48 protein-coding genes and 1 other RNA gene (2 of these 49 running past the window's edge) are annotated in these 57,671 nt (G+C 54.7%); 22 read left to right on the top strand and 27 right to left on the bottom strand.

Annotation, left to right across the window (positions count from 1 at the left end; translation table 11 throughout):
* From lpxC to ftsA, 3 genes are all read right to left on the bottom strand, one after another.
* Positions 1 to 88, bottom strand: partial view of a UDP-3-O-acyl-N-acetylglucosamine deacetylase gene (gene lpxC, locus TMES_RS11490; protein WP_085582583.1) — the start only. It extends 878 nt beyond the left edge of the window; 88 of the gene's 966 nt are visible here — the first part of the coding sequence; its start codon is at positions 86 to 88; its stop codon lies beyond the left edge, outside the window.
* 298 nt (positions 89 to 386) lie between these two features.
* On the bottom strand, positions 387 to 2,090 hold the full coding sequence (gene ftsZ / locus TMES_RS11485) for a cell division protein FtsZ (RefSeq protein WP_085582581.1): 1,704 nt from the start codon (positions 2,088 to 2,090) through the stop codon (positions 387 to 389).
* Positions 2,091 to 2,300: 210 nt separating this feature from the next.
* Entirely contained in the window at positions 2,301 to 3,551 is a 1,251-nt protein-coding gene (ftsA, locus tag TMES_RS11480) for a cell division protein FtsA (RefSeq protein WP_085582579.1), read from the bottom strand.
* Positions 3,552 to 3,856: 305 nt separating this feature from the next.
* Here ftsA and TMES_RS11475 point away from each other — a divergent pair, with 305 nt between their 5' ends.
* The 7 genes from TMES_RS11475 to TMES_RS11445 all read left to right on the top strand — a co-directional run bounded on the left by TMES_RS11475 (position 3,857) and on the right by TMES_RS11445 (position 10,470).
* Complete coding sequence (locus tag TMES_RS11475; protein WP_085582577.1) at positions 3,857 to 5,116, top strand: ABC transporter substrate-binding protein; 1,260 nt, start codon at positions 3,857 to 3,859, stop codon at positions 5,114 to 5,116.
* A gap of 67 nt (positions 5,117 to 5,183) precedes the next feature.
* Entirely contained in the window at positions 5,184 to 6,077 is an 894-nt protein-coding gene (locus TMES_RS11470; RefSeq protein WP_085582575.1) for a carbohydrate ABC transporter permease, read from the top strand.
* The gene (locus TMES_RS11465) at positions 6,077 to 6,961 is read left to right on the top strand and encodes a carbohydrate ABC transporter permease (RefSeq protein WP_085582573.1); all 885 of its coding nucleotides are present in this window, start codon (positions 6,077 to 6,079) and stop codon (positions 6,959 to 6,961) included. Before TMES_RS11470 ends, TMES_RS11465 begins: the two co-directional genes overlap by 1 nt.
* Positions 6,962 to 7,011: 50 nt before the next feature.
* On the top strand, positions 7,012 to 8,124 hold the full coding sequence (locus TMES_RS11460) for an ABC transporter ATP-binding protein (protein ID WP_085582571.1): 1,113 nt from the start codon (positions 7,012 to 7,014) through the stop codon (positions 8,122 to 8,124).
* 24 nt (positions 8,125 to 8,148) lie between these two features.
* Entirely contained in the window at positions 8,149 to 9,249 is a 1,101-nt protein-coding gene (locus tag TMES_RS11455; protein WP_281253472.1) for a LacI family transcriptional regulator, read from the top strand.
* Positions 9,250 to 9,418: 169 nt separating this feature from the next.
* Positions 9,419 to 9,889 (top strand): helix-turn-helix domain-containing protein, encoded by a 471-nt coding sequence (locus TMES_RS11450; protein WP_085582567.1) that lies wholly within the window; start codon positions 9,419 to 9,421, stop codon positions 9,887 to 9,889.
* A gap of 2 nt (positions 9,890 to 9,891) precedes the next feature.
* A complete protein-coding gene (locus TMES_RS11445; protein WP_085582565.1) occupies positions 9,892 to 10,470 on the top strand; it encodes a PIN domain-containing protein in 579 nt (192 codons plus the stop codon).
* A 41-nt stretch (positions 10,471 to 10,511) separates the two neighbouring features.
* Here TMES_RS11445 and TMES_RS11440 read toward each other — a convergent pair whose 3' ends face one another.
* From TMES_RS11440 to TMES_RS11375, 14 genes are all read right to left on the bottom strand, one after another.
* Positions 10,512 to 11,381, bottom strand: coding sequence for a cell division protein FtsQ/DivIB (locus TMES_RS11440; protein WP_085582563.1), 870 nt, complete (start codon positions 11,379 to 11,381; stop codon positions 10,512 to 10,514).
* Positions 11,369 to 12,283 (bottom strand): D-alanine--D-alanine ligase, encoded by a 915-nt coding sequence (locus TMES_RS11435; protein WP_085582561.1) that lies wholly within the window; start codon positions 12,281 to 12,283, stop codon positions 11,369 to 11,371. Before TMES_RS11435 ends, TMES_RS11440 begins: the two co-directional genes overlap by 13 nt.
* Positions 12,280 to 13,221 (bottom strand): UDP-N-acetylmuramate dehydrogenase, encoded by a 942-nt coding sequence (gene murB / locus TMES_RS11430; protein WP_085582559.1) that lies wholly within the window; start codon positions 13,219 to 13,221, stop codon positions 12,280 to 12,282. Before murB ends, TMES_RS11435 begins: the two co-directional genes overlap by 4 nt.
* Positions 13,218 to 14,630 (bottom strand): UDP-N-acetylmuramate--L-alanine ligase, encoded by a 1,413-nt coding sequence (murC, locus tag TMES_RS11425; RefSeq protein ID WP_085582556.1) that lies wholly within the window; start codon positions 14,628 to 14,630, stop codon positions 13,218 to 13,220. Before murC ends, murB begins: the two co-directional genes overlap by 4 nt.
* On the bottom strand, positions 14,627 to 15,823 hold the full coding sequence (gene murG / locus TMES_RS11420; protein ID WP_169718841.1) for an undecaprenyldiphospho-muramoylpentapeptide beta-N-acetylglucosaminyltransferase: 1,197 nt from the start codon (positions 15,821 to 15,823) through the stop codon (positions 14,627 to 14,629). Before murG ends, murC begins: the two co-directional genes overlap by 4 nt.
* A gap of 104 nt (positions 15,824 to 15,927) precedes the next feature.
* Positions 15,928 to 17,070: a putative lipid II flippase FtsW gene (gene ftsW / locus TMES_RS11415; RefSeq protein ID WP_085582552.1), complete on the bottom strand. Its 1,143-nt coding sequence runs from the start codon at positions 17,068 to 17,070 to the stop codon at positions 15,928 to 15,930.
* Positions 17,067 to 18,494, bottom strand: coding sequence for a UDP-N-acetylmuramoyl-L-alanine--D-glutamate ligase (gene murD, locus TMES_RS11410; protein ID WP_085582550.1), 1,428 nt, complete (start codon positions 18,492 to 18,494; stop codon positions 17,067 to 17,069). The genes ftsW and murD overlap by 4 nt, the downstream gene beginning before the upstream one ends.
* A gap of 27 nt (positions 18,495 to 18,521) precedes the next feature.
* Positions 18,522 to 19,610 carry a phospho-N-acetylmuramoyl-pentapeptide-transferase gene (mraY, locus tag TMES_RS11405; protein WP_085582548.1) on the bottom strand — a complete coding sequence of 363 codons (1,089 nt, stop codon included), beginning with the start codon at positions 19,608 to 19,610 and terminating at the stop codon, positions 18,522 to 18,524.
* A gap of 22 nt (positions 19,611 to 19,632) precedes the next feature.
* Positions 19,633 to 21,069 (bottom strand): UDP-N-acetylmuramoyl-tripeptide--D-alanyl-D-alanine ligase, encoded by a 1,437-nt coding sequence (locus TMES_RS11400; RefSeq protein WP_085582546.1) that lies wholly within the window; start codon positions 21,067 to 21,069, stop codon positions 19,633 to 19,635.
* Positions 21,070 to 21,169: 100 nt separating this feature from the next.
* Entirely contained in the window at positions 21,170 to 22,630 is a 1,461-nt protein-coding gene (locus tag TMES_RS11395; RefSeq protein WP_085582545.1) for a UDP-N-acetylmuramoyl-L-alanyl-D-glutamate--2,6-diaminopimelate ligase, read from the bottom strand.
* Positions 22,617 to 24,335 (bottom strand): peptidoglycan D,D-transpeptidase FtsI family protein, encoded by a 1,719-nt coding sequence (locus TMES_RS11390; RefSeq protein ID WP_085582543.1) that lies wholly within the window; start codon positions 24,333 to 24,335, stop codon positions 22,617 to 22,619. Before TMES_RS11390 ends, TMES_RS11395 begins: the two co-directional genes overlap by 14 nt.
* Positions 24,332 to 24,775, bottom strand: a complete 444-nt coding sequence (gene ftsL, locus TMES_RS11385; RefSeq protein ID WP_085582541.1) for a cell division protein FtsL — start codon at positions 24,773 to 24,775, stop codon at positions 24,332 to 24,334. Before ftsL ends, TMES_RS11390 begins: the two co-directional genes overlap by 4 nt.
* A complete protein-coding gene (rsmH, locus tag TMES_RS11380; protein WP_085582539.1) occupies positions 24,772 to 25,770 on the bottom strand; it encodes a 16S rRNA (cytosine(1402)-N(4))-methyltransferase RsmH in 999 nt (332 codons plus the stop codon). Before rsmH ends, ftsL begins: the two co-directional genes overlap by 4 nt.
* On the bottom strand, positions 25,767 to 26,285 hold the full coding sequence (locus TMES_RS11375; RefSeq protein ID WP_085582537.1) for a division/cell wall cluster transcriptional repressor MraZ: 519 nt from the start codon (positions 26,283 to 26,285) through the stop codon (positions 25,767 to 25,769). The genes rsmH and TMES_RS11375 overlap by 4 nt, the downstream gene beginning before the upstream one ends.
* 399 nt (positions 26,286 to 26,684) lie before the next feature.
* On the opposite strand from TMES_RS11375, the gene TMES_RS11370 reads away from it, so the two are divergent.
* Both TMES_RS11370 and corA read left to right on the top strand, forming a co-directional pair.
* Positions 26,685 to 27,569: an EF-hand domain-containing protein gene (locus TMES_RS11370; protein ID WP_143589632.1), complete on the top strand. Its 885-nt coding sequence runs from the start codon at positions 26,685 to 26,687 to the stop codon at positions 27,567 to 27,569.
* Positions 27,570 to 27,728: 159 nt separating this feature from the next.
* Positions 27,729 to 28,991 carry a magnesium/cobalt transporter CorA gene (gene corA / locus TMES_RS11365; RefSeq protein WP_085582533.1) on the top strand — a complete coding sequence of 421 codons (1,263 nt, stop codon included), beginning with the start codon at positions 27,729 to 27,731 and terminating at the stop codon, positions 28,989 to 28,991.
* Here corA and TMES_RS11360 read toward each other — a convergent pair.
* Complete coding sequence (locus TMES_RS11360; protein WP_211275911.1) at positions 28,969 to 29,982, bottom strand: GlxA family transcriptional regulator; 1,014 nt, start codon at positions 29,980 to 29,982, stop codon at positions 28,969 to 28,971. The two genes, corA and TMES_RS11360, sit on opposite strands and share 23 nt — an antisense overlap.
* 139 nt (positions 29,983 to 30,121) lie before the next feature.
* On the opposite strand from TMES_RS11360, the gene TMES_RS11355 reads away from it, so the two are divergent.
* Together TMES_RS11355 and TMES_RS11350 are read left to right on the top strand one after the other, a co-directional pair.
* Positions 30,122 to 30,706, top strand: coding sequence for a cysteine hydrolase family protein (locus TMES_RS11355; RefSeq protein ID WP_143589631.1), 585 nt, complete (start codon positions 30,122 to 30,124; stop codon positions 30,704 to 30,706).
* Between the two features lie 53 nt (positions 30,707 to 30,759).
* Positions 30,760 to 31,383 carry a pyridoxamine 5'-phosphate oxidase family protein gene (locus TMES_RS11350; protein WP_085582531.1) on the top strand — a complete coding sequence of 208 codons (624 nt, stop codon included), beginning with the start codon at positions 30,760 to 30,762 and terminating at the stop codon, positions 31,381 to 31,383.
* 82 nt (positions 31,384 to 31,465) lie between these two features.
* Here the strand turns inward: TMES_RS11350 and rnpB are convergent.
* Positions 31,466 to 31,867, bottom strand: an RNA gene (gene rnpB / locus TMES_RS11345) — RNase P RNA component class A.
* A 251-nt stretch (positions 31,868 to 32,118) separates the two neighbouring features.
* Between rnpB and TMES_RS11340 the strand changes: the two genes are divergently transcribed.
* On the top strand, positions 32,119 to 32,886 hold the full coding sequence (locus TMES_RS11340; protein WP_143589630.1) for a substrate-binding periplasmic protein: 768 nt from the start codon (positions 32,119 to 32,121) through the stop codon (positions 32,884 to 32,886).
* 284 nt (positions 32,887 to 33,170) lie between these two features.
* Here TMES_RS11340 and TMES_RS11335 read toward each other — a convergent pair whose 3' ends face one another.
* The 4 genes from TMES_RS11335 to TMES_RS11320 all read right to left on the bottom strand — a co-directional run bounded on the left by TMES_RS11335 (position 33,171) and on the right by TMES_RS11320 (position 37,889).
* Positions 33,171 to 33,905 (bottom strand): N-acetylmuramoyl-L-alanine amidase, encoded by a 735-nt coding sequence (locus TMES_RS11335; protein WP_085582527.1) that lies wholly within the window; start codon positions 33,903 to 33,905, stop codon positions 33,171 to 33,173.
* A 4-nt stretch (positions 33,906 to 33,909) separates the two neighbouring features.
* Positions 33,910 to 34,782: a DMT family transporter gene (locus TMES_RS11330; RefSeq protein WP_085582525.1), complete on the bottom strand. Its 873-nt coding sequence runs from the start codon at positions 34,780 to 34,782 to the stop codon at positions 33,910 to 33,912.
* A gap of 265 nt (positions 34,783 to 35,047) precedes the next feature.
* Positions 35,048 to 36,883, bottom strand: a complete 1,836-nt coding sequence (locus tag TMES_RS11325) for an ATP-binding cassette domain-containing protein (protein ID WP_085582523.1) — start codon at positions 36,881 to 36,883, stop codon at positions 35,048 to 35,050.
* Between the two features lie 193 nt (positions 36,884 to 37,076).
* Positions 37,077 to 37,889 (bottom strand): TerB family tellurite resistance protein, encoded by an 813-nt coding sequence (locus TMES_RS11320; protein ID WP_085582521.1) that lies wholly within the window; start codon positions 37,887 to 37,889, stop codon positions 37,077 to 37,079.
* 442 nt (positions 37,890 to 38,331) lie between these two features.
* Here TMES_RS11320 and TMES_RS11310 point away from each other — a divergent pair, with 442 nt between their 5' ends.
* The 6 genes from TMES_RS11310 (at position 38,332) to TMES_RS11285 (ending at position 45,878) form a co-directional block, all read left to right on the top strand.
* A complete protein-coding gene (locus TMES_RS11310) occupies positions 38,332 to 38,841 on the top strand; it encodes a winged helix DNA-binding protein (protein ID WP_085582517.1) in 510 nt (169 codons plus the stop codon).
* A 24-nt stretch (positions 38,842 to 38,865) separates the two neighbouring features.
* Positions 38,866 to 39,111 (top strand): hypothetical protein, encoded by a 246-nt coding sequence (locus TMES_RS11305; protein WP_085582515.1) that lies wholly within the window; start codon positions 38,866 to 38,868, stop codon positions 39,109 to 39,111.
* A 120-nt stretch (positions 39,112 to 39,231) separates the two neighbouring features.
* Positions 39,232 to 40,206, top strand: coding sequence for a TRAP transporter substrate-binding protein (locus TMES_RS11300; RefSeq protein WP_085582513.1), 975 nt, complete (start codon positions 39,232 to 39,234; stop codon positions 40,204 to 40,206).
* 120 nt (positions 40,207 to 40,326) lie between these two features.
* The gene (locus TMES_RS11295) at positions 40,327 to 40,839 is read left to right on the top strand and encodes a TRAP transporter small permease (RefSeq protein ID WP_085582862.1); all 513 of its coding nucleotides are present in this window, start codon (positions 40,327 to 40,329) and stop codon (positions 40,837 to 40,839) included.
* Positions 40,840 to 40,853: 14 nt separating this feature from the next.
* Positions 40,854 to 42,152 carry a TRAP transporter large permease gene (locus tag TMES_RS11290; RefSeq protein WP_085582511.1) on the top strand — a complete coding sequence of 433 codons (1,299 nt, stop codon included), beginning with the start codon at positions 40,854 to 40,856 and terminating at the stop codon, positions 42,150 to 42,152.
* Positions 42,153 to 42,239: 87 nt separating this feature from the next.
* Positions 42,240 to 45,878, top strand: a complete 3,639-nt coding sequence (locus tag TMES_RS11285; RefSeq protein ID WP_085582509.1) for a hydantoinase B/oxoprolinase family protein — start codon at positions 42,240 to 42,242, stop codon at positions 45,876 to 45,878.
* 173 nt (positions 45,879 to 46,051) lie between these two features.
* On the opposite strand, the gene TMES_RS11280 is transcribed toward TMES_RS11285, so the two are convergent.
* Positions 46,052 to 47,575 (bottom strand): DNA sulfur modification protein DndB, encoded by a 1,524-nt coding sequence (locus TMES_RS11280; RefSeq protein ID WP_158091228.1) that lies wholly within the window; start codon positions 47,573 to 47,575, stop codon positions 46,052 to 46,054.
* A gap of 301 nt (positions 47,576 to 47,876) precedes the next feature.
* Between TMES_RS11280 and TMES_RS11275 the strand changes: the two genes are divergently transcribed.
* On the top strand, positions 47,877 to 49,541 hold the full coding sequence (locus tag TMES_RS11275; RefSeq protein ID WP_211275910.1) for an FMN-binding glutamate synthase family protein: 1,665 nt from the start codon (positions 47,877 to 47,879) through the stop codon (positions 49,539 to 49,541).
* A 68-nt stretch (positions 49,542 to 49,609) separates the two neighbouring features.
* On the opposite strand, the gene TMES_RS11270 is transcribed toward TMES_RS11275, so the two are convergent.
* The gene (locus TMES_RS11270; RefSeq protein WP_085582505.1) at positions 49,610 to 51,070 is read right to left on the bottom strand and encodes a branched-chain amino acid ABC transporter permease; all 1,461 of its coding nucleotides are present in this window, start codon (positions 51,068 to 51,070) and stop codon (positions 49,610 to 49,612) included.
* 233 nt (positions 51,071 to 51,303) lie between these two features.
* On the opposite strand from TMES_RS11270, the gene TMES_RS11265 reads away from it, so the two are divergent.
* Complete coding sequence (locus TMES_RS11265) at positions 51,304 to 52,011, top strand: TIGR00266 family protein (RefSeq protein ID WP_085582858.1); 708 nt, start codon at positions 51,304 to 51,306, stop codon at positions 52,009 to 52,011.
* Positions 52,012 to 52,073: 62 nt separating this feature from the next.
* Here the strand turns inward: TMES_RS11265 and TMES_RS11260 are convergent, their stop codons facing one another.
* Positions 52,074 to 53,045 carry a LysR substrate-binding domain-containing protein gene (locus TMES_RS11260; protein WP_085582503.1) on the bottom strand — a complete coding sequence of 324 codons (972 nt, stop codon included), beginning with the start codon at positions 53,043 to 53,045 and terminating at the stop codon, positions 52,074 to 52,076.
* A gap of 168 nt (positions 53,046 to 53,213) precedes the next feature.
* On the opposite strand from TMES_RS11260, the gene betC reads away from it, so the two are divergent.
* Together betC and TMES_RS11250 are read left to right on the top strand one after the other, a co-directional pair.
* Positions 53,214 to 54,764, top strand: coding sequence for a choline-sulfatase (gene betC / locus TMES_RS11255; protein ID WP_211275909.1), 1,551 nt, complete (start codon positions 53,214 to 53,216; stop codon positions 54,762 to 54,764).
* Positions 54,765 to 54,952: 188 nt separating this feature from the next.
* Complete coding sequence (locus tag TMES_RS11250; protein WP_085582499.1) at positions 54,953 to 56,356, top strand: FAD-binding oxidoreductase; 1,404 nt, start codon at positions 54,953 to 54,955, stop codon at positions 56,354 to 56,356.
* A 147-nt stretch (positions 56,357 to 56,503) separates the two neighbouring features.
* On the opposite strand, the gene TMES_RS11245 is transcribed toward TMES_RS11250, so the two are convergent.
* Positions 56,504 to 57,671, bottom strand: the 3' portion of a protein-coding gene (locus tag TMES_RS11245) for an O-antigen ligase family protein (protein ID WP_143589629.1). 71 nt of this gene lie beyond the right edge of the window; the window shows 1,168 of its 1,239 coding nt (coding positions 72-1,239); its start codon lies off the right edge, out of view — the gene reads right to left on this strand; it ends in the stop codon at positions 56,504 to 56,506.

The following is a 57,671-nucleotide window of genomic DNA, read 5'->3' as shown; positions in this document are numbered from 1 at the left end:
ACGTTTTAAGACTGCGCTGCGACACGACAGACGAGGTCGCGGCGCGCTGGTCATTCAATGCGGTGCTGATCTCGGCGATATTATTCACGGGGAACCCCCAGACAAATCAGGTTGTATCACGATGATGATTTATCGGGCTGCGTGTCGGCCCGTTTGCTAGGGTCACAAACTAACCGTCGGGCCGCAATGCGGCAAATCACTCTTTGTTACGCTTTGTAACGTGGTAAAATATATTTATTATCAATTAGTTAGTTCGAAATTTGGCATTGCAGCATGGTCGTTTTTACTGGGTCGGAACACCCTGATGTCTACGTATTTACACGTATATTTCCACTAAAAAAGGGGGAAGGCCAAAACCTTCCCCCTCTTCGCGCGGAGAGGTGTCGTCAGTTGGCCTGACGACGCAGGAAAGCCGGAATTTCCAGAAGGTCATCAGACGTCGAAGACGTTTTAACCCGGGAAGCTGGATCGGCTTTCAGTTGGGGTCGTGCATCATCACCCAGCGACAATTCGGTCTGGCGGGGTGCGGGTGCCTGTGGCTGCGGGGCAGCGTGCTGGCGCGGGGCGGCTTCGCCGTCGGCCTGGTGCTGTCCTTTGCCAAACAGGTTACGAATGCCACCAAACCGCGGGCGAGTGCCGTGGTTATTGTCGGCGGCGTCGTAAACATCGGGTTCGCCGCGTGCCGGGGCATTGTCGGTCGGGCGGGCAGCACGGGGCGGAATAAACGGCATGTCGCCGTTTTCATCGGCAACGTGCTGGCGCGGTGCGCTGGGCTGCGGCTGTTGGGCACGCGGGGCCTGGCGCAGGGCCGGGTTGGGTTTTAAAACGGTCTGGCCCAGTTCGATCGAACCGGTCTGGCCGTTATCGGTGGCCGGGTTGGACAGGCCGGGCTGCTGGGCATTGCCGGTTGCGGCAAAACGTTCAGCAGGCATGCCTTCAACCGACGATCCGCCAGCATAGTCATCCTGCCCGCCAAAGGCTGCGGCAGGCATATGTTCAGCCGGGGCCTGCTGTGGTGCCTGATGACCAAAACCGGCATTCGGTTTTGCTGCAACGGGTTTGTCAGAGCGGGCTGCCGGTGCCAGCGGAATGGTGGTTGGCTTCGGGCGGCGCACATCTTCGGCATCAATGCCGGTTGCGACGACAGAAACGCGCAGGCCACCTTCAATCGACGGATCAAAGGTCGACCCGAAGATGATATTGGCTTCAGGATCGACTTCTTCGCGGATGCGGTTGGCGGCTTCGTCAACTTCATACAGCGCCATGTCCATGCCGCCGGTGATGTTGATCAGAACCGCACGGGCACCCTTCATCGATGCATCTTCAAGCAGCGGGTTGGCAATGGCGGCTTCGGCGGCCTCCAATGCACGTTTTTCGCCCGTTGCTTCGCCGGTGCCCATCATGGCTTTGCCCATTTCGCTCATTACGGTGCGAATATCGGCAAAGTCAAGGTTCACAAGGCCCGGAACCATCATAAGGTCGGTGATGGAACGTACGCCATTGCGCAGCACATCGTCGGCCATCTGGAAGGCATCTGCGAAAGTGGTTTTTTCGTTGGCAACCCGGAACAGGTTCTGGTTCGGGATAATGATCAGCGTATCAACATATTGCTGAAGCTGTTCAATGCCCTGTTCGGCGGTGCGCATCCGGCGCGTTCCTTCGAAATGGAACGGTTTGGTGACGACACCAACGGTCAGGATCCCTGCTTCCTTGGCGGCGCGCGCAATCACCGGAGCCGCACCGGTACCTGTACCACCACCCATTCCGGCGGTAATAAATACCATGTGGCTGCCTTCAAGCTGCGCCAGTATTTCTTCAATCGATTCTTCGGCGGCCGCACTGCCGGCATCGGGCCGGGCGCCAGCGCCAAGACCTTGCGTAATCTGCCGGCCCAGCTGCAATTTGCGGCTGGATTTGCTTTGGCTGAGTGCCTGCGAATCGGTATTGGCAACGACAAAGTCGCAGCCTTCAAGTTCGGATGCGATCATATTGTTGACCGCGTTGCCACCGGCGCCACCGACGCCGATCACAGTAATTTTTGGTTTCAAATTTTCTTCCGCTTCTGGTACGGAAAAATTAATTGTTGGCATGTTTGCTCTTCCTTCTCCGCGCTTAGGAGTCTGGGCCAAAGAACGGCCTTCCCTTTGCCGAAATTAGACCCGTGCTGATCTTTTACAGGCGAAAGAGTTAGTGCGATGTTAATGACAACGTTAACCGGCGAAAAATTTTCATTTTTTTCCATTTTCCGGCCAAAGACCTTGTAACACGGCATGTCCGGTCTGTTTTATGGAAAAAGAGGGTTAGAAATTTTCCTTTAACCAAGCACCCAGTCGGCCAAACCGGCCACCGCTTTGGCGGATATGGTTCATGGCTTCGCTTAGCGGGTCGTTTTGCTGTTCAACCGCGCGCAGCAACAACCCGGCACAGGCCGAAAAGGCCGGGCCCGATGTGGCCTGCGCCATGCCTGTGACCCCGTGCGGGGAGGCAATGGTGGCAGGGCGTTCAAACATTTGTCCGGCAAGGTCGGCAATGGCGTTAAGCTGGCTGGCACCGCCGGTTAACATGATTGAGCGACCGCCAATTTGCGAAAGGCCGTTTTCTTCAAGCTGGTCGCGGATCAGCTCGAACGTTTCTTCAAGGCGCGGCTTGATGATGTTGATCAGCATGGAGCGCGGCACATGGTTTACATTGGCATCGTCTTCATCGCCAATCACGGGCACTGCCAGAATTTCCTGATCATCGGACGGGGATGTTAATGCACTGCCATGCAGGGTTTTTAACCGTTCGGCATGGGACAGCGATGTATTAAGGCCATAGGCAATGTCACGGGTGACATGTGCGCCACCGACCGGGAAGCTGGCGGTATAAATCACCTGCCCACCGTGAAAAACAGCAACGCTGGTGGTGCCTGCCCCCATGTCAATGACGGTGGCCCCCAGTTCGCGCTGGTCGGGGGTTAAGGCCGACAGGCCCGATGCCAGCGGGGTCACCACGGTTTCCTCGATTTCAAGGTGGCAGCGTGCCAGCAAGGTTTCAAGGTTGCGCAAGGCGGCAATCTGGGTACGGACAAAATGCAAATCCAGCCCGACGACAGAGCCATACATGCCGCGCGGATCCCCCAGCCCGACCGATTGATCGACCCGAAAGCCCAACGGCACGGTATGGATCAGCTCGTCGCCCGCCTGACGCAACAGCGCGTCTTTCTGGTCGTTTAGCTTGCGAATTTCCAGATTGCCAATCGGGCGCGAGCCCAAAGGCAGTTCAATGGTGTGCGTTTCGGATTCGGGACGCCCGCCGGAAAGATTGACGATGACGGTTTCAATGGTTTGACCCGCCATTTTTTCGGCAGCATTCACCGCCGCGAGCACCACTTCCTGTGCCGCGTCGAGATTTGCGATCGATCCGCTTTGCAGTCCCTTCGACATGTTATGGCCAATACCGATGATTTTCGGCTGGCCGGACCTGTCGGGTCGCGCAATAAAACAGCAGACCTTAGATGTGCCGATATCCAGGGCCGCTATCAGCCCTGACCTCGTTTTGCTGCGTGCCAATTGTTTGCTCTGAGTTTACTTTTTGATGTTTGGGGTGGTCGTCGCCCGCAAAGTCAAACACCCCTTATCCCGGTTTTCGGTCAAAAGCAGTTGCAAATTGGTTAAGGCAGGGTGGAGTCTTTCACATTTAATGTCCCAACTGTTGGTTTAATGTCTTTTTTGCGATGCAGCAAGCGACCTTGGGCAACCTCGGGTTTTTCCGGGTTTTCAAATTGCTGTACTGCAACGTTACAGGGCGCGCTTGACTCTCAACTGTAACGTTGCAGTAATTGGCCGCTAATTAAAACCAACAGGGAGGAAAACAAATGTTTATTGGCAAGTTTGCCCGTGCCGGATTGGGCGTTATTGCGGCCCTGGCCATGTCCACGGCCATTGCCTCGGCCGAAGAAAGTGTCGAGGTTTTGCACTGGTGGACCGCAGGCGGGGAAGCCAAGGCACTTCAGGTTTTGAAAAAAGACCTCGAAAGCCAGGGCGTTACCTGGAACGACATGCCGGTTGCGGGCGGCGGTGGCGAACAGGCCATGACCGTGTTACGCGCCCGTGTGACATCGGGAAACCCGCCAACCGCAGTCCAGATGCTTGGCTTCGACATCAAGGACTGGGCCAAGGAAGGGGTTTTGGCCAACCTTGACGATCTGGCTGGCAAGGAAGGCTGGGATAAAGTCGTTCCTGATGCGCTGAAAGAATTTTCCAAATATGACGGTCACTGGATCGCGGTGCCGGTTAATGTGCATTCCACCAACTGGGTTTGGGCCAACAAGGCAATTTTTGACGAACTGGGTTTAAAACAGCCCACCAACTGGGATGAACTGATTGCCGACCTTGATAAAATCAAGGGGGCTGGTTACACCGCCATCGCCCATGGCGGGCAGGCGTGGCAGGATGCCACCATGTTTGAAGCCGTCCTGATGTCGACCGGCGGGCCGGACTTTTATAAAAAAGCCCTGATCGATACCGACCCCGAAGCCCTGAATTCTGACACCATCATCAAGGTGTTTGACCGTATGACCCAGCTTCGCGGGTATGTGGACGACAATTTCTCGGGCCGGGACTGGAACCTTGCCACCGCGATGGTGATCAACAAGGAAGCCGGTGTGCAGTTTATGGGCGACTGGGCCAAGGGCGAGTTCCTCAATGCCGGTAAAGTACCTGACAAGGATTTCATGTGCTTTCGTTTTCCCGGCACCCAGGGCACCGTTACCTTTAACTCGGACCAGTTTGTGATGTTCAAGGTTGGTGAAGACCGCCGCGATGCGCAGGAAAAACTGGCCGCCGCGGTCATGTCACCCACCTTCCAGTCGGCCTTTAACGTGGTTAAGGGCTCGGTCCCGGCACGGACCGATGTATCCCCCGAAGCCTTTGATGCCTGCGGTAAAAAAGGCATGAAAGAACTGGCCGAAGCCAATGACAAAGGCACGCTGTTTGGATCGATGGCGCACGGCCATGCCGTTCCCAGTGCGGTTAAAAATGCGATGTATGACGTGATTACCGCGCATTTTAACGGTGAATATGACTCGAAAACAGCGGCCGAAGAATTGGTAAATGCTGTTGAATCTGCTCAATAAAAACCAATAACAGCCCCAATGGCCGGGGCGTTTCCCGGCCATTGGGAAAAATGTGCGGAGCATCGTCATGTCCTTCACCGTGCCTGGCAAAACGCAGTCCATGCTGCGCGAAATTTTGCCCCGGCTGGTTCTTAGTCCCAGTCTGTTTCTGATCCTGATTTTTGTTTACGGATTTATCCTGTTTACCGGTTATCTGTCCTTTACCGACAGCCGGATGTTGCCGTCGTTTGATCTGGTCGGGTTGGCCAATTATACCAACCTGTGGGGCCAGCGTAACTGGATGACGGCCCTGCAAAATCTGGCGATTTTCGGCATTCTTTATATTGCGATCTGCTGCATTCTGGGTCTGATTCTGGCGATATTTCTCGATCAGAAAATTCGCGGCGAGGGCATTTTACGCCCGATCTATCTATACCCGATGGCGCTGTCGTTTATTGTTACCGGCACGGCATGGAAATGGTTTCTTGACCCCGGGCTGGGCCTTGAAAACACCATGCATATGTGGGGCTGGAGCAGCTTCACCTTTAACTGGATCAAGGATCGCAATATGGCGATCTATACGGTGGTGATTGCCGCTGTCTGGCAGTCGTCCGGCTTTGTGATGGCGATGTTTCTGGCCGGATTGCGCGGCATTGACGGCGAAATCCTCAAGGCCGCACAAATGGATGGGGCCAGCAACTGGAGCCTTTACACCCGCATCATCATTCCACAATTGCGCCCGGTCTTTTTATCGGCCTTTGTGGTCCTGGCGCATCTGGCGATCAAGGCCTATGACCTGGTGGTTGCTTTGACCAATGGCGGGCCGGGCCGCGCCACCGAACTTCCGGCGACGTTTATGTATTCCTATACCTTTACCCGCAACCAGATGGCGGTCGGGGCGTCATCCGCTGTGATCATGTTGGCGATGATTGCCGCGATTATTGTGCCCTATCTTTATTCCGAACTGCGGGAGCATCGCTGATGTCGTCTTATGCAAGCCAAAAATCGGCGATCGGGGCCGGCAAACTCGTGCGTGCCGCCCTTTATGCCGTGCTGATCCTGTTTGCGGTTTATTATTTGCTGCCGTTATTTGTGATGCTGGTCAATTCGGTCAAAACGCTTGATGAAATTCGTGGTGGCAACATGATGTCGCTGCCCGAACATTTCACGTTCGAGCCGTGGTTAACGGCATGGTCTACCGCGCAAATTGGGGTTGAACCCACCGGGTTGCGGCCTTTCTTTGTTAATTCGCTGTTTTTGGTGGTGCCTGCGGTCGTCATTTCGGCCACGCTGGGCGCGCTAAACGGCTATGTGCTAACCAAATGGCGCTTTCCCGGCGATAAAATCATTTTCGGGTTAATGCTGTTTGCCTGCTTCATCCCGTTTCAAATTGTGTTGATCCCGATGGCGCGCATTTTGGGCCTGATCGGCCTTGCAGGCACCACCAGCGGGCTGGTTCTGGTGCATGTGGTGTACGGGCTGGGCTTTACCACCCTGTTTTTCCGTAACTATTATGCCGCCTTCCCCGATGAACTGATCAAGGCTGCCAAAATGGACGGGGCCGGGTTTATTCGCACATTTACCCGCATTTTGCTGCCCAGTTCCGGGCCAATCATTGTGGTGACGGTGATCTGGCAGTTTACGAATATCTGGAACGATTTTTTGTTTGGTGCCTCCTTTGCCGATTTTGATTCCATGCCGATGACAGTGGCGCTGAACAACCTTGTGTCGTCCTCGACCGGGGTGAAGGAATACAACGTGCATTTTGCCGGGGCGATCCTGGCGGCATTGCCAACCCTGGTGGTTTATATCGTTTCCGGGCGATATTTTGTCCGCGGCCTGATGGCGGGTGCTGTCAAAGGTTAACAACCACATCATTGGCAGCCTTGCCTGCAATTCAAAAAGGTCTACACAGAATGGCATTTCTGGAAATTGATAACGTTTGCAAAAGCTTTGGCCCGGTCGATGTTTTAAAAAACATCTCGCTGGATGTGGAAGAAGGCGGTTTTCTGGTGCTGGTCGGCCCGTCGGGCTGTGGCAAATCAACCTTGTTAAACACCATTGCCGGGCTGGAAGGCCTGACCACCGGCGAAATCCGCATTGATGGTGACGTGATCGACGATCTGCCACCAGCAGAACGCAATATCGCGATGGTGTTTCAAAGCTACGCGCTTTATCCCAACATGAATGTCGGCCAAAACATTGCCTTTGGCCTTGAAATGCGCGGCATGCCCAAGGCCGAACGCGACGCCAAAGTGCAAGAGGTGGCCAAAACCCTGCAAATTGAAGCGTTGCTGGAACGCCGGCCCGGCCAGCTTTCGGGCGGGCAGCGCCAGCGTGTGGCGATGGGCCGCGCGCTGGTGCGTAATCCCAAACTGTTTTTGTTTGACGAGCCACTGTCGAACCTTGATGCCAAATTGCGGGTGGATATGCGCACCGAAATCAAACGGATGCATCAAACTTTTGGCACCACCATTGTGTATGTCACCCACGACCAGATCGAAGCGATGACACTGGGCACCAAAATTGCCGTGCTGAAGGGCGGGATCGTGCAGCAATACGGGACGCCTGCCGAAATTTATAACAATCCGTCCAACCTGTTTGTGGCCGATTTTATGGGCTCGCCCGCGATGAATTTGATTCCGGTTGAAATTGACGGGTCATGGGTGCGGTTAACCCGCGACGGCGATGACCCGCTGGTGCTTGATTTTGATCAGCTTCCGGCATCGGTTGGCAATATGAGCGGCAAACAGGTGATAATGGGCATTCGGCCCGAGGCAATTACGGACTCACAAGGTGGGGCCGCCACCCGTGCTTCGTCGCACCGCACCGTTACTGCCAAATGCCGGATCGATGTGGTTGAACCCGCCGGGGCCGATATTTTTGCCATCACTGCCCTTGGCGGCAAGGAAGTGGTGACACGGTTGCACCAGGACTGGGTCGGGCAGGCCGGGCAAAACCACGATTTGGTATTTAACCTTGATAAAGTTGTGTTTTTTGATGCCCAAAGCGGGGAACGCTTGCGCTAGCAACGCACAGCATGGCAATAGCATGTGCCATGCTGTCGTGATGTTGCATGGATATTCAAGGAGGAACGCACACTGTCCGATCATGACAGGGCCGGTCGCATTGACGGGAATTTTGCCCCGCGCACACGACCGACATTAAAGACCATCGCAGAAATGACGGGTTTGGGCGTGACAACGGTATCGCGGGCCTTGAAAGATGCCCATGATATCAGTGCCAAAACCAAACAGCGTGTGCGTCAGGTCGCCGATGCCATTGGCTATCGCCCGGACCGTGCCGGGGTGCGTTTGCGCACCGGTAAAACCAATGTCATCAGCCTTGTTCTCGATCAGACAGATAAAATCCCCGAATTTGCCCGCCGGTTAATTGTCGGTATTTCCGATGTTATTCGCGAAACGCCCTATCATCTGGTGGTGACCCCCCAGGCGCGCAATGACGACCCGATGACGCCGATCCGTTATATTCTGGATACCCGTGCTGCGGATGGCGTGATTATTACCCACATCAAGCCCGATGATGCCCGGGTAACCGCGCTGATCAACAGTGGTTTGCCCTTTGTCACCCATGGGCGTTGTGCCGATGCACGCCAACATGCCTATCACGATTTTGACAATCGTGCCTTTTGCACGCTGGCCGCACAAAGGTTGCTGTCACGCGGGCGTAAACGGCTGGCAATGTTATCGCCACCGTCGGAATTTACCTATTACCGCGAAAGTCTGGCCGGGCTTGCCGCAGTCGCCGAGGACGCAAACGTTCCGTTCGAGGTTTTACCCGGTGTTGATCTTGATTCCGGCAGTGAAGTTTTACGCCAGGCCGGTATGGCCTTGCGCCATCAGGATTACGTGCCCGACGGCATTATTTGCGGCAGCGAAATTTGCGCGCTGGCATTGATTGACGGTATTACGCAATCGGGCCTGACAGTGGGCAAGGATATCGATGTGATTGCCAAGGAAACGTCGGATTTACTGAATTTCACACGCCCCCGCATCGACAGCCTGCGCGAAGACCTTGTGTTGGCCGGGCAGGAACTGGCCCGCCATTTGATTGATGTGATCAAAGGCCGTCCGATTGAAGAAATTCACAGTCTCGGCCAGCCAGAGCCGGTGTGGCGGACGTTGTCGCATTAGTATTGAAGACCGTTTCAATCGGTATGTGAGTTTTTTATGGCCCGCATCAAAATGAAATATACGAATGTTTCGAATATTTCATTTATTTCGTTTATGAATGTCTGGTATACATTCCTTGTTGTCTCTCCTTTTCGAGCGGGATGACGAGAGCAGGGAATGGAGACGGAAAATGTCTGCACTTAAAATGGACGATTTCGGCGGTCGATTGCCGACGCAGGTTGAAAGTGCGACCGCAGATCAATTGCGTCAGATTATTGCTTCACAGTCAAAGGACGGTGAGGCAACAAATTTGACGGTTGCGAATGCAGAGGGAAAAAGCGAAACCATAACGTTGTCACCAGCCTTAACAACCAGCCTTATGCAGTTATTACGGCTGGTTTCTGGCCGTCAGGGGTTTCAGATGGTTCCGTTAAGTGCGGATCTTACGACCCAGCAAGCCGCTGATTTGCTTAATGTCTCGCGTCCGTATCTGATCAGTCTTCTCGAACGTGGAGAGATAAAGTTTATTAAAGTCGGGCGTCATCGCCGCGTCAAAGCAGAAGATTTGTTCGCCTACAAAGCAAAGCGCGATGACGAACGTGAGAATGCTCTGACAGATCTTGCGGCGCTGGATAGCGAATTTATTCTGGAAGAAGAATAAGTATGACATACCGGGCAGATCACTTCACAGCTTTGATTGATGCATGTGTTCTGGCCGGTGCCTTGAAACGGAACTTGTTGTTGAGTCTGGCGGGCGCAGAGCTTTTCCGTCCCCGCTGGAGCGGCGAGATTCTTGGTGAGATGGAAGTGGCGATTGCCAAAATAACCAATGGTAAGGCTGATACGGCGAAACAGCGTTCCGCTATGGAACGTGCCTTTCCGGAGGCCTGTGTGAGTGGTTATGAGATTTACATCCGTTCAATAGAGCTGCCAGATGAAAATGACCGTCATGTACTGGCTGCAGCGGTCCGTACTTATGCGCAGGTTCTTGTGACGGATAATCTTCGCGATTTTCCTAAAGATAAAACCGGCCCTTTCGGCATTGAAGTAAAGTCACCCGACGAATTTATAGCAGATACAATTACGCTGCATATGCCAACGGCGTTCGAGGCGATTCGGAAAATGCGGGAACGTTTAAATCATCCTGAACTGACGGCGAGCGAAATCATTTTGAAAGTCGAAGCGCATGGTTTGCCCCAAACGGCTAGTCTTTTGACAGAAAATCGATCTTTTTGGGGATAATTTCGGTTCGAATTCGGTGCGTGATTTTGGGCTAGTTTATTTTAAACCGAGCCCTTTTTTTCCTTGGGCGGGTTGCGGCGCAATTCAGCCGCCCCCGGCGTTAAGCGCACGAAGGTGCGATCAGCAAGGCGTAAATCAACTACCAGCACGTCACTTGTCAGAAGTTTGTGTTCCTGATCAAGCTGGTCCAGCCGCGCCCAGGCTTTGCCCATGTCATGTTCGGGCAGGCGGATGAACATGCCGTTGGCCAGTTGCACATTCCAGCGGCGATGACCAATGCGCTGCGCCCCGGTAACCTGTTCAAACAGGCGGGGGATGGTTTTAAGGGTCTTGATCATATCGGCGGCATGTGCGGGTGCATCTTCGCCGACCAGAACCGGCAGGTTCAGATAATCACCCAGTTCGTAATCTTGCAATTGCACACCGTCGGCATCAATCAGGATATGGTTGTCGTCATGTTGCCACAGGGCGAGGGGCTGGCGTTCGTCGACATGGATGATGATGGTATCGGGCAGGCGGCGTTCAACCGTGGCCTGACGCACCCAGGACAATTGTTCGATGCGTTCGCGTGCGGCATCGGCATTAAATGTTAAAATCGGCGATCCCGGCTTTTGACCAACGGCTGCCAAAAGGGCGTTGGGGTCGGTGCGGTGGCGTCCGGCAACATCGATGGTATTGATCACCATGCCAAGGCGGGCGGAGGCATCAATTGCCTCGGTTTGCGCGGTGGCCAGCCATTGCTCGGTTTTGCCACTTTGCCACAGGGCAATGGGGCCCCCCACGATTAATGCGGTGGCGCTGATCCAGCGGCAAACACGGCCAACCTTGCGGAAAATGGCGCTCCAGCCATATTCGCGTTGAACCTTTTCGCGGCGTTCGCGTGCCTGATCGGCGATTGTTATCGTTCGCATGTGGCGTCCTCAACCATCCATGCAACAATATCGGCAAAACTCATGCCCTCGTGCCGGGCGGCATCGGGCACCAGCGATGTCGGGGTTAGCCCGGGCTGGGTGTTGATTTCTAAAATAGCCAGTCGGTCATGTTCCGGGTCATAGCGAAAATCGGCGCGCGCCACACCCTTGCAGCCCAGTGCACGATAAGCCTGTTCGGCGCAATCGCGCACCCGCGTGCGCAAGGCAGAGGGGATGTCGGCGGGAATAATATGTTGCGATCCGCCATTGGCATATTTGGACTGGTAATCGTAAAAGGCATGGTTGCCGGTTAAAATTTCAATCACTTCCATGGCTTCGCCGTTTTTGACCGCCACGGTCATTTCGCGCCCGGCAACATATTCTTCCTGCATCACGCCATCGCCATGCACCCAGTCACGCGCCAGCATATTTTGCTGTTCTTCGTCATTCAGGATAATTTCCACCCCGACGGAAGACCCTTCATTGTTGGGTTTCAGCACATAGGGCGGTGGCAGGGCGATGCCGCTTTTAATATCGTCGCGGCTAACATAAACATGTTTGGCGCAGGGCAGGCCGTGTTCGCGAAACAGGGCCTTTGCGCTCATTTTATCCATGGCAACGGCCGATGCGCGCACGCCGGAATGGGTATAGGGAATGTTTAAAATCTCGAGCAAGCCCTGAACCGCGCCGTCTTCGCCCCAGCGCCCGTGCAGGGCATTAAAAATAACGTCGGGTTTGGGCGACAGGCTGGTGATTTGCCGGGCGAGATCGCGGGTGGCATCAATTTCCGAAACGTCATAGCCCTTTTCGCGCAGGGCCTTGGAAACTTCGCGCCCTGTGGACAGCGAAACATCGCGCTCGGCCGACCAGCCACCGTAAATCATTGCGACATGCTTGCTCATGCGTCTTTTCCCACAATCGATTGTCCCAAACGTTCGCCAATCCGGCGAATTTCCCAACGCAGATCAATGCCCGAATGGGCCCGCACACGCCGCCGAACTTCATCGCCCAGGTTTTCCAGGTCGGCGGCACTGGCATTGCCCAGATTGATCATGAAATTACAATGCTGCGGCGAAATTTGCGCCCCGCCAATGGTTAACCCCCGGCAGCCCGCCGCATCAATGACTTCCCATGCCCGTTTGGGGGTGGGGTTGGCAAAGGTAGAGCCGCCTGTTTTGGCGCGCACCGGCTGGCTTGCATTGCGGGCTTCGCCAATTTCGGTCATGCGCCGGGCAATTTCGGCCTTGTCATCGGCGCTGGCGCGAAAAACGGCTTTGGTAAAAATCCAGTCATCGGGAATGTCGCAATGCCGGTATGTCAGGCCCATTTCATTAACGGCCAGATCATGGATTTGCCCGTGGCTGTCAATTGCTTCGGCCCGGATCAGCACATCGTGAATGTCCCGGCCATAGGCCCCGGCATTCATGCGCAAGGCCCCGCCAATGGTGCCGGGAATGCCCGACAGAAATTCAAGCCCGGCCAAGCCCGCTTCCTGTGCGGCCAAGGCCACATTGCCATCAAGCGCCCCGGCACCGGCGTGGATTTCATCGCCGTGAATGCTAATATCGGTAAAGGGACGCCCCAGTCGCACCACAACCCCGCGCAAACCGCCATCACGCACCAGTAAATTTGAGCCCACACCAATAACGGTGATGGGAATTTCGTTTGGTTTGTCGCGTAAAAACTGCGCCAGATCATCGGCATCGGCCGGGCGAAACATCACATCCGCCGGGCCGCCAACCTGAAACCAGGTGACTTTCGCCAGCGATGCACCTTCGCGCAGCTTGCCGCGTACTTTGGGCAAACGGTCAATGATCGGGGTGTGGCGTGCAGAATTCATGACGATTTAAGGGCCTCCATCTGTGCGGGCAGGGCGTTGGCCCAGGTGCTGATCGAGCCAGCCCCCAAGCACACCACAAGGTCGCCTTTTTGGGCAATACCCGACACCACATTTGCCAGGTCATCAGGGCTGTTTAAGGCCAGTACTTTGCGATGGCCGCGGTTGCGCAAGCCTTCAACCAGGGCATCGCGGTTGGCCCCGTCAATCGGGCTTTCACCGGCGGTATAAACATCGGCAACAATCACGGTATCGGCATCGTTAAAGCAGGTGCAAAATTCCTCGAACAGGTCATGCAGGCGCGAATAACGATGGGGCTGTACCACGGCGATTACGTTGTTTTGGGTGGCAGAGCGCGCAGCTTTTAAAACCGCGCGGATCTCAACCGGGTGGTGACCGTAATCGTCGATAATGGTTACGCCATCAACTTCGCCGGTTTTGGTAAAGCGGCGCTTGACCCCGGTAAAGCCATCAAAGGCCGAAACGATTTTATCGTCATCAATGCCCAGTTCCAGTGCCACCGTGATGGCGGCCAGCGAATTGGAAATGTTATGGTCGCCCACCATCGGCAAACGCACATTGTAAATGGTGCGTTCGGCGCTGTCGATCCGTTCGCGGATCACGACATCAAAGGTGCTTTGGCCAATTTCGGTGCGCACATTGGTGGCGCGCACATCGGCCTGCGGTGAAAAACCGAATGTAAAAATGCGCCGGTCCGTGACCCGGCCAATCAGGGCCTGAACTTCGGGATGGTCGATGCACAAAACCGCAAAGCCATAAAACGGAATGTTCTGGACAAAGTTTTTGAACGCCTCGCGCAAATGATCGAAGCTTTTCCAGTGGTCCAGATGTTCGGGGTCGATATTGGTGACCACGGCAATGGTGGCCGGTACCTTGATGAAGGTGCCATCAGACTCGTCGGCTTCCACCACCATCCAGTCGCCATCGCCCAAACGGGCATTGGTGCCATATGAATTGATGATGCCGCCATTGATCACCGTTGGGTCCAGCCCGGCGGCATCAAGCATGGTTGCCACCAGCGATGTTGTGGTGGTTTTGCCGTGCGTGCCGCCAACGGCAATGGCGGCCTTAAGGCGCATCAGTTCGGCGAGCATTTCGGATCGGCGGACAACCGGTACCATATTGGCGCGCGCGGCAACCACTTCGGGGTTGTCAGATTTGACAGCGGTGGAAATCACCACAACCTTGGCGTCGGCCACATTGGTGCCGTCGTGGCCGATAAAAACCTTGATACCCAGTTGGCGCAGACGTTGTACATTGGCGTTGTCCGCCATGTCTGAACCCTGCACCTGATAGCCCAGATTATGCAAAATCTCGGCGATGCCAGACATGCCGATCCCGCCGATCCCGACAAAATGGATGTTTCCGATGCCAAGCGGCAGGGTTTTCATGCGAGGTCTCCTTGGACGTGGGTTGTTTCTTGTTTCAGATCGACCGGTGTGCCTGCCGGGTTAAGCCCCAGCAAATCAAGCACCATATCGGCCAGCCGTTCGGCGGCATTGGTGCGTGCGGCACTGCGCGCACCTTCGGCGGCCAGGGCAAGGGCGGCGGGGCCGGTTAAAAGTTTGGCCAGTCTTTCGCTAACGATGTCCACGGTAAAACGTTCCTGCGACAGCATCCATGCGCCGCCCGCCTGTTCGACCTGTTCGGCATTATAACGCTGATGGTCGTCAATCGCGTGGGGCAGGGGCACCAAAAGGGATGGCCGCCCGGCAATGGTCAGTTCCGCCACCGTCGATGCGCCAGACCGCGCAATTACCAGGTGGGCATCGCGCAATCGTTGCGCAATATCGTCAAAAAACGGTTTTAGCGTGACATCAATGCCCGATCCCTCATAGGTTTTGGCAACCTGATCAAGGTCTTCAGCACGGGCTTGCTGGGTAATGTGCAGGCGCGATTTAAGGGCATCGGGCAGGTTTACAATGGCTTTGGGTAAAATTTCCGACAAAACCCTGGCACCCTGGCTGCCACCGGTTATTAGCACATTCACCGGGCCATCGGCCGTCGGCGCGTTATATGGCGCGGCAGAAAGTGCGGCAATTTCCTGGCGGACGGGGTTGCCGGTCCAGACCACGCGGGGTTTATCGGCATCATCAATCAGGCGGACATCGCGAAACGATGTGGCAATGCGGGCGGCTGCCCCTGCAACAACCCGGTTGGCCCGGCCCAGAACGGCATTTTGTTCGTGAATGGCAAGGGGAATGCGCAAGGACTTTGCCGCTACCGTCGCCGGGATCGAGGCATAACCGCCAAAACCGATAACGGCCGCCGGGCGAATTTTTTTAAGGTGGCGTCGGGCCTGCCATGTGCCAAGCGCAAGGCGCAACATACCGGAAATACGCCCACGGAGTCCCTTGCCTGCAATGCCGCCCGCAGGTAGCAAAATGGTGGTTACACCTTCGACATCTTCGGTATAGCGCGCGGCGCGGGCATCGGTGAAAAACACCACTGTCGCCCCGCGCCGGACCAGCGCGCGCGCCAGCGAAACCGCAGGAAACATATGTCCGCCGGTCCCGCCCGATGTCAGGGCAATGCATTGCCCGTCAAGCGGGGTGTCGGCAAGGGTGAAATCATCTGTCGTCATAGTGGACATGTAACCTGCGCGAAACTCGGATGGACCCAAAGGCCGGATGCTTCAAGAGAAACCGAGAAAGGTTAATATCCTTTCAAACGCAGGCGAAAAACGGCCTAATTGGTGCTTCTTTTTCGCGTTAAGGCCAAAATAAAGCCCATACTGATGGCAATGGCGACGGTCGACGACCCGCCATAGGACACAAACGGCAATGTCATGCCTTTGGGCGGGACAAGTTGCAGGGTCGATGCCATATTAATCATGGCTTGCAAGCCGAACTGAACCAGAAGTCCGGTAACGGCCAGCACCACAAACATGTTGCGTTCCCCCATCATCCGCGACAGGCCCCGCATGACGATAAAGGTAAAGATACCAACGACAAGCAGGCAGAATAACAGGCCGAATTCCTCGCCCGCGACAGCAAAGATAAAGTCGGAATGGGCATCGGGGAGATAGTTTTTAACCGTGCCTTCGCCCGGCCCCTGGCCCATGATGCCGCCATTCATAAACGCTTCCATCGAGCGCTGAACCTGATAGTTATCGCCCGTTGCAGGATCAAGAAAACGGTCCACGCGCGATTGCACATGCGGCAATATCAAATAGGCCGATGCGGCCAAGCCAACAACCCCCATCCCAAGGCCAAAAACCAGCACAATCGGCAAGCCCGCCAGAAAAATCTGTGCGGACCAGATGGCGGTGATCACCACGGTCTGGCCAAAGTCAGGCTGGATCATAAGCAGGATCATGCAGGTTGCCAGCAACATGCAACTGACGATATAGCCGGGGAAATTCGGGTTTAACCGCCCTTCGGAAAACATCCACGCGGCGACAACGGCAAAGGCCGGTTTTAAAAATTCCGATGGTTGAATGGTGATGCCACCAAAATTGATCCAGCGAACCGCACCCTTGATTTCCGCGCCGACAAAGGGTGTGATAATCAGCATGGCGACAACGCCCAAAAACATGATCGAAGCCAGGCGACGCACCCATTTGATCGACAGCATCGAAATGCCGCCCGCACAAATAACCGCCAGCGTTAAAAAGAAAAACTGCCGGCGGACAAAGTGAAAACTGTCGACACCAATGCGATCTGCCACCGGCGGGCTGGCCGACATGACCAGCAGCGCACCAATGCCCATTAACAAAATGGTGGCGGCCAATAACCAGCGGTCCACCGTCCACCACCACACGCTTAAAATCGACGTATCGGCGCGTGAAAAGGCGGTATTGCCGTTTTTATCGCCAAACGGAGATTTCATAGGGCCTCCTGATCGGGGGACTGTGACGACAGGGCATTAAACAGCGTGCGAAAGGCTTCGCCGCGGGCTTCAAAACTTTTGAACTGATCAAACGATGCGCAGGCGGGCGACAGCAAAATGACCGGCGCGGATGGCGCATTTTCAGGGGCAGGCTGGTTGGCTATGTCGGCTTGTGCGCACGCAAAAGCGCGCTTTGTCGCTATGTCCAGCGTGCCGCATTTTTCATAGGGCAGATGACCATCCAGCGTGGCGGCAAAATCATCGGTGGCAGCGCCAATCAGAAAGGCTTTTTTGATGTGGCTATAAAATGGGTCCAGCCCGTTAATGCCGCCTTCCTTGGGTTTGCCGCCCAAAATCCAGTAGATATTATCATAGGCGGACAATGCCCTGGCCGTGGCCTCGGCATTGGTGGCTTTGCTGTCATTAACAAAAACAATGCCGTTCATCGCGCCAAGCTGCTCCTGCCGGTGGGCAAGGCCGGGAAACGACATAACCCCGGCGATAATATCGTCCGTTGCGACATTGCGCGCCCGGCACAGGGCATAGGCAAAGGCAATGTTTTGCCAGTTATGGCGACCGGGCATGTGCGAAACGGTTGTCAGATCCAGCACCGGGTTTTTATGCCCGTCCAGGTCATCGACCAGCCAATGGTCATCGACGTAAACGCCGTGTTGAGCCGGGCCACTCACCGAAATTTCGACCATCCGGTGGCCGCCTTCGCGCGCCAGTTCGGTTGCCATTTGTGCGCAGGGTTCATCGTCAATCGAAATGATCGCCCATTTTGGCCCTTTTTGATGGGTGAAAATGTTGCGTTTCGCACCGATATAGCCCGGCATGCCGCCGTGGCGGTCCAAATGATCAGGCGTTATGTTTAAAAGCGCGCTGGCATCAAAGGCCGCATCGGCAATTAAATCGAGCTGATAGCTGGAAAGTTCCAGCACATAACAATCATCGGCTTCAAGGGCATCAAACCCCAAAACCGGGTAACCCAAATTGCCACCCACCTGGGTTTTGATGCCCGATTGGGCAATGATATGCGCGGTTAACGCCGTGGTGGTTGATTTGCCATTGGTGCCGGTAATCGCCAGCATGGGCACATGGGCGGCTGTGGTACACAGCAGTTCCACATCGCACACAATTGGTTTGCCCGCCCGGCGTGCCTTTTCGGCGGCCGGGTGCGGGGTGGGGAAGGTGGATGGAATGCCGGGGCTGATCACCAGCATATCGGGCTGGTTCCAGTCGCATTCCACCAGATTGACAGGGGTTAACTCCAGCGCATCAAGCTGATGGCGGCTGTCTTCGTTGTCATCCCACGCCCAAACCACGGCACCCGATTTGATCAATGCCTTCACACTGGCCAGCCCCGATTTTCCAAGGCCCAGAACCGCAACGGTTTTTCCGTGCAAATGTGAAAGATCGATCAATTTCGCGTTCCAGTCAAAAAGGGGGGATTAACGCAGTTTAAGGGTGGCAAGGCCGATCAGGGCCAGAATGACCGAAATGATCCAGAACCGGATCACAATGGTGGGTTCGTGCCAGCCCTTTTTTTCAAAATGGTGATGTAACGGCGCCATGCGAAACACGCGCTTGCCGGTCAGCTTGAACGAGCCGACCTGAATAATCACCGATACTGTTTCAAGGACAAACAAACCGCCAATGATCGCCAGAACCAGTTCGTGTTTGGTAACAACGGCAACGGCACCAAGGGCCCCGCCAAGCGCAAGTGACCCGGTATCGCCCATAAACACCATCGCAGGGGGCGCATTGAACCATAAAAAGCCCAGCCCGGCACCCACCAGTGCGCCGAGTAACACGGTTAATTCGCCCGCCCCCGCCACATAATGAACCTGCAAATAATCGGCAAACTGAACGTTACCGATCAGATACGTGATCAGGGCAAAGCTGGCAGCGGCGATCATGACCGGCACAATGGCAAGGCCATCCAGCCCGTCAGTCAGGTTCACCGCGTTCGATGCCCCGACCATCACAACCATGGCAAAGGGAACAAAAAACCAGCCCAGATCGAGCAACAGGTTTTTAAAAAACGGAAAGGCCAGCTGGGTTGCCAGGGCCGGGTCGGTATTATGCGCAATCCACCACGATGCCAGGGCGGCAATGGTGAACTGGCCCAGCAATTTTACCTTGCCCGGCAGGCCTTTTGAATTGCGTTTGGAGACCTTTAAAAAGTCATCCATGAAACCGAGAAACCCGTAACCAACCGTGACCAGCAACACCGCCCACACATAGGGGTTGGTCATATCGGCCCACAGCAATGTCGCGACACAGGTTGATATCAGCAACAAAAGGCCGCCCATGGTGGGCGTGCCTTTTTTGGTCAGCAAATGGCTTTCCGGCCCATCTTCGCGAATGGGCTGGCCTTCGCTTTGGCGGGCGCGCAGTTGGTCAATCAGCCAGGGACCCAGCACAAATGCCAGCACCAGCGATGTAAAAACAGCACCGCCGGTCCGAAAGGTGATGTACCGAAACAGATTAAACAGCGGAAACTGGTCAGCCAGCGGGTATAGCAGGTTATAGAGCATTGCCCCTTGGGTCCCTTATGCGTCAGTTGGATGTCGGGGCGATGCCCGCGTGGCCCGATTTTAAAGCGGAAACAATTTTAGAAACGTAAATGCCAAGTGATCCTTTGATTAAAACCACGTCTCCATCGCGAATTGCGGTGCGAACGGGGTTAATCGCGTCCTCGGCGGCATCAAAATGGCCCAAATGGCGATCACTTGGCAGTTCTTGTGCCAGCAGGGCCATCATCGGGCCAACGGTGAAAACGCCATCGATTCCCAAATGTTCAAGCGGATGGACAAGGTCGCGGTGCATTTGTTCGGCTTCGTCGCCCAGTTCGCGCATATCGCCCAAAACGGCAATGCGCCGCCCGGTGCCTTCCGGCTTTTCATTGGCCAGCAGTTTTAACCCCGCCATCATGGATGTCGGGTTGGCGTTATAGGCATCGTCGATTAAAATGTAATGGCCGGTTTGCGCCCCGGTTTTATCGGTGATGGCAAGGGCGTGGCGCGCCCCGCGCCCGTCAGGCGGGGTGACATCGGCCAAATCCTGTGCCGCACGTACCACATCGGCGCCTGACTGGTCGACGCAGGCCAAAACCGCCAGCGAATTGATCACCCAGTGTTCACCGGGGCAGCCGATAAAATATTCCAGATCACGGCCGCCGACACGGGCGCGAACCGCACTGCCGCCGGTAACGATATTGGCTTCAAACAACCGGTAATCAGCGGTGGCATCGGTGCCAAAGGCCTTAATGGTGGTTATGCCCAGTTCTTTGGCCCGGCGTGCGAGGGCAAAATAATGCAAATTGTCGCGGTTCAGGATCGCCGCACCATCCTTGTCCAGCCCTTCAAATATTTCGGCTTTGGCTTTGGCAATTTCGCCTTCGTCCTTGAAATATTCGGTATGCGCACCGACCACATTGGTGATTAGCGCAACCGCAGGCTTTACCATTTTAACCAGCGGCGTAATTTCGCCGGGATGGTTCATGCCAATTTCAAAAACGCCGTATTTGGCATCAACCGGCAGGGTCGCCAAACTAAGCGGCACCCCCCAATGGTTGTTAAAGCTGGCCGGGCTGGCATGGGTTTTGCCCTGTTCGCCCAGCACATATTTAAGGGCTTCCTTGGTGCCGGTTTTGCCAACACTGCCGGTAATGGCGATAATTTTGGCCTTGCTGCGGGCACGCCCGGCAAGGCCAAGGCGCACCATCGCATCTAGCGTATCATCAACAATCAACGCATTGGCATTGGGCGGTAAAACCGATCCGTCAGACACAAGGGCGGCGGCACAGCCGGCCTCGAACGCCTTGGCGACAAACTGATGGCCGTCAAAATTGGGGCCTTTAAGGGCAATGAACAAATCGCCGGGCCGGGTTTTGCGGCTATCAATTGAAATGCCGGTAACCTGCCAGTCGCCTGCGACGATGCCGCCTGTGGCGGACACTGCGTCCTCTGCCGTCCATAAAACAGCTTCACTCATCGCGTTTCTTCTTTCCGTTGGTCACGTCTTTGTCTGTCTGGCAGATCACACCTTGCCGCGTTCCCTGCACAAACCGGCAGGGAACGCCAATCGCAAGTGTCTAGTTGCCGCCCAGCAACAAATTGCGGGCCACGGCAGCATCGTCAAATGGCAATACATTGGCACCAACGATCTGACCGCGTTCATGGCCCTTGCCGGCAATAATCAGAATGTCATTACGCTGCAAAATACCAATGCCACGTTTGATGGCTTCGGCGCGGTCGCCAATTTCAACCGCCCCTTCGCAGGCGGCCTTGATGGCGGCACGAATGGTCGCCGGGTCTTCGCTGCGCGGGTTATCGTCGGTAATTATGGCAATATCGGCGTTGTCTTTAACGGCACGGCCCATTTCCGGGCGTTTGCCGGTATCGCGGTCGCCGCCTGCGCCAAACACGCAAATCACCCGGCCCTTGCAATGCGGACGCACCGCCTTGATCACGGTTTCAAGCGCGTCGGGGGTGTGGGCGTAATCAACAAAAACCGGTGCGCCAAATTTGGTTTTACCCACCAGTTCCAGTCGGCCCCGAACCCCTTGCAGTTTTTCAAGGGCGGCAACGGCGTCGTCAACTTCCGCACCCGATGCAATGACAATACCCAGGGCTGCCAGGGCGTTCATGACCTGAAACGTGCCCATCAGCGGCAAATGCACGCTGTATTCGCCATTGTCGATGGCAAGTTTGATTTTGGTGCCAGTGGCATCTGGCTTGGTTGCCAGCAATTTGATGCCATCGCCCTTAAGGCCATAGGACAATATTTCAATGCCGCGATCCTGGCAGATGCGATGCAGCAGGTCATATTGCGCAATGTCGGCATTAATCACGGCGGTGCCATCGGCCATCAGCAAGCTTTGAAACAGGCGGGCCTTGGCAGCAAAATATTTGGCAAAGTCGCCATGATAATCCAGATGGTCGCGCGACAGGTTGGTAAAGGCCGCAACGCGCACCTTCACGCCATCAAGCCGGTGCTGGTCCAGCCCGTGCGAACTGGCTTCCATGGCAACATGGGTAACGCCAATGTCGCTCATTTCGGCCAATGACTGGTGCAGGGCGACCGGGTCGGGCGTGGTCAGCGACCCGGGAATTTTGGCCCCGGCAGCGCGAATGCCCAATGTGCCGATCGATCCCGATATGTTCCCCAGTAACGTCCAAAGCTGTTCGGTGAAAACAGCGGTGGATGTTTTGCCATTGGTGCCGGTAATGGCGGCAATGGTGTCGGGTTGCTTGCCGTAAAAACGCGCCGCAAGCTGGGCATAACGCTGGCGCGGGTTTTCAACCGGAATCAACGGCACGGTAATGGCCGGTGTTTTCGGGGTGTCGGTTTTGGCCAAAATGGCCGACGCACCCAGTTTGATGGCATCGTCGATATATTTGGCACCATCGTCGCGCGCCCCCGAAAGGGCGGCGAACATAAATCCATCACGCACGGCGCGTGAATCTGCGGTCAGGCCCTTGATATCAGGGTCCTGTCCTTCGGCATGTTTTAATGCCGCCTGATCTCCTGCCATAAGCTCAGAAAGACGCAAGTTTGCGTTCCTCTTTACGAAGATTCAAACGTAACGCTTGCTCTATTTCCGGCGCCTTCGCGTACGCCGGTTCGATCCCCAGTAGGGGAGCAATACGTGTCACAACCTTACCCACTGCCGGTGCTGCTACCCAGCCGGCCGTGGCGTATCCATACGTTTCTTTTGTTCCTTGTGGGCCGTCTAGCGTCACCAGAACCACATAGCGCGGGTCCTGCATCGGAAAGGCGGCCACAAAGGTAGACATTCGGGCATTCTTTACGTAGCGCCCGTTAACCAGCTTGTCGGCTGTACCGGTTTTCCCGCCAAGGAAGTAACCCGGTACGTCGGCTTTTTTGCCGGAACCTTCGGTAACAACAAGGCGCATCAAGCGGCGCATGTCGTCGGAAGTCTTTTTTGAAATAACCCGCACACCTGCCGGGGCACCGTCCTGTTTCAAGATGGTGCTGGGGCGGCGGATGCCGCCATTGGAAATGGTGGAAATACCATTCACCAGTTGCAGGGGGGATACCGCAATGCCATGGCCGTAGGAAATCGTCATCAGGTTGATTTCACGCCACGGGTTGGGCAAAAGCGGGGATGCGACTTCGGGCAGTTCGACATCGGACGGGTCGAGAAAGCCGAAATCTTTCAAATATTTTTTCTGGGTTTCAATGCCAAAATCCATCGCCATGCGGGCCGATCCGATATTCGAGCTGTAAGCCAGAATTTCCGGCACGGTCAGCCAGCGGTTTTCACCATGAAAGTCATGGATGGTAAACCGGGCCACACGCATGGGCTTGGTGGCATCATAGGTGCTGTAAAGGGTTGAGGTGCCGGTATCGAGCGCGATGGCGGCATTAAACAGTTTAAACACCGACCCCTGTTCATAAACACCCAGTGTTGCGCGGTTAAAACGCGCATCGGCCGGACCCTGGCCGGGGCGGTGGGGGTCAAAGTCGGGCAGGGAAATCATGCCCATGACTTCGCCGGTATAAATATCCATCACCAGGCCGGTGGCCCCGGCGGCGCTGTATGTTTCCATGGCGCTGGAAACTTCGGCGCGCAGCGCGTGCTGGACACGGATATCAAGCGACAGGCGCAACGGGCCGGAATTGCTGCGCAAATCATTGTCAAATTCGCGTTCGGCCCCGGCAATGCCGTTATTATCAATGTCGGTGAAGCCCAGTACATGGGCAAACAGGCGGCCTTGCGGGTAAACGCGGCGTTCTTCGCGCTGAAAGTTCAGGCCGGGAATGCCCAGCGCATTGACCATATATTGCTGATCCGGCGTTAAATTGCGGCGGATCCAGACAAACGCCTTTTGCGAGCCAAGATGGCGGATCAGCGTATCGCGATCCAGCCCGGGCAACACGGTTAACAAATGGTCAGCGGCACCCACCGGGTCCTTGATGACGCGCGCATCAGCATAAAGCGAGCTGGTCGGAAGGTCGGTTGCCAGCAAAATGCCGTTGCGATCGACAATATCGGCGCGTTCGGTTTTAAGTTCTTTGCTGTCGGTACCCGCTGTTAAATCGGGTTCGTTGCCCTGTTTAAGCACGGTGGCATTAAACAGGCCGCCGGCGATCCACAAAAAGCCAATGCCAAACATGATGCCGGTAATAAAAATGCGATTACGCGCTGTTTCCAGCGCGTGTTTTTCACGTTGTTCGGGGCCAAGTTCCGGGCGATCACCGCGCAGCCAATATGAAAAGCGCAACAAATTCATTGCTGATCCCCCGTTTTCGGGGCCGCAGCAAAACCAACGCTGGGCGCGTCAATGATCATGTTTTCCGAAGCTTCGTCATAGGCGCCCTCGCCCGGACGGTCGCGCGGGGCGGGCATATAGGCCACGGCTTCGCCAAATTTATCCAGGCGATAGCGGCGCGCATCGGTGTCGGTCGGAATGGTGTCGATGCTGGCCATTTGTAACGGCTGGATCTGGTCGAGTTTAAGATATTCCTTGGCCAGCTTTTCAATCCGGCCCGGTGCGTTCAGATAGCTCCATTCCGCCTGAAAAACGTGGATGCTTTCCTGTTCGTCAAGAATATCGGACTGAATGGCGCTATAGCGCCGCTCAAGCCGTTCAACCTCGTGCGATACCCAATAGGTGCCCACACCGATCAGAACCGTCATTAAAAACCAGAAACCGGTCATGATTTTGGTCATGCGGCACCTCCGGTCTTTTTGGCGGCGGTGGAGGGCAAATCGTTGCGTTCAGCGGCGCGCAATTTGGCCGACCGCGCACGCGGGTTGGCGCGGAGTTCGTCCTTTTGCGCGGTTACGACCTTGCGGCTAAGGGTGCTAAAGGTTGGTTTGGCTGCTTCGGGTTCGCCAGGCAGGCGGCGCGACTGTTTGCGCGGGTCGCCGCAGCGTTCCTTGAAAAATGTTTTCACCAGCCGGTCTTCCAGCGAATGGAAGGTAACAACCACCAGCCGTCCGCCCGGTTTTAAAATGGTTTCGGCGGCATTTAACGCGCGGTCAAGCTCGCCTAGTTCATCATTAACGTGAATGCGCAGGCCCTGAAAAGTGCGGGTGGCCGGGTCGATGCCGTCTTTGGCTTTGCGCACAACCGAGCGCACGGCACTGGCAAGCTGGCCGGTGCTGGTAAACGGGGTTTCAGCCCGCATTTCGACAATCTTGTGGGCAACCTTGCGCGATGCGCGTTCTTCGCCAAAGCGGTAAATGACGTTGGCGATGTCTTCTTCTTCGGCGGTATTAACAAAATCAGCCGCACTGGGGCCCGACATCGACATGCGCATATCAAGCGGGCCATCGGTACGAAACGAAAAGCCGCGATCTGCCTGATCGATCTGCATCGATGAAACGCCGATATCAAGCACAATGCCGTCAACCTGCGCAACGCCGTGGGCTGGCAACAAGGTCGCCATATCGCCAAAGCAACCTTCAACCATGTGAAAGCGCCCGTCATAGTCGGCGGCCAGTTTGGTGCCGGTCGCAACCGCACTGGGGTCGCGGTCGATGCCATAAAGCGTGCAGGGGGCATGATCAAGAATGGCGCGGCTGTAACCACCTGCGCCAAACGTACCGTCTACAATGATTTCGCCTTCGGCGGGGTTGAGATGTTCTAACATCTCGCGCAGCAAAACCGGCTTGTGCGGGGCCGATGCCGATGGGTCAAATGGCAAGGGGGAGTTTGTCATGCCTCGTCCTCCGGTGTTTCCACATCAGAGTTGGAAGGCGTGCTGGAACGGCGCGCAGCGGACGCGGCAGCCGGTTTCAGCTTAAGGGTCGAACCCCGGTTAACCACACGGGTGCGGCTGGCGGTTTTGCGCTCGGCAAAAGTATCGGGGTTCCAGATGCGAAAGGTGCGGCCCCGGCCAACAAAGGCAACCTGATCGGTAATGCCGGCATATTCGATCAGTTCAGGCGGCAAAATGATGCGGCCTTCGCCATCAAACGGCAGGGCGTGGGATGCGCCAAGGATGGTATCGGCAAGGTCTTCGGCCTCGTCGGAAAACATTTCCAGATCGTCAAGCGATGCGGCAACGCGTTCCATATGGCTTTCAGAACAGCCTTCAACAGTGGGTTCTTTGGGGGATTCGTAAACGTAAATGCCAGCAAAGCCGTCTTCTTCAAGGGCGGCACGGAACCGTTTGGGCACGGATACGCGCCCTTTCCGATCCAGTTTGTGAATGTGCGTCCCGGTGAACAGCACCCGCCTTAATCCCCTGATAATCGACCGCTGGAAAACGAAGTCTGGAAAAAGACATCGCCAACCAGATGCCTGAACCCCACTTGGCACTGCAAAAATGCCTGTCTAATGGGGTACCATGGGATATCATGGGGGTCAATGGGAATTGATGGGCTTTAATGTGATATTTGTGGGCAATTCTGCCCTTTTCCAGCCTTTTTTCAACAGCGCAAAAACCGGCTAAAAGGTGCCGTTTCAGTATGTTTTTGCGTTTTGGCCCATGAAAACCCAAATATGACCATGACACCCCATCGGGGATTGGTTTTTTGGCCGTGATGGGGTTTGATGGGCGAAATGGCGCAGGATGCGTCTTTGTTTCATCAATATTCCATCCGCCCGACATGTTGCGAACCGGAGTCAGTTTTGCAAACAAAGACTATAATCAGGTTAATTGTCGGCCCGTTTTTGGGGCTTGGCCTGCTTGCACCGGTACCCGCGTTAGCCCAAAACAGCACGACCAGCCAAAGCCGGTCGGGTACGGCCAACCATGGCAAAACCCAGTCAGACAGCACCTATAGCGCCATTTCACCGCAGATGCGCCAGATGTTGCCCGCCCTGATGCAGCAATTGCAAAACAACCCCGGCTTGCTTCAGCAATTTGGTCTTGGTGGATTGGGGGGATTGGGCGGCCTGAATGGTATGACCGGCGCTGTTGTTGGGCAGGGGCAGGGCAATGGTACGGGGAGCGGCAATGATGATGGCGGTTTTGGCACCGGCGGTATGGGCATTCCCATGCCGGCCATTCCCGGTGTAAATGTGCCCAATGTTACCGGCGCGCCCAATGCAAACGGGGGGGCGGGCACCAATGCCATGACGCGTGCGCAATTGGAAGCCGCCCAAAAAGGCGGGCTGGTGGTGCCGCCGATGCCGGTGCCCGAACAGGTGACAATTTACCGGGGGCAATATCATCCGTCCGATATCAATCAGGATGGCCGGATTGACGGGGACGAAGCCGCAAGCTATGCCGCATGGATGTTTCGCCGCCATGATATCAATGGTGATAATGTTTTGCGGATGCGCGAATTTTCAGCGGTCGAGGCCCTGCCCGGTTCGGCCGATGCCAACCGGAACCGGTTGCGCACCGAGGCCCGCAGGCTGGAGCTGCTGTTTCCAAAGTTTGACAGCAACCACGACCAGATGGTTGAAAAAAGCGAGTTTATGGACCAGGTTGCCGCAACGTTTGATGAAAAGCGCGGAGCGGCAAAGGATGTCAGTCCGTTTGTTTTTCAGACGGTTTTGCCGTTTTAGGCGCAGTTCGAGGGGCTTTAATACGGCTTTGCACCCCTGTTGATGCGTCGGGCCAGACCCGATGTGTTAAAGAACTGTCACGACTGAAAGGGTGACAAAACCGGCCTTGCAAGTCATACATGGCCAAAATGTCCCGGCCCGACATGACGGAGAACGTACATGGAAAGCAACGAAATTTACGCCCCGCAGCGCATATCGACTGACAGTGATTTGCCGGAAAATGCCGAACGGGACGTTACCCGGCCCGAGGCGGATGGCGAGGATCATGGCGCGATTGAACGCAGCGAAAATCATACTGCCAACCATGACGACTTTGGCGCGGATGACGGCGACGACGATATTTATCATGATAACGATAACCCGACCAAACAGCTGGACCGGGAACTTGCCCGCGAGTTTGCGCGTGAAGCCGACGGCGAACCTGTAACTGAACAGCTAGGTGAACCTACCCGCGAGCGGGCGAGTGAGCCCGCCAGTGCGCCTGCCGTTCTTGCCGGAACCAAGGTTGTGGCACCGGGCAAGGCGGCCAAAGCGGTTCCGGTCTGGATTGATCTGTTTGAGCCAACCGCCAGCGAATTGCGTGCGATCGAGGCCCGTTTCGGGATTGAAGTGCCAACCCGTGAAGAAATGCAGGAAATCGAGCTGTCATCGCGGTTGTATGATGAAGACGGGGCGCTGTTTATGACCGTGACGGTTTTGAACAAGGCCGCCACCGATGATCCTGAATCGATCGCGGTTTCGTTTATCATGGTTAAAAAAACCCTGATCACGTTGCGTTATGCCGACCCGATCCCGTTTAAAACCTTTACCCGCCGGGTTAAACGTTCGCCGGGGCTGGCAAGTTCGGCGGATGCGGTTTTGCTGGGCTTGCTTGAACAGATTGTCGACCGGCTGGCCGATATTATGGAAATTTCGGTGGCTGATCTGGAAAAAATTTCCAATGCGGTGTTTTCCAAGGAAGGCAACGGATCGGATCAGGATCACCACGAAAACCTGCGCCGAATTGGCCGGGCAGGCAACCTTGCCAGCAAAGCCAAGGACAGCCTTTTGAACCTGAACCGGATGGCGTTGTTTTTAAACACGCAAGCCCGGTTTAAAAAGGATGCCAAGGCGCGGTTAAAAACACTTTCGCGCGATATTTTGTCGATTACCGAACATGCCAATTTCGTCGCCAACAAGGTGACATTCCTGCTTGATGCCACATTGGGTATGATCAATCTGGAACAGAATAATATCATCAAGATTTTCTCGGTCGCCGCCGCTGCCTTTTTGCCACCAACCCTGATCGCCAGCATTTACGGCATGAACTTTCAATTCATGCCCGAGCTGCATTGGCAATTTGGTTATCCGCTGGCGATTGCCTTGATGGTTTTATCGGCTGTGGGCCCGCTTTGGTATTTCAAACGCAAAGGCTGGTTGTAAACCGCGCGCGATAGTCGCTTGGGGCCACCGCCAGATGTTTGACAAAACAGCGCCGCATGCGTTCATCATCGCCAAAGCCGCATAAGGCAGCAATGCGGGCGACGGAACTGTCGGTATTTTCCAGATAATTCCGGGCGGCATCAAGCCGCATTTTCTCTAGCGCATGGGCGGGGCCGGTGCCGGTTTCGCGGGCATACAGGCGCGAAAAATTGCGCGGGCTCATATGGGCCTGTGCAGCCAGATCTTCAACACCCAGGCGTAAATGCAGGTTTTTGCGCATCCAGACATGCAAGGTATCAAACCGCCCGTCGCGGTCGTCTGCTTGCTGGGTTAACGGCTGGCTAAATTGTGACTGGCCGCCGGGCCGCTTGATAAACATGATCAGGCCGCGGGCGACGGCCAGGGCGGCGTCCCGGCCCAAATCTTCCTCGATCATGGCAATTGCCATATCAATGCCGGTGGTTACACCGGCTGATGTCCAGACCGGGCCGTCGCGCACATAAATCGGGTCGGCTTTGACATGCGCCTTGGGGAAACGGCTTTGCAACCTGTCGCACCAGCGCCAGTGGGTGACCGCTTTGCGCCCGTCCAATATCCCCGCCGCCCCTAACAAAAATGCCCCGATGCATATCGATGCCATCCGGCGCACCTGCGTTTTTTGCGCCATCAACCAACCCAGCAACGCCGTATCGTTTAGGGCAATTAATGGCTCGTCCGTGCCCGCGATGATCAGGGTATCAATGGGTTTGGCACCAAGGCTGGCAAGGGCGACGGTGGGCAGGGCTATGCCGGTGTCGGTCACAATGGCCCCGCCGCTTTGCGATGCCAGCACGATGTCGTAAGGCCGGGGCCGGGGCAGGTCGGGCGTTGTGGTGTTGGCGGTATGTGCCATCATTAAATTGGCGTCATGAAAGGCCTGTAACGGCCCGGTCACGTCAAGCAAAACCGAATGCGGGGTCATGACAAAAACGATACGGCGCGGCGCAGTCATCCATTTTACCTTTGGTGAAATTGGCATGAATAAAGGGATGTTTGTCATTTATGCCAATTTTATAACAGGTAGTCTAGCCGCCATGTAAGGACGCGCCGATATGTGGTGTGTTCTGTTTTAACAACGCGAAGGGCGTGTCATGATGATCGATATTTTGACGCAAAATCTGCCGGTGCTGATCATGATTGACTGGCAACAAGGGTTTCGTGATCTTGATTATTGGGGGCAGCGCAATAACCCCGATGCGGAAAACAATGCTGCGCGGTTGCTGGCCCACTGGCGCGCACATGGGGGCACTGTCATTCATGTGCAGCATGGGTCAACATCGCCGCAATCGCGGTTATATCCCGGGCAGCCGGGGCATGATTTTGAACATTTCGCCCGCCCGCAAAATGGTGAAGCGGTTTATGGCAAAAACGTTAATTCAGGCTTTATCGGCACCCGCCTTGAGGCCGATTTGCGCGCCGCTGATCGTACTCGTTTGGTGATTTGCGGTATCAGCACCGATCATTGTGTTAATACCACCACCCGCATGGCCGGAAATTTGGGGTTTGACGCGATTTTGGCGGCCGATGCCTGCTTTTGTTTTGATCGCAAGTTGCCCGATGGCCGGGTGTTTGACGCCCAGCTGGTTCACGATGTGCATCTTGCCAGCCTGTCGGGCGAATTTGCCACCATCCTGACAACCGGCCAGATCCTGTCACAGGTCGGTCATTGCGATTGACTTGCAACTTTGTTTGACGCAGTTTGGGCCAAATCGCAGCACAGGAGGCCAAAGTGGCGAAGATTGAAACTCTGGATCATTTACGGGACGTTTATGGTCCTCCGTTAGAAATTGCGCTGCAAAAACAGCTTTCTGCGATTGATAAACATTGCCGGCGCTTTATTGAGCTGGCACCGTTTGCGGTTATTTCATCGGCCGATCAAACCGGGAATGCCGATGTCAGCCCGCGTGGCGACGGGCCGGGGTTTGTCCATGTGCTGGATGAGAAAACGCTTTTGATTCCTGATCGCCCGGGCAACCGCCGCCTTGATACATTGACCAATATTCTGGCGAACCCGCAGGTCGGGTTGCTGTTTTTAGTGCCGGGGATGAACGAAACCCTGCGCATTAACGGCATTGCCGAATTGCGCGATGATCCTGAATTGCTCGATCTGTTTGCCGCGACCGGAAAATTGCCGATCAGCGTGATTAAAATCACGGTGCAGGAAGTTTTTCTGCATTGTGCCAAATCGCTGATGCGCTCGCGTTTGTGGGATGTGACGGCCCAGATCGACCGCAAAACGTTCCCGACTTTGGGCAAAATCATCAAGGACCAATTGTCGATTGAGGGCGGCGAAGAAGCCTCGCAAGAAGAAACCGATGCCCATTTCGCCCGGTCAATTGTCGAGCATGGCTAAACGTATCGAAGGGAAATGTTTCGCATTTTCCAGCCGCGCGTAAATGCCGCTTATTGCCCAAAGGGCACTGTTTTAAAAGAAAAATACCAGATGGCCTGTAAGCCGGGTTCTGTCCATGCGGCGAACCGCACTGTATGGCCATTCATCTGGGACGTTCGTCACCGAACGCCTCCTGCAACCAACCCGAATGGTGGCTCGAAAACCTGCCTGCCGACAACGGCGAACCGTCCGGCCGACCATTCCTATTAGGTTTTGCTCCCGGTGGGGTTTACCATGCGTCCCGCGTTACCGAAGGACCGGTGCGCTCTTACCGCACCCTTTCACCCTTGCCCGATGGCTTGCGCGATCGGGCGGTTTCCTTTCTGTGGCACTTTCCCTAGGGTCGCCCCCGCCAGGCGTTATCTGGCACCGTGTTTCCGTGGAGCCCGGACTTTCCTCCCCGCTTTGCATCGCTGCAATTCAGGGCGGCCATCCAGCCATCTGGTGGGCGCGGTTTACGCCAGCAACGCGCCAAGGTCAAGAAAAAGCCGTATATATACTAAGGGTTGGAGTAGTCCTATCCTTTTGCATGAGAAAGATGCAGGGGAGCCTTGAAAAATTAAACTTTGGGTCCAATACTTAAGGGTAGTATAAAGCCTTGGTTGTTTTTCCCGTTCTTTCACCCCTGCCGTCCCGGAGCCGTTTTTGCGTTTTTTCCTGATAAGTCTGGCCGTTTTAACAGGGCTGTTTGCGTGGATGCCGGATGCTGTCGCGGCTGGTGACAACACCCTGCGCCTGTGTTTCAGCCGCTGGGAGCCTTATGCCTATGACGATGGCGCCGGGCCGACCGGGTTGGCGATAGATATTGCACGTCAGGCGTTTGAAACCTCGGGTTATCGGGTCAGTTTTACGCAAATGCCGCATTCGCGCTGCCATTTTGGGATTCGCTATGGCGTCTATGACGGTGTTTTGTATGAAAGCCTGAATGAAAAAACGGTTGAGCCGCTAACGGCGTCGCATTTTGGCCTGATCAGCCGGGTTCTGGTGGCTGTAGTCCGCGAAAGTTACCCCAAAACAGCCTATCACGGCCCTTCGACCTTTGAAGGGGCCAACTGGCTGCATGTGGCGGGTGATGATTACCCCGACAACATCGTCAACAATCCCGATATGTACAGCGTCGATGTCGGCGAAAATGCCCATGGGCTTTTGATGCTCCGGCGCAATTATGTCGATGTTGTTTTCCGCGATCTGGCCAGCCTTCATTTCGGTGCCGATGCCGTGCGCGAACCGGCGGGCCTTAAAACATTGTTGCCTGCGGTGGATATTGAACCGTTTTATTTGCGGTTGAAAACGTCTTTGTCAGCCCCCCTTGCCGACTATGATAAAACCATCAATACCATGATTGCCGATGGCACCATTGACCGGCTTTATTATAAACATCTGGGGTTTAACCAGATCGCGTTTAGCCGCTATTTTTCTGGCAGCAGTCAACCGGTTTTGCCCCTTGAACGGTTGATGCCCTAAAGCGTATTTCTTTTAATAAGACCCATTTTGTTTGTTTTTGGCGTGTCGTTTGGCAAGGCACAGCGCGCTGCGCGATGCGGCGCATCGGGCGAGCGGTGTAACGCCGCCAAACACCGCCAAAAATAAACCCTGCGGGCCGGTGCAGTCTACCGCCTGGCCGCGTCGAAATCCTTGTCCGTAAACCCATTACGCTCTGCGGACTTCTCCTTGCCAGGCTGTAGACTGCATCGGCAAAATGGATATTATTAAAAGAAATACGCTTTAGGCAAGGTGGCGGCGCACCGTTATAGGGCAGGGCACTGTTTTATCAGGTTTTTCAGGATCGCGATGCTGTGCGCGTTGGCGGGGCCGTTAAGGCATTGCGGATGCCAGTGGCGCTGAAATGCGATGCGGTTTTCGGTTTTTTGCCCCGGGCCATAGCCAAATTGTTGCAATAAACTGTCAAACACCGTTTCCGGATCAACTTCTTTATCATCAGCGTCAGCATCTAAATGCCGGGGCCAAAGGCCAATGCCATTTTCGGCCAGTTGGTGCCAGGGAAACAATTCGCCAGGGTCTTCCTTGCGGTCTGGTGCCATGTCGGAATGGGCAATAATGTTATGGGCGGGAATATTGTGTCGGCGCAATATCGCCTGGCACAGGGTAATAACCGCATCGATCTGGGCAACGGCGAACGGGCGATAGCCAAATTCGTGCCCCGGATTAACAATTTCAATACCGACAGAGCGTGAATTGACATCGGTACAGCCGCGCCAATAGCCGCGCCCGCCATGCCATGCCCGTTTGGATTCAGCCACCAGCTGGTAAATGCAGCCATCTTCCTCGACCATATAATGGGCCGATACCTGGGATGCCGGGTCGCACATGCGGGTTAACGCCATGTCGCCATTGGGCATGCCGGTATAATGCAGCACCAGCATATCAATTGCGCAATCTGCCGGGCGGTCGCCAAAATTGGGCGAGGGGTGCCAGATGACGGGGTGATTGCTTTGTGGGTGCTGGTCTTGCGGCTCCGGCATTGGTTTAATCCATTCCCTGTTCCTGATTTTGCGGTGGTTTGCGCAACATGATAACCGCAACACCGACCAAAACCGTTATCCCGCCGATGATTTTAAAGGTGCTGATCGTTTCGCCAAATATCAGGATGGATCCCGTGACACTGACGACCGGGGCCAGCAACGACCACGGCACCACCTGGTTCACATCATAGGTTTTAAGCAGGTAATACCACGACCCGTACGCCACAATTGACGACATGATAACGGTGAAACTTAAATTTGCCCATGCCATCCAGCTTGCATTCATAACGGCATCAATGGCACCGGGTTCCAGAATAAAGGACAAAACCAGCAATTGCGGCGCTGCCATCAGGGCCATCCAGCCATTCAGTTCGAAGGTGTTAATGTCGCCCAGCTTTTTAATTAACACATTGGCAACGGCCCACATCAAGGCGGCAAACACCACCAGCAGCAACGGCACCTGTAAATGGGTCATTGCCGGGTCCCAGAACATCAGCATCACGCCGACAAAGGCCAGCGTCATGCCCAGCAGGCGTTTCCAGCCTAACCGGTCGTTAAAGAAATAGGTCGCCAGCATTGATGAAAACGGCACGCCCAGCAAAACAATGATGGCGACGGGGCCGGGGTCCAGGACTGACAAGGCGCAAAACAGCACCCCGAAATGGCCGGACCCAAAAACAACCGATAACAAGGCCAGCTTGCCCAGCTTTTTTCGCGGGATTTTGGTGAACGGAACCAGCAACAGGGCCACGGCGGCAAAGCGCATGGCGGTAAGCATCACCGGCGGAATTTCGCTGACCGCCCCTTTGACTGTAAGTATGTTCATGCCCCAGATAAGGGCAACAGAGAATGACAGCAGAGCGGCTTTTATGGGCATGACACAACCTGAAAATGCAGTGGCGATAATTGCGATGGCGCAAAACCACAGCGGCCAATTGACTTTACCTTCATGGTTACGTGTTTGTCTGGAATGACTCAAGCCTGAAGCACGTAACCCCCGGATGCAAAAATGTGCAGCCTGCGTGCATTGTCGTGTGCGTTTTCACCCGTCAATCGGGTTTGCAAACAAAAACAGAGAGAACCGCTTGGCTCTCTCTGTTTGTTAATCTGCGTTAATGAAGCGGTTTTGGCGGTGACAGGGCTTATTCAATACCCAGTTCGTCGCGCATTACTTCAACTTCCAGCCAGCGTTCTTCGGCCTTGGCGGCTTCGGCGCGCGCGGCTTCTATCCGGTCCAGCTTTTTTTGGAAGGCATCAGGGTTGGTGGAAAACAGCTTGCCGTCGGCAAGTTCGCCTTCGATCTGCTTTATTTCGGTTTCCAGTTTTTCAATCTCGGCAGGCAGCGTGTCATAGTCGCGCTGGTCCTTATAGCTGAGTTTGGCCTTGCTTTTGGCTTTGGCCGGGGCCGCATTGCCACCCTTGCCGCCGCCCCGCTTGATTGGCTTGGTGTTGGAAACGCCGGTATCGCTTTCGGCCTTGGCCGACAGGGCGCGCAAATGCACATAATCGGAATAACCACCGGGATATTCGGTGGCAACGCCGTTGCCTTCCATCACGATCGATGACGTCACAACCCGATCGAGAAAATCACGATCATGGCTGACAAGGATCAGGGTGCCTTCATATTCCGACAGCATTTCCTGCAACAGGTCCAGCGTATCCATATCAAGGTCGTTGGTCGGCTCATCCATGATCAGAAGGTTGGTCGGCTTTGCCAGCTGTTTTGCCAGCAATAGCCGGTTACGCTCGCCACCCGACAGGGCTCCAACGGGGCTGCGCGCCTGTTTTTCATCAAACAGAAAATCGCGCAGATAGCTGACCACATGGCGCGGGTTGCCGCGCACCATGATCTGGTCACCGCCAACATCGCACAGGGTATCCCACAGGGTTTTGGTATCATCAAGTGCGGCACGTTTCTGGTCGAAATAGGTCGGCGTCAGGTTGGTGCCGATTTTAATCGTGCCTTCATCGGGTTCGATCTGCCCGGTCAGCATTTTCAAAAGGGTGGTTTTACCCGCCCCGTTCGGACCAATAATGCCAACCTTGTCGCCGCGCAAAATGCGGGTCGAAAAGCCGGAAATAATGTGTTTGTCTTCCCAGGACTTGCCAATCTCGGTGGCTTCAATCACGACCTTGCCCGATGTGGACCCGGAATCGGATGCCAGCGAAATATTGCCAATGCGGCCTTCCTGCTGGGAGCGTTCGTGGCGCATGTCATATAACCGGCGCAAGCGGCCCTGGTTACGTTTACGACGCGCCGAAATGCCCTGTACCGCCCAAACCGATTCCTGGGCAATCAGTTTATCCAGCTTGGCGCGTTCTTCGGCTTCCTTGCGGTAAACTTCTTCGGACCAGTCGTCAAACAGGGCAAAGTTTTGATCGTTACGGCGCATAACCCCGCGATCAAGCCATAAAACACCGTTCGACACCGCGTTCAAAAACGCCCGGTCATGCGAAATCACCACGACGGCACCGCGAAACGCCTTGATCTCGCTTTCCAGCCATTCGATGGTCGGCAAGTCCAAATGGTTGGTCGGCTCGTCAAGCAGCAAAACCTGCGGGTCGGCGATCAGCGCACGCGCAATCGCAGCCCGGCGGCCTTCACCACCCGAAAGATTGTTGGGGTTGGCTTGCGGGTCGATTTTAACCGCATCAAGCAGCATATAGGCCCGATAGGCATACTCGTCTTCGTGATCTTCCAGCGCGCTCAGGACATATTCCTCGACCGTGCTGTATTTATCAAACCGGGGTTCCTGGGCCAGATAGGCCACCTTGCAACCGGGTTGCACAAACCGTTCGCCGCCATCGGCCTCGATTTCACCAGCGATGATTTTTAACAGGGTCGATTTGCCCCCGCCATTACGCCCAACCAGGCACAAACGGTCGCGGTCGCCAATCGCCAGCGATACGTCGGAAAACAGATCATTGCCGCCAAATGTCAGGCGAATGTCGTTAATATTAATCAGCGGTGGCGCCATGAAAAACCAAAACCTTAAAACCGGTGTAAATGTTGCCCCTTGCAAACCGCAAAAAGCGCTGCTGCGCAAGTGAAATCATGATTTCACCAGGCACAGCAGCCGTGCAAAAGCACGGTGACGGGGCATTTTCGCAATTATGCCCGCATCATCGGGATTTATGGCATCCGATGATGGCAATTGATTGCCGTGTTTATCAGATATTGCGTTCCTTGCAAATCTGGTCCCAGGCGGCGTTGATGCGGGCCATTTTTTCGTTGGCCTGTTCGACAAATTCTTCGGGCATGCCCTTGGCCATCAGAAGGTCGGGGTGGTTTTCGCGCGATAATTTGCGATGTGCTGCCTTTAAGTCCTCGTTGCTGGCATCGCGGGTCATGCCCAGTTGTTTATACGGGTCCAATTGCCCGGACGGGGCGGTGTTGCCCTGGTGAACCCGGTCAAAATCAACATCGGCAAAGCCAAAAATATTGGCAACCTTGCGCAGATATTCCTTTTCTGCCGGGTGCAAACTGCCATCAGACAGGGCAATCTGGTGCAGGGCCTCAAGGATGCTTTCCAATACAGCCCGTTCACCGGCAAACATCTGGGCAATCTGGCGGGCATAGGGTTCGTAACCATCGGACGATTTGCGCGCGGCATCAAATATCTGGCCGACCTGGGTGGCATCGGGGCCGCTGACATGAAACAGGCGCTTGAATGCGTTGATTTCCTCGCGGGTGACATTGCCATCGGCTTTGGCCATTTTGGCCGCCAGCACAATAACCCCGGTGGCAAAGGCAATCTGGCGCGGGTCGGCCCCGCCAAACTGGCCTGCACGCTGGCCCCACGGGTTGCCGCCTGCACCTTGTTGGCCCCATGGCCCGCCCTGCGATGAAATGCGTTCCTGGTTAAAGCCGCCCTCTTTGGCTTTATCCACCATGTGCCCGGCGGTCGCACCCAATATGGCGCCTAGCGGTCCGCCCAGGGCAAAACCCGCGGCGCCGCCAATAATTTTTCCCCAAATGCTCATGGTCTCGATGCTCCGGTCTGAAAAGGGCGGTGCAGTGAAACACGGCGCCAGTGGAAAGATTTGCTGCCTGACAAATAAGATACCAACGTCCGCAGGGCAAGCCTGCGCCGTGAATGGGGCAATATCAGCTTTGATTTTAAGACATTCATGTTGAATTTGACAGGGGTGCTGCGCAATGGCGGCGTCATTCACCGCATGGAACGTTTTAATTCCGGTTGCGGCAGCATGTGTTTTGATCGCATCGACCAGATGAAATACCGGCCTTTGTCGCCAGAACGCGGGCGCTTTGATGACAAGTTGTTGATAACAGCACGTGCATCTATGCTTGTCGGAGCATGTTTTTTTGCGATAAAATAACGATAAACCGTTTTCAGGGCGTTAAATACCGTCCGGGTGCGACCGTGGTTTGGGTCCATATATAAAAACAACAGGAACATCGAACATGGCAGAAAAACAGCATATCGTTTCATCTTCGCATCTGGTGTCCGAGCGGGCAGCGGAATTATCCGAACTGGAATTTGCCCTGATCCTGTCTGGTAATGCCTTTAACCGTTGGGTTGTGCGATGCATGCGCGCCGCCGGGGTGCCGGACCTGTCGATCCTTGATATTCTGGTTCTGCATAATGTTAATTCGCGCGAGCGTGAAAAAAGCCTGTCGGAAGTGTGTTTCGTTTTGAATGTTGAAGACAGCCATCTGGTGAATTACGCGTTGAAGAAACTGCGTAAGCTGGGGTTTGTTGATGGCATCAAACGGGGCAAGGAAGTGCATTATGGCACGTCGAAAGAAGGGCGCGATCTGTGCCAGCGCTATCGTGAAGTCCGCGAAGCCTGCCTGATCGAAACCTTTGAACGGCTGGGCGTTAATCACGACGAAGTCGGCGATGTGGCCAAAACCCTGCGCGCGATATCGGGTGTTTATGATCAGGCATCGCGTTCCGCCAGCGCCATGTAAACCGGTTTCCCCGGTGCTATCGCCTTGGGCTGGCCGGGAAATAACCGGGCGGGCGGTGGGGAACAGGCCTGTTTTGCAGTTGGTTTTACCGTGGGTTTTACAGCGGTTTTTTTAAAACGTTTCGAGTCTGTTGTTTTTATAAATCAGCCAAATCAACGGCAGCTTCCTGTGAAGGGGGTTGCCGTTTTTGTTTTGGTACCATTGCCTTTTATGTATCAGTTTTGGGGAATAAATATTTTGTTTCAAGGCGTTAATTCTGGTTTTTGGTGACTAAAAAATGGGCATCCAGCTTTTTGCATGGCAGCCCTGAAATGACGTTGACAAAATAACGATAAAATGTGACCGTTTTGTTGGAAGGCTGATCTAAAAACCAAAAACGGGAGACTAAAAATGATGAAAAAAGCGCTTTCGGCAGTTGCTCTGGCGGCAATGACTTTTTCGGCAGGGGCAGCAATGGCGGCTGAGAAATGGGATATGGCAACGCCCTATCCTGATGCGACATTCCATACCCAGAATATCATGGAATTTGCCAAGGATGTGGAAACCGCAACCAATGGCGAATTGTCCCTGACCGTTCATTCGGGCGGCTCGCTGTTTAAACATGCGGAAATCAAACGGTCGGTCCAGCGCGGTCTGGTGCCAATTGGCGAAGTTCTGATTTCGCTTCTGGCCAATGAAGACCCGATTTACACCGTCGATGCGATACCGTTTCTCGCCACCAGCTATGATGATGCGAAGAAACTGTGGGACGTTTCACGCAGCGCCATCGAAGCCAAGCTGGAAAAAGACGGTCTGAAAGTTCTTTATGCGGTGCCGTGGCCGTCACAGGGCCTTTATACCGCCAAGGAAGTTAATTCGGTTGCCGACCTTAAAGGGCTTAAATTCCGGGCATACAACACCACCACGTCGCAACTGGCCCAGTTGACCGGCATGGTCGCAACCCAGGTTGAAGTACCGGAAATTCCGACCGCCTTTGCCACCGGCATTGTTGAAGCCATGATGACATCCCCTTCGACCGGGGCGAATTCCAAGGCATGGGACTTTGTAGATAATTTTTATGACGTGCAGGCATGGTTGCCCAAAAATATGGTGATTGTGAACGCCAAATCGTTTGATCACCTGTCGGCTGATGTGCAGAAAGCAGTGATGGATGCGGCCGCCAAAGCCGAAACGCGCGGCTGGAAAATGAGCATGGCCGAAGCCGATGCCAAAAAAGCCGAACTTAAAGAAAACGGCATGAATGTTGCCGCCCCCAGCGCCGAACTTAAAGACGGCCTGGCAAAAGCAGGCGACAAAATGGTGGCTGACTGGTTGAAAGAAACCGGTGACGAAGGCCAGGCCATTATCGACGCCTACAAGAAATAACATCCTCCCTTGGGTTGCCGGGGTTCGGTATCAATCCGACCCCCGGACAACCAACCGTCAAAATGATATTCTGTCTGTTAATGTCAACCACCGGGTTTGCCGGGCGGAAAGGGGATTGTTGTGCGTAAATCACTGGATATTCTTTTTGGAATAACGTCGATTTTGGCAGCTGTGTTTCTGGTGACGATCGCACTGCTTATTCTTTCACAGTCCATCGGGCGTCTGTTGGGGCATGTCATTCCCGATGCCAACGATCTGGCCGGGTTTTGCCTGGCAGCGGGCACGTTCCTTGCCCTGGGGCCGTCGTTGCGGCAGGGCTCGCACATTCGGGTGTTGCTGGTGGTCAGCCACCTTACCGGAATGACCCGCCGGGTAATGGAACTGTTAACCCTGGTCTTTGCCGTGTTTCTGGCCGGTTATTTTACCTGGTGGATGGGGGTTTTATCGCAGGAAAGTTTTTCCTACGGCGATGCCTCTCCCGGTGTGCTGGCGTTCCCGTTATGGATACCGCAATCGGCCATGACCTTTGGTTTGGCCATGCTGACACTTGCCCTGATCGAAGGCCTGATAGACACGCTTTGGGGTCGGCCCACCGTTTTTGCCGATCGCGAAACCAGCGACATGACCGAATAGGGGAGTATGGTCACATGGAAGTACTTGAAATCGGCCTGATCCTGATGGCGCTGCTGTTTTTGTTTCTGGGTGCGGGTCTGTGGGTGGCATTGTCGTTGTTTGCCGTTGGCATTATTGGTCTCGGGTTTTTCTCGGGCGCGCAAACCGGCCCGGTTATGGCCACCACCGCCTGGAGCAGCATTGCCACCTGGTCGCTGGCCCCGTTACCTTTGTTTATCTGGATGGGCGAAATTCTGTTTCGGTCCCGCCTGTCCGAAGACATGTTTACCGGCCTTGCCCCGTGGCTGAACAAACTGCCCGGTCGGCTGTTGCATGTGAATATTCTGGGCTGCGGCATTTTTGCGGCTGTGTCGGGGTCGTCTGCGGCAACGGCAGCCACCATTGGCCGCATGTCGATCCCCGAATTGCGCAAGCAGGGCTATGCCGACAAACTGATTTTGGGCACCCTTGCCGGGTCTGGCACGCTGGGTTTGCTTATTCCGCCTTCGATCATTCTGATTGTCTATGGGGTGTCGGCCGAACTGTCGATTGCGCGGCTGTTTATTGCCGGGGTGTTGCCGGGCATCATGCTGATTGTTCTGTTTATGGGCTTTGTCATGATCTGGGCGACCATCCACAAGGATAAAATGCCCCCCGCCGCACCGAGTATGCCGTTTATGGACAAGGTTCGTGCATCGGGCCGGCTTATTCCGGTGATCTTGCTGATTACCGCTGTTATTGGCTCCATTTACGGCGGCATTGCCACCCCGACCGAGGCCGCAGCCTTTGGTGTGGTAGGATCCCTGATCCTGTCGGCCTTTAGCCGCACGTTAAACTGGGCCAGCTTTGTTGATGGGCTGATGGGGGCTACCCGCACATCGTGCATGATCTGCTTTATTCTGGCCGGGGCGTCGATTTTAACCGTCGCCATGGGCTTTACCGGCATTCCGCGCGAACTGGCCGGGCTGATTTCGGATATGAACCTGTCGCCCTATGCCCTGCTGGCGATGCTGACCTTGTTCTTCATTGTTATGGGCTGTTTTCTTGATGGCATTTCGGTGGTGGTTTTAACCACATCGGTGATCCTGCCGATGGTGCAGGCGGCCCATATCGACCTGTTATGGTTTGGCATTTACGTGGTGCTGGTGGTTGAAATGTCGCAAATCACCCCGCCGGTTGGCTTTAACCTGTTTGTTTTGCAAGGGCTTACCGGAAAAAACCTGTTTTCCATCGCCCTTGCGGCCCTGCCGTTCTTCTTTTTGCTGATGGGGGCTGTGGCCCTGATCACGATTTTCCCCGGCATTGCCACCTGGCTGCCCGCACAAATGAATTAGGCAAATGAATTAGGCACTGTGCAACCGGCACGGCCGGTTGCGCTGCCCCGCTATTTCTGAATTTCCGATGCTCAAGGAGTAAGCATCATGGCTTCGCATGACAAAAACACGACCCAAACCAACAACGCCGATACTGCAAAATGGCAGTTCTGGGTGGACCGTGGCGGCACCTTTACCGATATTGTTGCCCGCAAGCCCGATGGAACCCTGCTAACCCACAAATTGCTGTCGGAAAACCCGGAACGTTACAAGGATGCCGCCATTCAGGGCATTCGCGAATTGTTAAATGTTGCCCCCGGCGATGATATCCCGGCACATCTGATCGAAGCGGTTAAAATGGGCACCACGGTGGCTACCAATGCCTTGCTCGAACGCAAAGGCGACCGCACCGTTCTGGTCACCACGGCGGGTTTTCGCGATGCCTTGCGCATTGCTTATCAAAACCGTCCGCGCCTGTTTGACCGCAACGTTAAACTGCCCGAATCCCTGTATGAACAGGTGATCGAGGCCGCCGAACGCTTTAACGCGCAGGGCGAGGAACTGACAGCGCTGGACCGCGACCAGTTGCGCTATGACTTGCAAACCGCCTTTGATGACGGCATTCGTGCCTGCGCCATTGTGTTTATGCATGGCTATCGTTACAGCGCGCACGAAATGGCGGCGGCTGAAATTGCGCGCGATATCGGCTTTACCCAGGTATCCGTCAGCCACGAGGTCAGCCCGCTGATGAAGCTGGTGTCGCGCGGCGATACCACGGTGGTCGATGCCTATCTGTCGCCGATTTTGCGGCGCTATGTCGATCAGGTTGCCGGTCAGCTTGGCGGTGTGAAACTGATGTTCATGCAGTCTAACGGCGGGTTGACCGATGCGTCCAAATTCCAGGGCAAGGATGCCATTCTGTCGGGTCCGGCGGGCGGTGTTGTTGGCATGGTGCGTACGGCCGAAATGGATGGCTATAAACAGGTCATCGGTTTTGACATGGGCGGCACATCGACCGACGTTTCGCATTATGACGGCGAATATGAACGCGATTTTGAAACCCAGGTTGCCGGGGTGCGCATGCGCGCGCCGATGATGAAAATCCATACCGTTGCGGCGGGTGGTGGCTCGATCCTGCATTTTGATGGCGCACGTTTCCGCGTTGGCCCTGACAGTGCCGGTGCCAATCCCGGCCCTGCGGCTTATCGTCGCGGCGGGCCGCTGGCGGTGACCGATATTAACGTGATGCTGGGCAAGGTTCAGCCCGATTTTTTCCCGCCGGTTTTTGGCCCCGAAGGCAACGAACCGTTAGATGAGGAAGCAGTTAAAACCCGCTTTGCCGAAATGGCGGCCAAAATCAAGGCCGACACTGGCAATGACATGACCAGCGAAGAAGTGGCCGAGGGTTTTCTGCGCATCGCGGTCGAAAACATGGCCAACGCGATCAAGCAAATTTCGGTACAGCGCGGTTATGATGTGTCGGATTATATTTTGCAATGTTTCGGCGGGGCCGGCGGGCAGCATGCCTGCCAGGTGGCCGATACGCTGGGCATGACCCGGGTTTTCGTTCATCCCTTTGCCGGGGTGTTATCGGCCTATGGCATGGGCGTGGCCGATATCCGCGCCATGCGTGAACAGGCCGTTGAAGCCCGCCTTGAAAGTGACGAGCTGGCAAACCTTGATCAGCAGCTTGATAAGCTGGGTGTTGAGGCACGCGCCGAACTGCACGAACAGGGCATTAATGATGATAAAATCAGCCTGCTGAAAAAGCTGCATTTGCGTTATGACGGCACCGATAACCCGTTGATTGTTGATTTTGGCAGTGCCGAGGCGATTACCGCCCAGTTTGAAGACCAGCACAAACAGCGTTACGGCTTTGTCATGGCTGAAAAACCGCTGGTGGTCGAAGCCGTGGCGGTGGAGGCGATTGGCGAAACCGAAAGCCTGCCAGATGCCCAGGCCGTTGAAATGGGCGATAGCGCAGTCGCGGCCCTTGCAACCCGCCGGGTGGTATTTGGCGGTGAAGCCCACGACACGCCGTTTTACAAGCGCGAAGACATGAAACCGGGTGCCGTTGTAAGCGGCCCGTGCGTGATTGTTGAACCGGTGGGCACCACCGTGATTGATCCGGGCTGGGAAGCAAAGGTGAATGGCCGCGATCATTTGGTGGTAACGCGTGTTGTACCGCTTAAACGCAGCGAAGCCATTGGCACCGAAGCCGACCCGGTGATGCTGGAGGTTTTCAACAACCTGTTCATGAACATTGCCGAACAGATGGGGGTCACGCTCGCCAATACATCTTACTCGGTCAATATCAAGGAACGGCTGGACTTTTCCTGTGCGCTGTTTGACCAGCAAGGCTTGCTGATTGCCAATGCCCCGCATATGCCGGTGCATTTGGGCTCCATGGGGGAATCCGTTCAGGCAGTGATGACCAAAAACGCCGGGAATATGAAGGCGGGCGACGTTTATATCCTTAACGATCCCTATAATGGCGGCACCCATTTGCCTGATATTACCGCCATTACCCCGGTGTTTGATGATGACGGCAAAAGCATTCTGTTTTACGTCGCCTCGCGCGGCCATCATGCCGATGTTGGTGGCATTACGCCCGGTTCCATGCCGCCCAATTCCCGCGTGCTGGAGGAAGAAGGCGTTCTGATCGACAATTTCAAACTGGTTGATCAGGGCAAGTTTGACGAAGCCGGTTTAACTGCCTTGCTCGAAGGGGCGACTTACCCGGCGCGTAACCCGTATCAGAACATCGCCGATTTGCAGGCCCAGATTGCGGCCAACGAAAAGGGTGTTCAGGAACTGCGCAAAATGGTCGATCATTTCGGCCTTGATGTTGTTCATGCCTATATGAAGCATGTGCAGGATAACGCCGAAGAAAGCGTTCGCCGGGTGCTTGCTGGCTTGAATGACGGCGAATTTGCCTATGAAATGGATAACGGTGCCGTTGTTCGCGTCAAGGTCACCATCAACAAGGAAGATCGTTCAGCAACGGTTGATTTCACCGGCACATCGTCGCAGCTTGATAACAATTTCAATGCACCGTCGGCGGTGACACGGGCGGCTGTGCTGTATGTGTTTAGAACACTGGTGGATGATGACATTCCGCTGAATGCCGGCTGTCTGAAACCGGTGGATCTGATTGTGCCGGAAGGTTCGATGTTGAACCCGGTTCACCCTGCTGCGGTTGTGGCGGGCAATGTTGAAACCAGCCAGCATGTCACCGATGCGCTTTATGCCGCCCTTGGCACCATGTCGGGCGCGCAGGGCACGATGAACAACTTCACCTATGGCAATGATGAACACCAATATTACGAAACCATCTGCGGCGGTACCGGGGCGGGGCCGGGCTATAACGGAACGTCAGGTGTGCATACGCACATGACCAACTCGCGTCTGACCGACCCCGAAGTGCTGGAATGGCGCTTTCCGGTCCTGCTTGAAAGTTTCGGTATTCGTACCGGCTCTGGCGGGGATGGCGAATTCAAGGGCGGGGATGGCACAGTACGCCGGGTTCGTTTCCTTGAAAAAATGACGGCATCCATCCTGTCCAACCATCGTCGCGTGCCGGTTCAGGCCGTTGCTGGCGGCAAGCCGGGCAAGCTGGGCCGCAATGCGGTTGAACGCACCGATGGCACAGTAACCGAACTTAAAGGTACCGATGGCACCGAAATGAATCCCGGTGATGTTTTCATCATCGAGACCCCGGGTGGCGGCGGCTACGGCAAAGCCTGAGACCCCCATCTCAGACCTTTGCCCGCCAACACCCAATAATGGGCTGCTCCCTTCAGCAGTTCGGCATCAAGTGATGCTCCCTTAAAAACTTGCCGCCCGGGAGACCGGGCGGCTTTTTTACTTTACCAGTAACGGAAGATACGTTGAATTTTTGGAGGAATGTATCCGGAATTTTACTCAAGAGAAGGGAAGTGGAGGTCCTTTATAAGTTCTTTGGCTAATTTCTCTTTTTCGTTGTTTTCAATTGACTTTTTTACTGTCGGACGGGGGGGGAGATCTAATTGAAAACGAATGATATCTCCTAAGCGAGGATAAATGTCATTGTGTCTCGATCCGTATCTCACCCATTTGTTGTCTTCATCCCAAGTCCCGGCATCAAGGTTGGTTTGACTTGGGATGTATATATATTCCTCGATGCCGGGAAATTTTTTATTTCTATCTTCTTCATTGTAAAACAATGATCGCCATACTTCGTTTTCGTGGCTAAAGATTAGTTTGCCATCTTTAATTTCTGAAAACAATTTGCTCAAAGACTGTTGATCTCTAATTGCAGGTGTTCCATAGCCGAGGTCAAAAGATAGTTTCGCTAATGCCTTTAATACGACAGGCTGTTGTGAAATAGTTTTAGCTTTGGCACCATCTTTTCCAAAGTGTTTAATGCTCGAGACAGCGTTCCAAAATTTTCTACCAAACTCAGATCTCTCTTCGATGATAGACGGAGTTGCCGTGTTTGATGTCGTTTTCCCAAGTAAAAGCAAACTATTTATTTGTTTTAAATCTTTTCTTTTTAGCTGCCCTTTGTCTTTGTGCCAATCCGATTGATCTTCATCAGAAGGTTGAAATGGCAAAATTTTTTCTGAAATTAGTATGTCGTTAATGTACTTGTTGATCGGGTCAGCATGGTCGAAGCTATTTACAAACGATACTTGGACAGTTTTTGATTTTGAGTTTAGATCAACAAACATTTGCTGTTCTTGCTCAGCGTTCAATCCGAGATGGATTTCTATAGCCAGTGTCGATCGGGTCAAGGCTAAATCAAGAACATCCTGCCAAAAATCGTTTTCTGATTCACTGATTATTTCTCCATTATAGCTAGAAGGTGAAAATATACCTCGTTTTGGATATTTGTATGTTCTGCAGACGTCTTTTAAAAAATCGAGAACTTGTTCAAACCCTGCGCGGCGATGCTGACCGTCAACCACATATAGTAATTGACGTTGTCCTAATGGGACCTTGTAAACACCAGTATCAATATCTAGTCGATCTTTTATCGGTTGTACCTGTAAGTCAGTGCCCCCGAACTGGCAATTTCTGATGTTGCAAACGACAGGTTGTAATGAGGCATACGGGCCATTTGGTAATGATGAGGCGATTTTTTTAATTTCTTCTGAAACCGACTTTCCCTGTTTGTTTCTTATTCTAATTTGCGACTTAACAAGTCCCATTAACGTGTATTGGGCTAAACCTTTGACATGGGCAGGGATCAAGTTTCTTTGAGCAATCGCTTCTTCTTTGAATGCCTCATGGGATGAGTTGTTACTTTTGTTGGCTACCCACGACATGTCAATGAACTGACGTAGTGTCATCGACGTTTTTAGCGTGGTGTACCCTAAATTTTCCCCGACCAATACGGTCAGGGTTTGAACTTGTGAATCAATGTTGTTGGCTACATCGCCGAGAGATCTTGTCGGTTCCATTGTCATTCTCCGGTTGACTTTATTAAACCCAGGATGTTGTTTTTTTTAATCCAGGTCAATGTATTTTTTCGCCTGGTTATTTTTTTTGATTCCCTGGTTTTTTTCAGGCGGTGAATGGAGATTGGAAGCGCTCGATTTTTTGTTGTACCTCACCTGTGGTTCTGGTCAGTTTCTTTGCGCAGACTGTAATTGGTCTTGGCAGTCAAGGCTTGCTGAGATGGATGTAATGGTTACATTTGTCTGGTACGGCAACTGATTGCGCCACCCTTTTTCCCGCTTCATTCGACAGGACAGGCTCACATTGAAATTTCTAATCCAGTATCAACGTTACGCGGTTCTTGCCTGCGTGACGCTTCTTGCGATTGTATCGGTTGTGTGTGTGCCTTTTCTCGGCGCGTGGCTGTGGCTGCCTGCTGTGATATTTGGCGGGTTGATGCTGGTGGGCTGGTATGACATTCGGCAGAACAAACACGCCATTTTGCGCAATTATCCGGTCAGCGGGCATATCCGGTTTATTCTGGAAAGTTTCCGCCCGGAAATTCGCCAATATATGATCGAAGGCGATCACGACAAATTGCCGTTCAGCCGACAGGACCGGGGGCTGGTGTATCAGCGCGCCAAGGGCGTTGAAGACAAGCGCCCCTTTGGTACAATCGAGGATGTGTATAGTTCGGGCTATGCCTGGCTGACCCATTCAGTCACACCAACGGCAATTGTCGGAACTGATTTTCGCGTTCAGGTCGGCGGGCCACAATGCAAACAACCCTACGATGCCAGCCTTTATAATATTTCCGCCATGAGCTTTGGCTCGCTTTCGGGCAATGCCATATTGGCGTTAAATAGCGGGGCAAAAAAAGGCGGCTTTGCCCATGATACCGGCGAAGGCAGCATCAGCCGTTATCACCGCCAGGGTGGGGGCGATCTGATTTATCAGGTCGCGTCGGGGTATTTTGGCTGCCGCAATGATGATGGCAGTTTTTCGCCCGAGAAATTCGCCGAAACCGCGGTCGACCCCCAGGTTAAAATGATCGAGGTGAAGCTAAGCCAGGGGGCAAAACCCGGCCATGGCGGTTTGTTGCCTGCGGCCAAAATCACCGAGGAAATTTCCGAGGCGCGGGGCATCCCGATGGGGATTGATTGCGTTTCACCTGCAGCCCACAGCACCTTTTCCACGCCGGTCGGCCTGATGGAATTTATTGGCAAGCTGCGCGATCTTTCGGGCGGCAAGCCGGTTGGCTTCAAGCTGTGCATTGGGCATCGCCGTGAATTTATGTGCATGATTAAAGCGATGCTGAAAACCGGCATTGTGCCCGATTTTATTGTGGTTGACGGCAAGGAAGGTGGCACCGGCGCCGCCCCGGTGGAGTTTGTGAACCGCGTTGGCATGCCCATGCATGAAGGACTGACCTTTGTGCATAATGCCCTGCGCGGGGCGGGTATTCGTGATCAGATCAAAATTGGCGCGGCGGGTAAAATCGTTTCGGCGTTTGATATTGCCCAAACCTTTGCGCTGGGCGCAGACTGGTGCAATGCGGCGCGTGGTTTCATGTTTGCGCTGGGCTGTATTCAGGCGCAATCATGCCATACCAATAAATGCCCGGTTGGCATCGCCACACAAGACCCGATGCGCCAGCGTGCCATTGATGTGGGTGACAAAAGCGACCGTGTGGCACGTTTCCACAACAATACCCTGCATGCCCTTGCCGAAATCACCGGCGCGGCTGGCTTGCGCGACCCGCGCGATTTTATGCCCTATCACTTCATGTTCCGGCAAAAAGACAACGAGTTTCGCGACGGGAACGAGGTTTATCCCTATTTGCCAGAAGGTTTTCTGGTATCTGGCCCCGAAATTCCGGAGCTTTCGGACTGGCACAGCCGCTGGGACCGGGCTTCGGCCGAAACCTTTGCTGCGCGAGAAATTCCGTTTGGTCCGTTTAAACGGCGTCCAATGGCGCTTGGCACCTGATTTTGCACGGGGCCTGTAGCGGAAATCGGGGTGGGGGTTTTGCGGCCTGCCCCGAAAATGCTGGGCAATTATGATGTACGGGCTGCCAGCAAACTGTCGTTTTTGCTGTTAACACCCAAAAGTCCTTCGGGCTTTAAAATCAGCACCAGTGCCAGCAAGCCAAAAACGGCGGCGTCGCGGTACGGATCGCCGAAATAGCCGGTCCAGAGTGATTCTAAAAGGCCCAGCAATATTCCCCCCAGCCACGCGCCCCGAACCATGCCGATCCCGCCCAGCACGGCGGCGGTCAGGGCCTTGAAGCCGAACAGGGTGCCGGAGTGAAAATTGATCACGCCATAGCGCAGTGCAAGGATGGCCCCGGCAATACCGCATAACATTCCGGCCAGGGCAAAGGTTTGGGCTTCAACCTTGTGCAGGCGCACCCCGCACAGGGCGGCGGCAAAGCGGTCCTGGCTGATGGCGTGCCAGGCGCGGCCAAAGGCGGTTTTATGCATTAATCCCTGCAAAATGATGCAGGTTGCCCCGGCAAGCAGAAGGGCCAGAATGTCGAACCCGTCGAGAGTGACGATGAAGGACCCGCCGCGTACCAGTGGCACGTTGAATTGCCAGATTGGTGGCAGGTTAAAATTGCGTGCAGACCATGCAATGCGCACAAATTCCTGAATAACCAACGCACAACCCAGCGATGCCACGATCATTGCCTGCCCATTGGCGCGCCCCCGGCCCAGCGGCCCAAACACCCAGCGCCACGATAAAAGCCCCAGCCCGGCGCCATAGGCCATGGCGGCAAGCACCGCACAGATAACAATGAACGTAATATGCCAGCCAATACCGCCATAAACGGCCAGACTGGCCACCATAGCGGCGACCGCACCCACCATCAGCATTTCGCCAAAGGCAAGGTTGATGCGGCCAATCAGGCCGTAAATCAGGGTAAAGGGCAGGGCCAGCAAGGCATAAACCGCCCCGCGTGACAGACCCGATAAGGTGAGCTGTGCGGCAAAGGCCGCATCGTGGCCAATATCGGCAACGTTGGGCAGGGTGGCGGTGCGGCTGGCATCGTCAAAAAACGCCAAGGCGCTTGGCCCGACCCGGTTGATCCAGAAACGGTCAAGCAGGGCCAGCTGGCTGTCGGGCAGGGGGCCAAAACGTGATGTCGTAATGCCGATAAGGGGAACACGTAAACCGGGTGTTTTTGCCGGGGCAAACTGGCAGGTTATGCTATGCGCAAAGGCAGGGGGGCCTTCACCGGCCAGCGGCAGATTATCGGAAATCGCCCCGTCATTATCGCCAAAATAAGGCACGCTGTCGGGCAGGATTTGATAAATCAGGGTGATGGTATCGGCAGATGGGTTGATGTCGGGCGCGGTGAGAAGATGAAAGCGTAACCCGCTATTTTCAACGCCGGGCAGGGCAAGGCGGCAAATATTGAATTTATAAAAATCCTGTTTTTCGCACCCGGCCAAAAGCAGAGGCAACAATAGCCCCAGCAAAATATGCCAGCCCCTGATCGACCATCCCCGCCCCATTTTTCACCCTGTATGTTTGGGTAGGACATAGTGCAAGTTTTACGTGAATTGTCAAAGGGCTATGGCAAGGGCAGGTTCGGAATGGTCACAATATTGCCCTGCTTTGCCGTTTGTTTTTGATTATAGTGCCCTGATATCCAATATCGGCGGCATGTCTAGGGGCACGCTCGGGGCATGCTGGTGTGGCAGTTTCCACCCCCGAAGCCCGTCCGATGAAAAGCAAAGGAAAACCCGTGGCAGACATTATTGATTACAAAATCATTGGCAGCGAAATGCAACTGGTTGAGATCGAGCTGGATCCAGGCGAGGGCGTGCGCGCCGAGGCCGGCGCCATGATGTATATGGGGGCCGATATTTCCATGCAGACCAATACCGGTGGCGGGATGTTTTCGGGTTTCAAACGCATGCTGACCGGCGAAAGTTTTTTCATCACCAGTTTTGTGTTTGAAGGGGTGGGCAAGGGCCATGTTGCCTTTGCCGCCCCCTATCCCGGCAAGGTGATTGACATTAACCTGCGCGATTTTGGCGGGCAGGTTTTATGCCAGAAAGACGGGTTTTTGTGCGCGGCTGCCGGGGTCGATATTGATATCGCCTTTTCCAAACGGTTGGGGGCCGGGCTGTTTGGGGGCGAAGGGTTTATCCTGCAACGCCTAAGCGGGGATGGCATGGTGTTTGTGCATGCCGGTGGCACCATTGTGCGCAAGGATTTGGAGCCGGGGCAAAAAATGCGGGTCGATACCGGGTCGCTGGTGGCCCTGACCGATAATGTCGATTATTCGATCGATTTTGTCGGCGGGTTTCGCAATGCCCTGTTTGGCGGCGAAGGCCTGTTTGTGACAACGCTGGAAGGGCCGGGAACGGTGTGGTTGCAAAGCCTGCCGTTTTCGCGGCTGGCCGACCGGATTGCCGCTGCCCTGCCCAAGGATCGCAATAAGGGCTAGGGGTTTGTCAGCCCCGGTTTGAAGTGGGGCACGAGAGAGGTGCCTCCGAAAATGCCGTTGTTTTACGGCTGGTTTTCCAGGGCATGGGGCTGACCAAAGGCCGCATCAAGGCTGGTGGTGGTTTCGGTGCCACCGGGAATGTTATCACGCGCAATAATATCGCGCGCCCAGTTGGCAAAGGCGGTGACTTGACTTTGCCGGTGGGGGGCGGCGCGCGATGTTAAAACATATCCGCGATCTGATGACAGGGTGGCGGGGCTGGCCAGCACCAGTTGGCCGTTTTGAAAATGGTGCTGCAACAATGCCGTCCAGCCCAAGGCAACACCCTGCCCGGAAACAGCCGCCGATAGCACCAGCAGATAGGTGTTAAAGCGATGCCCGCTGAGCGGGGCGGTGGGGGGGTATCCTGCCGCCCGCAGCCAGCTTTCCCAGTTAAACCAGCGATTTTCAATTTCACTGTCCAGATGTAGTAACGGCATTTTGCATAATGCATCGGGCGTTTGGGCAAAGCCGTGCCGGGCGAGAAAATCGGGGCTGCAAACCGGGGCCACCTGTTCGGCCAGCAGCAAAATGCCCCCCGGCCCGCAATGGCCGAAAGACAGTTCGATATCGATATTTTCATCCATGCCAAATCGCCCGGTCTGGTTGGTGACCACATTAACCTCGATATCAGGGAAACGGGTGGTGAAATCGGCCAGATGCGGCATCAGGATAAAGGATGCAAAGGCAAAGTCGGTGCCAACACTGATGCGTGAACTGCGCCGGGTGCGGATATTTTCCACCGTCTGGTCAATATGGCCAAGCGCGGTTGTCACGCTATCAAACAGTTCCTGCCCGGCCCCGGTCAGGGCCACCCCGCGATGCAGGCGGCGAAACAGCGGCTGGTTAAGCTGTTCTTCCAGTAACGTAACCTGATGGCTGATGGCGGGCTGGCCAATGCCCAGTTCCTGTGCGGCACGGGTAAAACTGCCGCAACGCGCAGCGGCCTCGAACGCGATCAACGCGTGCGGAGAGGGGATGTTGCCATATCTCATGCCATCAATTTTATTGATATCAGGGATGATTACAAGCGGTCTTCACAAGAATAATTCAAATGTGAAACAAGCCAGCATCATGATGCCGCCGGGCCATGTCGCAGGTTTTGGACCACGCACACCCTTTGGCGGAGTTTTCACACATATAATCAGGGGGATAAGGTCGCGATGTCGTCAAAGCCAATGAATATTCTGTTTGTCATGGCCGATCAGCTTGCCGCGCGCTGCATGCCGCTATATGGGCACAAGGTGGTAAAAACCCCCAATCTGGATGCGCTGGCAGAGAACGCGGTGGTATTTGATTCAGCCTATACCAACAGCCCGCTTTGCGCGCCGTCGCGTTTTTGTTTGATGACCGGCCAGTTGCCGGGCCGAATTGAAGCCTATGACAATGCATCCGATCTGGCATCCGACATTCCAACCCTGGCCCATTATGTGCGCCATGCCGGGTATCGCACGGCATTGGCCGGTAAAATGCATTTTTGCGGGGCGGACCAGTTGCATGGCTATGAAGACCGATTAACGGCCGATATTTACCCCGCCGATTATGGCTGGTATTGCGACTGGGACAACGTGACAGACCGCCCCACATGGTATCACAATATGGGGTCTGTCACGCAGGCCGGGCCGGTTTATCGCTCCAACCAGCTTGATTTTGACGATGAAACGGTGTTTGAGGCCCGGCGTTATCTTTATGATGTTGCGCGTGACAAACGCCATGATGACCGGCCGTTTTTCCTCACGGTTTCGTTCACCCACCCGCACGACCCCTATAACGCGCGGCCCGAGTTTTGGAATATGTATGACGGGGTAAAAATTGACCCGCCACATGTAAAGATGGCCCCCGAAGATCTCGACCCGCATTCGCAACGCTTGCGCCATGTTTATAATCTGGATCAGCAACCGGTAACGGACGAGGACGTATTAAAGGCACGCCGGGCCTATTATGCCTCGATCAGCTATGTGGATTGCCTGATCGGGTCGTTAATGCGCACCCTGCGTGAAACCGGCATGGCGGATAATACGCTGGTGATCTTTAGTGGCGATCACGGCGATATGCTGGGCGAACGCGGCATGTGGTATAAAATGTCGTGGTATGAACCCTCGGCCCGGGTGCCGCTGTTTTTTGCTTTTCCCGGTGCAAAGGGGCAAAAACGGGTTTCAAAATCAGTTTCCCTGATCGATATTTTACCCACCCTGCGCGATCTGGTTGGCGATGATAAAGTCCCCGCCCCGGCAGAACCGATTGATGGCCGCAGCCTGATGCCGCATATCACCGGTGATGGCGGCCATGACGAAGTGATTGGCGAATATTGCGGCGAGGGGGCCTTGTCGCCGATCATCATGATCCGTCGCGGGGCCTATAAATATGTCGCCTCGCAATCTGATCCCGACATGCTGTTTGATTTGACCAACGACCCCGACGAATTGTGCGATTTGATCAACGATGCCAAACACGGCGACATTCGCGATGCATTTCGCGCCGAGCTGGCCGAAAACTGGGATCTGGAAACCTTCCGCAAAAAAGTGATCAACAGCCAGAAACGCCGCAAACTGGTGTATGAAGCCCTGACACAGGGCCGCATCACCCACTGGGATCACCAGCCGATCCGCGATACATCCAAATTATATATGCGCAATCATAAAGACCTGGATGACGTTGAGACCGACGCCCGCCTTGATGTGCCGGGGTTTTACGACCGCAAACCAGCCGGTTAATTCTGGCGGGCCCCGTCGTTTCGCGGGCTGTTTGAATGTGCCGGATCGATATGAACCGCCCGCGTTTGCGTGGGCGGTTTTTTACGTTGAGCGGCTAAAAGGTAATACCAATTTTGATCTTCCCGTCGTAGGGTAGCCAAAATTCCGGGCAGGGAAACTTGCCCCAATACAGATTTACGAGGAACGTCATGTCGGATCATCATTATGAACGGGTCGCGGTGCCGGCCAGCCTGATTGAAACCCTGCGCGAAAAATTCGGTGATCGCGTTTCTACGGCCCAGGCCGTTCTTGATCATCATGGCAAGGATGAAGGCTGGCACGATGCATCGCCGCCCGATGCCGTGGTTTTTGCGACATCAACCCAAGACGTCGCCGAAACGGTCAAGCTGTGTGCGGCGGACAATGTGCCGATCATTCCTTTTGGCATTGGATCGTCGCTTGAAGGGCATGTTGCCGCGCTAAAAGGCGGTATTTGCATTGATGTGTCGAGAATGGACCAGATTTTGGAAGTCCATAACGAAGACCTTGATTGCCGGGTGCAGGCGGGCGTAACCCGCGAACAGCTTAACGAACATTTGCGCGATACCGGGTTGTTTTTCCCGATTGATCCAGGGGCGAATGCCTCCATTGGCGGCATGACGGCGACCCGTGCCTCGGGCACCAATGCGGTGCGCTATGGTACCATGCGCGACAATGTTTTGTCGGTCACCGTGGTGACGCCGGATGGCAAAATTATCAAGACTGCGCATCGGGCGCGTAAATCGTCGGCAGGCTATGATCTGACCCGGTTGTTTGTCGGCTCCGAAGGGACGCTGGGGGTTATTACTGAAATCGGTTTGAAGCTGTATGGCATCCCTGAGGCGATTTCGGCGGCGGTGTGTGCCTTTCCCTCGGTTGAGGCCGCGGTCAATACCACAATCATGACCATTCAGGCCGGTATTCCGGTGGCGCGGATTGAGCTGCTGGATGCGCTGCAAATTCGTGCGGTTAATGCCTATTCGAAAATGACCTATGAAGAAAAACCGACCCTGTTTTTTGAATTTCACGGCACCGAAGCCGGGGTGAAAGAACAGGCGGAATTTGTTCAGTCTGTTGCCGAGGAATTTGGCGGCGAGGGCTTCCAGTGGGCGACCCGTGCCGAAGATCGCACCAAGTTATGGGCGGCCCGGCACAAGGCCTATTATGCCGCCTTGCAGCTTGAACCGGGAAAACGCGGCATGTCGACCGATGTTTGCGTGCCGATTTCACGGCTGGCCGAAGCGATTATGGAAACCCGCGAAGATTGTGATGCTTCGATCCTGACCTGCACCATGGTCGGCCATGTTGGCGATGGCAATTTCCATACCCTGATTTTGCTTGATGCCGATAAACCCGAAGAAGTGGCCGAAGCGCACCGTTTGCACGAACGCATGGTGATGCGGTCCTTGCGGATGGGCGGCACCTGCACGGGCGAACATGGCATTGGCTATGGCAAACTGGCCTTTATGGAGGCCGAACACGGCCCCGATACCATTGCCGTGATGCGGGCGATTAAAAATGCGATTGACCCCAAAGGGCTGATGAATCCCGGCAAACTGATCCCGGGCGCTTAAGTCGCCGCCTGCGTCGCAAAAAAAACGCCGCCCGATGTCATGTCTGGCGGCGTTTTGCGATATACTCGATGACGGTGATCCACCGCAATATTTGGGACGGTGTGGTTCAAATCCGCGGCACAGCGCGTCTGGTCTGGTTAATGTCTGTCACGTGTTGAGGGGCATTTCTTTCCCTTTGGTATTCGCGTTATATCGCATGGACGAAAATGACTGTGCCCATCCTACCCCGATTAAACAAAATAATACGATGCCGACAGCTGGCATTTGAATGCTGAAATCGACCAGGGAATGCAACGCGATCTGGATAAGGATTGCGATTGCCAGAATTGGAAAAATCTGGTCGCGCTTTCTGGTGCGTATCCCGTTAATGAGATGGAGCCCCACCATCACCAAACATGCCAACAATATCAGGGCGCCGGGCACGCCCAGACCAAAAAAGATTTCCAGATAGCTATCATGTGCATGATCCCAGCTTACCCCGGCAATCTTGCGGCTTTTAAAAATACGAAATCCGGGTTCAAAAGACCCATAGCCGTATCCGGTGTCGGCCGCTGTTAATATGGCATTATATGTCGGTTCATATACGGCCATGCGAATGGCGGCGTCCGAATCAACACCGGCAAACCGGTTTTCGGTCACATCGCCGCTTAACACGTAAATAAACACACCCGTCACAGCGATGCCGATGACGGCGTAACGTGCGGCAAAGCCGGTTAAACTTGGTGTTGCGGTTAATCTCATGCCAAATATTGCGACGATAACAGCGGTAAACATGCAGGCGGCACCGGCCCTGGAATGTGTTAAAAGCACGGCCGTGCTGCAAATAAGGATACCGATAATCGGCAGCAATAAGATCGACATTCTTTTTCCAAGAAAGTTTCTTAAAGCCGTTCGGATTGAGATTTGTCTTTCCGCGCCGGTGCCCAGCACCTTAATCAACAAAACAACCGACGCCACGACACCAAAACCTGCAAAGGTTGCGTAGCTGTTTCTGTTAATAAATGTGCTTGTTAAATCCCCCAAATAGGCACTTTTGGGAATCCACAAGATGTTTTTCCAACCGGCGAAAAAAACAATCAAGCCATATGCGGCGTAAGAAATTGAAATAATAACGAAAAATTTTAATATCGTTATCGCGTTCTCGCGGTCCCGGCCGTATCGCACGGCAAGCCAGAAGACACCGGCATAGGCAAGCAAAACCATCAACGCATTTCGCGTAAGTTCCGGATCAATGGAAATATAGGCACCCGTGTTGCGGCCAAGCTGTGCCGCCGTTTCTGCCCAAATCGGATGTGTTGCCAGGGGCCATATATTC

Source organism: Thalassospira mesophila (genome assembly GCF_002115755.1).
Taxonomy (GTDB): Bacteria; Pseudomonadota; Alphaproteobacteria; order Rhodospirillales; family Thalassospiraceae; genus Thalassospira; species Thalassospira mesophila.
This window is presented reverse-complemented; position numbering and strand designations above follow the sequence as displayed.

Excerpts from the sequence above, each read along its gene's own strand:
- ftsZ (WP_085582581.1), bottom strand. The coding sequence starts at position 2,090 with ATGCCAACAATTAATTTTTCCGTACCAGAAGCGGAAGAAAATTTGAAA.
- TMES_RS11475 (WP_085582577.1), top strand. The coding sequence starts at position 3,857 with ATGTTTATTGGCAAGTTTGCCCGTGCCGGATTGGGCGTTATTGCGGCC.
- TMES_RS11470 (WP_085582575.1), top strand. The coding sequence starts at position 5,184 with ATGTCCTTCACCGTGCCTGGCAAAACGCAGTCCATGCTGCGCGAAATT.
- TMES_RS11465 (WP_085582573.1), top strand. The coding sequence starts at position 6,077 with ATGTCGTCTTATGCAAGCCAAAAATCGGCGATCGGGGCCGGCAAACTC.
- TMES_RS11460 (WP_085582571.1), top strand. The coding sequence starts at position 7,012 with ATGGCATTTCTGGAAATTGATAACGTTTGCAAAAGCTTTGGCCCGGTC.
- TMES_RS11450 (WP_085582567.1), top strand. The coding sequence starts at position 9,419 with ATGTCTGCACTTAAAATGGACGATTTCGGCGGTCGATTGCCGACGCAG.
- TMES_RS11445 (WP_085582565.1), top strand. The coding sequence starts at position 9,892 with ATGACATACCGGGCAGATCACTTCACAGCTTTGATTGATGCATGTGTT.
- TMES_RS11440 (WP_085582563.1), bottom strand. The coding sequence starts at position 11,381 with ATGCGAACGATAACAATCGCCGATCAGGCACGCGAACGCCGCGAAAAG.
- TMES_RS11435 (WP_085582561.1), bottom strand. The coding sequence starts at position 12,283 with ATGAGCAAGCATGTCGCAATGATTTACGGTGGCTGGTCGGCCGAGCGC.
- murB (WP_085582559.1), bottom strand. The coding sequence starts at position 13,221 with ATGAATTCTGCACGCCACACCCCGATCATTGACCGTTTGCCCAAAGTA.
- murC (WP_085582556.1), bottom strand. The coding sequence starts at position 14,630 with ATGAAAACCCTGCCGCTTGGCATCGGAAACATCCATTTTGTCGGGATC.
- murG (WP_169718841.1), bottom strand. The coding sequence starts at position 15,823 with ATGACGACAGATGATTTCACCCTTGCCGACACCCCGCTTGACGGGCAA.
- ftsW (WP_085582552.1), bottom strand. The coding sequence starts at position 17,070 with ATGAAATCTCCGTTTGGCGATAAAAACGGCAATACCGCCTTTTCACGC.
- mraY (WP_085582548.1), bottom strand. The coding sequence starts at position 19,610 with ATGCTCTATAACCTGCTATACCCGCTGGCTGACCAGTTTCCGCTGTTT.
- TMES_RS11400 (WP_085582546.1), bottom strand. The coding sequence starts at position 21,069 with ATGAGTGAAGCTGTTTTATGGACGGCAGAGGACGCAGTGTCCGCCACA.
- TMES_RS11390 (WP_085582543.1), bottom strand. The coding sequence starts at position 24,335 with ATGAATTTGTTGCGCTTTTCATATTGGCTGCGCGGTGATCGCCCGGAA.
- ftsL (WP_085582541.1), bottom strand. The coding sequence starts at position 24,775 with ATGACCAAAATCATGACCGGTTTCTGGTTTTTAATGACGGTTCTGATC.
- rsmH (WP_085582539.1), bottom strand. The coding sequence starts at position 25,770 with ATGACAAACTCCCCCTTGCCATTTGACCCATCGGCATCGGCCCCGCAC.
- corA (WP_085582533.1), top strand. The coding sequence starts at position 27,729 with ATGGAAAGCAACGAAATTTACGCCCCGCAGCGCATATCGACTGACAGT.
- TMES_RS11360 (WP_211275911.1), bottom strand. The coding sequence starts at position 29,982 with ATGACTGCGCCGCGCCGTATCGTTTTTGTCATGACCCCGCATTCGGTT.
- TMES_RS11355 (WP_143589631.1), top strand. The coding sequence starts at position 30,122 with ATGATGATCGATATTTTGACGCAAAATCTGCCGGTGCTGATCATGATT.
- TMES_RS11340 (WP_143589630.1), top strand. The coding sequence starts at position 32,119 with ATGCCGGATGCTGTCGCGGCTGGTGACAACACCCTGCGCCTGTGTTTC.
- TMES_RS11335 (WP_085582527.1), bottom strand. The coding sequence starts at position 33,905 with ATGCCGGAGCCGCAAGACCAGCACCCACAAAGCAATCACCCCGTCATC.
- TMES_RS11330 (WP_085582525.1), bottom strand. The coding sequence starts at position 34,782 with ATGCCCATAAAAGCCGCTCTGCTGTCATTCTCTGTTGCCCTTATCTGG.
- TMES_RS11325 (WP_085582523.1), bottom strand. The coding sequence starts at position 36,883 with ATGGCGCCACCGCTGATTAATATTAACGACATTCGCCTGACATTTGGC.
- TMES_RS11320 (WP_085582521.1), bottom strand. The coding sequence starts at position 37,889 with ATGAGCATTTGGGGAAAAATTATTGGCGGCGCCGCGGGTTTTGCCCTG.
- TMES_RS11310 (WP_085582517.1), top strand. The coding sequence starts at position 38,332 with ATGGCAGAAAAACAGCATATCGTTTCATCTTCGCATCTGGTGTCCGAG.
- TMES_RS11300 (WP_085582513.1), top strand. The coding sequence starts at position 39,232 with ATGATGAAAAAAGCGCTTTCGGCAGTTGCTCTGGCGGCAATGACTTTT.
- TMES_RS11290 (WP_085582511.1), top strand. The coding sequence starts at position 40,854 with ATGGAAGTACTTGAAATCGGCCTGATCCTGATGGCGCTGCTGTTTTTG.
- TMES_RS11285 (WP_085582509.1), top strand. The coding sequence starts at position 42,240 with ATGGCTTCGCATGACAAAAACACGACCCAAACCAACAACGCCGATACT.
- TMES_RS11280 (WP_158091228.1), bottom strand. The coding sequence starts at position 47,575 with ATGGAACCGACAAGATCTCTCGGCGATGTAGCCAACAACATTGATTCA.
- TMES_RS11270 (WP_085582505.1), bottom strand. The coding sequence starts at position 51,070 with ATGGGGCGGGGATGGTCGATCAGGGGCTGGCATATTTTGCTGGGGCTA.
- TMES_RS11260 (WP_085582503.1), bottom strand. The coding sequence starts at position 53,045 with ATGAGATATGGCAACATCCCCTCTCCGCACGCGTTGATCGCGTTCGAG.
- betC (WP_211275909.1), top strand. The coding sequence starts at position 53,214 with ATGTCGTCAAAGCCAATGAATATTCTGTTTGTCATGGCCGATCAGCTT.
- TMES_RS11250 (WP_085582499.1), top strand. The coding sequence starts at position 54,953 with ATGTCGGATCATCATTATGAACGGGTCGCGGTGCCGGCCAGCCTGATT.